General features: G+C 38.0%; 50 protein-coding genes and 1 tRNA gene (2 of these 51 cut by a window edge). 22 read left to right on the forward strand and 29 right to left on the reverse strand.

All coding sequences use genetic code 11. From position 1 onward, the window contains the following. On the forward strand, positions 1-34 hold the 3' portion of the coding sequence (locus ACLI08_RS11120) for a T9SS type A sorting domain-containing protein (protein ID WP_411428560.1). Its footprint begins 1,145 nt before the window's first position; only the last 34 of its 1,179 coding nucleotides appear in the window; its start codon lies off the left edge, out of view; its stop codon occupies positions 32-34. A 63-nt stretch (positions 35-97) separates the two neighbouring features. Here the strand turns inward: ACLI08_RS11120 and folK are convergent, their stop codons facing one another. After that, positions 98-1,225, reverse strand: coding sequence for a 2-amino-4-hydroxy-6-hydroxymethyldihydropteridine diphosphokinase (gene folK, locus ACLI08_RS11125; RefSeq protein ID WP_411428561.1), 1,128 nt, complete (start codon positions 1,223-1,225; stop codon positions 98-100). A 187-nt stretch (positions 1,226-1,412) separates the two neighbouring features. Here folK and sppA point away from each other — a divergent pair, with 187 nt between their 5' ends. Both sppA and ACLI08_RS11135 read left to right on the forward strand, forming a co-directional pair. Beyond that, positions 1,413-3,191, forward strand: coding sequence for a signal peptide peptidase SppA (sppA, locus tag ACLI08_RS11130; protein WP_411428562.1), 1,779 nt, complete (start codon positions 1,413-1,415; stop codon positions 3,189-3,191). A 51-nt stretch (positions 3,192-3,242) separates the two neighbouring features. Then, a complete protein-coding gene (locus tag ACLI08_RS11135; protein ID WP_411428563.1) occupies positions 3,243-5,927 on the forward strand; it encodes an AsmA-like C-terminal region-containing protein in 2,685 nt (894 codons plus the stop codon). 403 nt (positions 5,928-6,330) lie between these two features. Here the strand turns inward: ACLI08_RS11135 and ACLI08_RS11140 are convergent, their stop codons facing one another. Next, positions 6,331-8,427 carry a glycoside hydrolase family 97 protein gene (locus ACLI08_RS11140; RefSeq protein ID WP_411428564.1) on the reverse strand — a complete coding sequence of 699 codons (2,097 nt, stop codon included), beginning with the start codon at positions 8,425-8,427 and terminating at the stop codon, positions 6,331-6,333. 217 nt (positions 8,428-8,644) lie between these two features. Between ACLI08_RS11140 and ACLI08_RS11145 the strand changes: the two genes are divergently transcribed. After that, positions 8,645-9,532, forward strand: coding sequence for an ATP-grasp domain-containing protein (locus tag ACLI08_RS11145; RefSeq protein ID WP_411428565.1), 888 nt, complete (start codon positions 8,645-8,647; stop codon positions 9,530-9,532). A gap of 2 nt (positions 9,533-9,534) precedes the next feature. Here the strand turns inward: ACLI08_RS11145 and ACLI08_RS11150 are convergent, their stop codons facing one another. Further along, the gene (locus ACLI08_RS11150) at positions 9,535-11,085 is read right to left on the reverse strand and encodes a hypothetical protein (RefSeq protein WP_411428566.1); all 1,551 of its coding nucleotides are present in this window, start codon (positions 11,083-11,085) and stop codon (positions 9,535-9,537) included. Between the two features lie 307 nt (positions 11,086-11,392). Between ACLI08_RS11150 and ACLI08_RS11155 the strand changes: the two genes are divergently transcribed. The 6 genes from ACLI08_RS11155 to clpX all read left to right on the forward strand — a co-directional run bounded on the left by ACLI08_RS11155 (position 11,393) and on the right by clpX (position 18,172). Further along, on the forward strand, positions 11,393-12,637 hold the full coding sequence (locus ACLI08_RS11155) for an OmpP1/FadL family transporter (RefSeq protein WP_411428567.1): 1,245 nt from the start codon (positions 11,393-11,395) through the stop codon (positions 12,635-12,637). A gap of 19 nt (positions 12,638-12,656) precedes the next feature. Next, positions 12,657-14,231 carry an SGNH/GDSL hydrolase family protein gene (locus ACLI08_RS11160; protein ID WP_411428568.1) on the forward strand — a complete coding sequence of 525 codons (1,575 nt, stop codon included), beginning with the start codon at positions 12,657-12,659 and terminating at the stop codon, positions 14,229-14,231. A gap of 82 nt (positions 14,232-14,313) precedes the next feature. Next, positions 14,314-14,658: a phage holin family protein gene (locus tag ACLI08_RS11165; RefSeq protein ID WP_411428569.1), complete on the forward strand. Its 345-nt coding sequence runs from the start codon at positions 14,314-14,316 to the stop codon at positions 14,656-14,658. A 119-nt stretch (positions 14,659-14,777) separates the two neighbouring features. Then, positions 14,778-16,103 carry a trigger factor gene (gene tig / locus ACLI08_RS11170; RefSeq protein ID WP_411428570.1) on the forward strand — a complete coding sequence of 442 codons (1,326 nt, stop codon included), beginning with the start codon at positions 14,778-14,780 and terminating at the stop codon, positions 16,101-16,103. A gap of 95 nt (positions 16,104-16,198) precedes the next feature. Next, positions 16,199-16,876, forward strand: coding sequence for an ATP-dependent Clp endopeptidase proteolytic subunit ClpP (gene clpP / locus ACLI08_RS11175; protein ID WP_411428571.1), 678 nt, complete (start codon positions 16,199-16,201; stop codon positions 16,874-16,876). Positions 16,877-16,939: 63 nt separating this feature from the next. After that, positions 16,940-18,172: an ATP-dependent Clp protease ATP-binding subunit ClpX gene (clpX, locus tag ACLI08_RS11180; protein ID WP_411428572.1), complete on the forward strand. Its 1,233-nt coding sequence runs from the start codon at positions 16,940-16,942 to the stop codon at positions 18,170-18,172. 230 nt (positions 18,173-18,402) lie between these two features. Here clpX and ACLI08_RS11185 read toward each other — a convergent pair whose 3' ends face one another. From ACLI08_RS11185 to ACLI08_RS11235, 11 genes are all read right to left on the reverse strand, one after another. Next, complete coding sequence (locus ACLI08_RS11185) at positions 18,403-19,299, reverse strand: alpha/beta hydrolase family protein (protein ID WP_411428573.1); 897 nt, start codon at positions 19,297-19,299, stop codon at positions 18,403-18,405. A 169-nt stretch (positions 19,300-19,468) separates the two neighbouring features. After that, positions 19,469-21,226 (reverse strand): S41 family peptidase, encoded by a 1,758-nt coding sequence (locus tag ACLI08_RS11190; RefSeq protein WP_411428574.1) that lies wholly within the window; start codon positions 21,224-21,226, stop codon positions 19,469-19,471. A gap of 451 nt (positions 21,227-21,677) precedes the next feature. Then, positions 21,678-22,391: a toll/interleukin-1 receptor domain-containing protein gene (locus ACLI08_RS11195; RefSeq protein ID WP_411428575.1), complete on the reverse strand. Its 714-nt coding sequence runs from the start codon at positions 22,389-22,391 to the stop codon at positions 21,678-21,680. A gap of 512 nt (positions 22,392-22,903) precedes the next feature. Beyond that, on the reverse strand, positions 22,904-23,650 hold the full coding sequence (locus ACLI08_RS11200; protein WP_411428576.1) for a hypothetical protein: 747 nt from the start codon (positions 23,648-23,650) through the stop codon (positions 22,904-22,906). Next, entirely contained in the window at positions 23,647-24,645 is a 999-nt protein-coding gene (locus ACLI08_RS11205; RefSeq protein WP_411428577.1) for a PD-(D/E)XK motif protein, read from the reverse strand. The genes ACLI08_RS11200 and ACLI08_RS11205 overlap by 4 nt, the downstream gene beginning before the upstream one ends. After that, a complete protein-coding gene (locus ACLI08_RS11210) occupies positions 24,635-26,872 on the reverse strand; it encodes a Z1 domain-containing protein (protein ID WP_411428578.1) in 2,238 nt (745 codons plus the stop codon). Before ACLI08_RS11210 ends, ACLI08_RS11205 begins: the two co-directional genes overlap by 11 nt. A 10-nt stretch (positions 26,873-26,882) precedes the next feature. Next, positions 26,883-28,421 (reverse strand): ATP-binding protein, encoded by a 1,539-nt coding sequence (locus ACLI08_RS11215; protein WP_411428579.1) that lies wholly within the window; start codon positions 28,419-28,421, stop codon positions 26,883-26,885. Then, positions 28,372-29,748 (reverse strand): DNA cytosine methyltransferase, encoded by a 1,377-nt coding sequence (locus ACLI08_RS11220; RefSeq protein ID WP_411428580.1) that lies wholly within the window; start codon positions 29,746-29,748, stop codon positions 28,372-28,374. The genes ACLI08_RS11215 and ACLI08_RS11220 overlap by 50 nt, the downstream gene beginning before the upstream one ends. 63 nt (positions 29,749-29,811) lie before the next feature. Beyond that, on the reverse strand, positions 29,812-30,045 hold the full coding sequence (locus ACLI08_RS11225; RefSeq protein ID WP_411428581.1) for a helix-turn-helix transcriptional regulator: 234 nt from the start codon (positions 30,043-30,045) through the stop codon (positions 29,812-29,814). Positions 30,046-30,214: 169 nt separating this feature from the next. Beyond that, positions 30,215-32,185: a DUF262 domain-containing protein gene (locus ACLI08_RS11230; RefSeq protein ID WP_411428582.1), complete on the reverse strand. Its 1,971-nt coding sequence runs from the start codon at positions 32,183-32,185 to the stop codon at positions 30,215-30,217. Then, the gene (locus tag ACLI08_RS11235; protein WP_411428583.1) at positions 32,175-33,923 is read right to left on the reverse strand and encodes a DUF262 domain-containing protein; all 1,749 of its coding nucleotides are present in this window, start codon (positions 33,921-33,923) and stop codon (positions 32,175-32,177) included. The genes ACLI08_RS11230 and ACLI08_RS11235 overlap by 11 nt, the downstream gene beginning before the upstream one ends. Positions 33,924-34,192: 269 nt before the next feature. Between ACLI08_RS11235 and ACLI08_RS11240 the strand changes: the two genes are divergently transcribed. The 4 genes from ACLI08_RS11240 to ACLI08_RS11255 are packed head-to-tail and all read left to right on the forward strand — an operon-like array spanning position 34,193 to position 36,363. Next, positions 34,193-34,492 carry a hypothetical protein gene (locus tag ACLI08_RS11240; RefSeq protein WP_411428584.1) on the forward strand — a complete coding sequence of 100 codons (300 nt, stop codon included), beginning with the start codon at positions 34,193-34,195 and terminating at the stop codon, positions 34,490-34,492. Continuing rightward, positions 34,489-35,142 (forward strand): hypothetical protein, encoded by a 654-nt coding sequence (locus tag ACLI08_RS11245; protein WP_411428585.1) that lies wholly within the window; start codon positions 34,489-34,491, stop codon positions 35,140-35,142. Before ACLI08_RS11240 ends, ACLI08_RS11245 begins: the two co-directional genes overlap by 4 nt. Positions 35,143-35,160: 18 nt before the next feature. After that, positions 35,161-36,072 (forward strand): helix-turn-helix transcriptional regulator, encoded by a 912-nt coding sequence (locus ACLI08_RS11250; protein WP_411428586.1) that lies wholly within the window; start codon positions 35,161-35,163, stop codon positions 36,070-36,072. A gap of 6 nt (positions 36,073-36,078) precedes the next feature. After that, positions 36,079-36,363, forward strand: a complete 285-nt coding sequence (locus ACLI08_RS11255) for a hypothetical protein (protein WP_411428587.1) — start codon at positions 36,079-36,081, stop codon at positions 36,361-36,363. A gap of 134 nt (positions 36,364-36,497) precedes the next feature. On the opposite strand, the gene ACLI08_RS11260 is transcribed toward ACLI08_RS11255, so the two are convergent. Continuing rightward, positions 36,498-36,905 (reverse strand): helix-turn-helix domain-containing protein, encoded by a 408-nt coding sequence (locus ACLI08_RS11260; RefSeq protein WP_411428588.1) that lies wholly within the window; start codon positions 36,903-36,905, stop codon positions 36,498-36,500. A gap of 166 nt (positions 36,906-37,071) precedes the next feature. Here ACLI08_RS11260 and ACLI08_RS11265 point away from each other — a divergent pair, with 166 nt between their 5' ends. The 3 genes from ACLI08_RS11265 to ACLI08_RS11275 all read left to right on the forward strand — a co-directional run bounded on the left by ACLI08_RS11265 (position 37,072) and on the right by ACLI08_RS11275 (position 39,111). Then, on the forward strand, positions 37,072-37,857 hold the full coding sequence (locus ACLI08_RS11265) for a hypothetical protein (RefSeq protein ID WP_411428589.1): 786 nt from the start codon (positions 37,072-37,074) through the stop codon (positions 37,855-37,857). Positions 37,858-38,111: 254 nt separating this feature from the next. Beyond that, positions 38,112-38,735, forward strand: coding sequence for a hypothetical protein (locus ACLI08_RS11270; RefSeq protein WP_411428590.1), 624 nt, complete (start codon positions 38,112-38,114; stop codon positions 38,733-38,735). A gap of 25 nt (positions 38,736-38,760) precedes the next feature. Beyond that, complete coding sequence (locus tag ACLI08_RS11275; RefSeq protein WP_411428591.1) at positions 38,761-39,111, forward strand: hypothetical protein; 351 nt, start codon at positions 38,761-38,763, stop codon at positions 39,109-39,111. 927 nt (positions 39,112-40,038) lie between these two features. On the opposite strand, the gene ACLI08_RS11280 is transcribed toward ACLI08_RS11275, so the two are convergent. Beyond that, positions 40,039-41,082: a DUF932 domain-containing protein gene (locus tag ACLI08_RS11280; protein WP_411428592.1), complete on the reverse strand. Its 1,044-nt coding sequence runs from the start codon at positions 41,080-41,082 to the stop codon at positions 40,039-40,041. Between the two features lie 405 nt (positions 41,083-41,487). Here ACLI08_RS11280 and mobA point away from each other — a divergent pair, with 405 nt between their 5' ends. The 4 genes from mobA (at position 41,488) to ACLI08_RS11300 (ending at position 44,014) form a co-directional block, all read left to right on the forward strand. Then, positions 41,488-41,919: a conjugal transfer protein MobA gene (gene mobA / locus ACLI08_RS11285; RefSeq protein ID WP_411428593.1), complete on the forward strand. Its 432-nt coding sequence runs from the start codon at positions 41,488-41,490 to the stop codon at positions 41,917-41,919. A 3-nt stretch (positions 41,920-41,922) separates the two neighbouring features. Further along, positions 41,923-43,203: a conjugal transfer protein MobB gene (mobB, locus tag ACLI08_RS11290; RefSeq protein ID WP_411428594.1), complete on the forward strand. Its 1,281-nt coding sequence runs from the start codon at positions 41,923-41,925 to the stop codon at positions 43,201-43,203. A 225-nt stretch (positions 43,204-43,428) separates the two neighbouring features. After that, positions 43,429-43,704 (forward strand): DNA-binding protein, encoded by a 276-nt coding sequence (locus ACLI08_RS11295; protein WP_411428595.1) that lies wholly within the window; start codon positions 43,429-43,431, stop codon positions 43,702-43,704. A 7-nt stretch (positions 43,705-43,711) separates the two neighbouring features. Continuing rightward, positions 43,712-44,014, forward strand: a complete 303-nt coding sequence (locus ACLI08_RS11300; RefSeq protein ID WP_411428596.1) for a hypothetical protein — start codon at positions 43,712-43,714, stop codon at positions 44,012-44,014. 21 nt (positions 44,015-44,035) lie between these two features. Here the strand turns inward: ACLI08_RS11300 and ACLI08_RS11305 are convergent, their stop codons facing one another. The 13 genes from ACLI08_RS11305 to ACLI08_RS11365 all read right to left on the reverse strand — a co-directional run bounded on the left by ACLI08_RS11305 (position 44,036) and on the right by ACLI08_RS11365 (position 57,206). Further along, complete coding sequence (locus ACLI08_RS11305; RefSeq protein ID WP_411428597.1) at positions 44,036-45,016, reverse strand: GTP pyrophosphokinase family protein; 981 nt, start codon at positions 45,014-45,016, stop codon at positions 44,036-44,038. Continuing rightward, positions 45,016-46,056, reverse strand: a complete 1,041-nt coding sequence (locus ACLI08_RS11310; protein WP_411428598.1) for a nucleoid-associated protein — start codon at positions 46,054-46,056, stop codon at positions 45,016-45,018. Before ACLI08_RS11310 ends, ACLI08_RS11305 begins: the two co-directional genes overlap by 1 nt. A 31-nt stretch (positions 46,057-46,087) precedes the next feature. Continuing rightward, positions 46,088-47,485: a hypothetical protein gene (locus ACLI08_RS11315; RefSeq protein WP_411428599.1), complete on the reverse strand. Its 1,398-nt coding sequence runs from the start codon at positions 47,483-47,485 to the stop codon at positions 46,088-46,090. Continuing rightward, positions 47,478-48,029 carry a hypothetical protein gene (locus ACLI08_RS11320; protein ID WP_411428600.1) on the reverse strand — a complete coding sequence of 184 codons (552 nt, stop codon included), beginning with the start codon at positions 48,027-48,029 and terminating at the stop codon, positions 47,478-47,480. The genes ACLI08_RS11315 and ACLI08_RS11320 overlap by 8 nt, the downstream gene beginning before the upstream one ends. Before the next feature lie 78 nt (positions 48,030-48,107). Continuing rightward, complete coding sequence (locus ACLI08_RS11325; protein WP_411428601.1) at positions 48,108-48,464, reverse strand: helix-turn-helix domain-containing protein; 357 nt, start codon at positions 48,462-48,464, stop codon at positions 48,108-48,110. A gap of 62 nt (positions 48,465-48,526) precedes the next feature. Continuing rightward, positions 48,527-49,615 (reverse strand): PDDEXK nuclease domain-containing protein, encoded by a 1,089-nt coding sequence (locus ACLI08_RS11330; protein ID WP_411428602.1) that lies wholly within the window; start codon positions 49,613-49,615, stop codon positions 48,527-48,529. A 3-nt stretch (positions 49,616-49,618) separates the two neighbouring features. Then, a complete protein-coding gene (locus tag ACLI08_RS11335) occupies positions 49,619-50,953 on the reverse strand; it encodes a site-specific integrase (protein WP_411428603.1) in 1,335 nt (444 codons plus the stop codon). 270 nt (positions 50,954-51,223) lie between these two features. Further along, positions 51,224-51,301 (reverse strand) — tRNA-Val (locus ACLI08_RS11340). An 84-nt stretch (positions 51,302-51,385) separates the two neighbouring features. Continuing rightward, positions 51,386-52,600 carry a bifunctional folylpolyglutamate synthase/dihydrofolate synthase gene (locus ACLI08_RS11345; protein WP_411428604.1) on the reverse strand — a complete coding sequence of 405 codons (1,215 nt, stop codon included), beginning with the start codon at positions 52,598-52,600 and terminating at the stop codon, positions 51,386-51,388. A gap of 57 nt (positions 52,601-52,657) precedes the next feature. Beyond that, on the reverse strand, positions 52,658-53,884 hold the full coding sequence (locus ACLI08_RS11350; protein ID WP_411428605.1) for a Glu/Leu/Phe/Val dehydrogenase dimerization domain-containing protein: 1,227 nt from the start codon (positions 53,882-53,884) through the stop codon (positions 52,658-52,660). 71 nt (positions 53,885-53,955) lie between these two features. After that, positions 53,956-55,971, reverse strand: coding sequence for an ATP-binding protein (locus tag ACLI08_RS11355; RefSeq protein ID WP_411428606.1), 2,016 nt, complete (start codon positions 55,969-55,971; stop codon positions 53,956-53,958). A gap of 69 nt (positions 55,972-56,040) precedes the next feature. Next, positions 56,041-56,196 (reverse strand): hypothetical protein, encoded by a 156-nt coding sequence (locus tag ACLI08_RS11360; protein WP_411428607.1) that lies wholly within the window; start codon positions 56,194-56,196, stop codon positions 56,041-56,043. A 191-nt stretch (positions 56,197-56,387) separates the two neighbouring features. Then, positions 56,388-57,206: a LytR/AlgR family response regulator transcription factor gene (locus ACLI08_RS11365; RefSeq protein ID WP_411428608.1), complete on the reverse strand. Its 819-nt coding sequence runs from the start codon at positions 57,204-57,206 to the stop codon at positions 56,388-56,390. A gap of 126 nt (positions 57,207-57,332) precedes the next feature. Here ACLI08_RS11365 and ACLI08_RS11370 point away from each other — a divergent pair, with 126 nt between their 5' ends. Further along, on the forward strand, positions 57,333-57,671 hold the 5' portion of the coding sequence (locus ACLI08_RS11370) for a response regulator transcription factor (RefSeq protein WP_411428609.1). It continues 321 nt past the right edge of the window; only the first 339 of its 660 coding nucleotides appear in the window; its start codon is at positions 57,333-57,335; the stop codon falls past the right edge of the window.

The raw sequence follows: 57,671 nt of genomic DNA on the forward strand, positions 1-57,671 counted from the left end.
ACAATGCATCATCAAAAAACTGCTGCAAGAGTAGTTTTAAAGCATATAACCTTTCAGGCTTTCAACTTTACGCCTTTCGACCTTCGACTTTAAGACTTTATGACTTATTTATTTGCTCTAAAATCCACAGATAGTCTTCCTGGTTGTTTACAAAGTCGCGGTCAGTGACATCTATAACCAAAACATTTAACCCCTGAACCGACTTAATATAGTCCAGGTAACCACGGTTGATATTCTCTAAATACTCTGTGCTAATATCCTGCTCGTAGTCACGGCCGCGTTTACGTATGTGCTCTAACAAGCGGGGCGTGTTTTGGTACAGGTATACGTACAAGCCGGGCTTTGGCAACTCCTTGTACATAATATCAAACAGGCGGCGGTAGAGGCGGTACTCGTCCTCGCTTAGCGTAACTTTTGAAAAAATAAGCGACTTAAAAATATGGTAGTCGGCTACCACAAAATCGCTAAACAGGTTAAACTGAGAAAGATCGTCGGTAATCTGCTGGTAACGATCTGCAAGGAACGACATTTCAAGCGAAAAAGCGTAACGTCCCTGGTCTTCGTAAAACAAGGGTAAAAACGGGTTATCGGCAAAGCGCTCCAGCACCAGCTTCCCGTTAAAATCCTCACTCATTTTACTGGCCAATGAAGTTTTTCCGGCACCTATATTACCCTCTATGGCTATGTAGTTAAACTTCTCGGGGTTGTAGGCTTTAAGTGGCGCAGGCAGTTTCATCTCCCACTTACAATCGCTGTTATCGGTGGTGGACGCTATAAGTTTGCTCACATCCTTTTTTAAAACCGGGTGCACCCAGTGTGGGGCTACGTCGCGCAGCGGATAAAGTACAAAATTACGGTCTTGCAGTCGCGGATGGGGCACCTGCAGGTTCGGCTCGTGTATTACCTCATCATTAAACGCTATAATATCTACATCAATGGTACGCGAAATGTATTCGCCCGAAGCAGCACGCACGCGGCCTCCCTGTTGCTCGGCAATCAGTATGCCTTCCAGTAGCTGAGTGGCGTTCCTGGTAGTATGCACCACTACGGCGCAGTTGTAAAAAGCGTCGCCCTCAAAGCCCAGTGCGGGGGTTTCATAAATACCCGAAACCGAAACTACCGTAGCCACGTGCGTATGTATATAGTCTATAGCCTGTTGCAGGTTATTAAGCCTATGGCCCATGTTACTGCCCAGGGATAGTATAGCGCTGTTTTGAAATTTCATCCGTACCATATTCCGTAAGGCTGCAAAGTACGGAAACATTTTTTCGGCAATGCATAGGTGTTAATAAGTTTAGTGGTTTTTAAATACGCCTCAGTAATTTGTAATAAACCGGCAATATTTGACCACTAAAACTGTAACATTAAGGGCAAAACCGCTACCAATTACAAAAATGTAACTATATACACGTATGCAATTTCTTAAAAATGTATTATCTACCATAGTGGGCCTTTTCTTGTTCTGCCTGCTGTTCTTCTTCTTTATCCTGATAATTGCTGCCGCAGTAGGCAGTAGCAGCAAAGAAACTGTAGAAGTAAAAAACAATTCGGTTATAGAACTAGACCTTAGTAAGGTAAGCATGGACTATGCCGGTAAATTTAGCAGCGAAAAGTTTGCGTTTTTTAACGAAGAGCCTAAAAACGGACTTATAAACGTACTTAAGGCTATAGACGTAGCTAAAACGGACTCAAAAATTAAAGGTATTACCATAACTAACAATACAAACAACCTGGGGGTAGCCCAGCTAAAAACCCTGCGCGACAAAATTGCCGAGTTTAAAAAGTCGGGCAAGTTTGTAGTGTCGTATGCCGATACGTATGCGCAAACGGATTACTACCTTAATTCGGTTGCCGATACGCTTTACGTAAACCCGGTGGGCGAATTTGAGTTTAAAGGCCTTAGCAGCGAGCTAATGTTCTTTAAAGATTTTCAGGAAAAAAGCGGCATTACTATGGAGGTAATACGCCACGGTAAGTATAAGAGCGCGGTAGAGCCTTTTATTGCCAACGAAATGAGCCCTGAAAACCGCGAGCAGATGAGCGGCCTGCTAAACGACCTTTGGGATAGTATGATTACAGATATTGCTGCCAGCCGTAAAATAAGCAAGGACAGCCTTAACAGCATAGCGCAAAACCTTAGCGCCCGTACACCGGAGATGGCTAAATCCCGTGGGCTTGTAGACAAAATAGGTTACGAAGACCAATATCGTGCCGGCATTAAGAAAGCCCTTAAAGTGGCTAAAGATGAAGACTATGAAGAAATAAGCATACTGGATTACGCCGAGGCTAATGCTGCCGCAGACCTGCTTAAAAGCATGGAGAACCAGGTGGCTATTATATACGCTCAGGGCGAAATAACCAACGGCGAAGGCGGACTTAACCAGGTAGGCGAAATTTCTATTCGAAAGGCATTTAAAACCGCGCTTGAAGACGATGCTGTCAAGGCTATTGTACTTCGTGTAGATTCTCCAGGGGGTAATGCCCTTACCAGCGACCTTATATGGAGAGAAGTAGAACTTGCCAAAAAGAAAAAACCTGTGGTAGTGAGTATGGGTAACTATGCGGCTTCGGGTGGTTATTATATTTCTTGTGGTGCCGACCGTATTTTTGCCGAAGCAAGTACCATTACAGGTTCTATAGGGGTATTTGGCGTACTGCCTAACTTTAGCAAAGTGGCTAATAACCTTGGGGTGCATGCCCAAACGGTAAGCACGCATGACAACGGAGCAGAGTACAGCCTTTTCCAGCCTATGCAGGATAAAACACGCAACGTGATTACCCAAAGCGTAGAGCAGGTATATGGTGTATTTGTAAGCCGGGTAGCACAGGGGCGCAAACTATCGCCTGAGGCTGTAGATGCTATAGGCCAGGGACGCGTATGGAGCGGTACAGATGCACAGCGCATAGGACTTGTAGATGAAATAGGCGGGCTTGATGCTGCCGTAAAATATGCTGCCAAAAAAGCAAACATGAAAGACTATGGTACTGTAGACTACCCTGAATATGAGGCCGACTTTAATACCTTCCTTCAAAATATGGGTAACAGCGGTGTTTCTATGTTCCAAAGCCGCGAATCGCTTATAAAGCAAGAAGTAGGCGAAGAAAACTACCGCATTATAGAGCGCCTTCGCAGGGTATCTCAAATAAAAGGCACCCAGGCTATGATGCCGTTTGAAATAAACATCAGGTAATTTTCGTTTTAATAGCTATATTTAAAGCAAAATTTCAACTAACTATAAACTATGGTAAAAAAAATCCTGAAATGGACCGGCATATCCCTTTTGGTTATCATCATACTGCTGGTAGCTACGCCGTTCATTTTTAAAGACAAAATCAAAAGCATGGTGGTTAAGGCCATTAACGACCAGGTAGATGCTACCGTGGCTTTTGAAGACGTAAGCCTGAGCTTTATTTCTAATTTCCCCGAAGCCAGCGTTACGGTAGATAAGCTTAGCGTTATAAACAAGGCTCCGTTTGCCGGCGACACCCTGGCATACGTAGGCGAACTTAACCTTAACATGAGCATTAAAGAGCTCTTTAAAGGCGATGGCGAAGCTATGAACCTTAAGTCGTTTGGCATAAAAAACTCGGTGGTAAACATCCTGTTTAATAAAGACGGCGTGGGTAACTTTGATATTGCACGCAAAAAAGCACAGGAAGAACAGGCTAAGAGTACTGAACCTTCTAAGCCGTTTGCGCTAAACATACAGGACTACTACGTACAGAACCTGCGCTTCCGCTTTGCCGATGAGCGTTCTAAAATGAATGTGGTTATAGACAGCCTTAACCATACCGGTAAGGGTAACTTTGCCGCGAATAAGCTGGATCTTGATACCCATACCGACCTGAACCTTACCGTAGATATGGATAAGACCAACTTTATGCGCAATACCAAACTGAAACTGGATGCTGTACTGGGGCTTGACCTTGATAAGAGTATTTATACCTTTAAGGAAAACAAGTTGCTTGTTAACCAAATGGGCCTTGAGTTTGACGGTAGCGTGGCCCTGCTTGAAAAAGGCCAGGACATAAACATTACCTTTAAAACCCCGGAATCGTCATTTAAAAACTTCCTTGCACTGATTCCTTCAGCTTACGCCAGCAGCCTTAACGGTGTACAGACCGAGGGTAACTTTACCGTAAACGGTAAGGTAAATGGTGTAATGGATGATACGCACATTCCTAAATTTAATGTAGCGTTCCTGAGTAAGAATGCTTCGTTTCAGTATCCTAACCTTCCAAAAGGCATCAAGAATATAAATATTGATACCAAGGTGGTTAACGAAACCGGGATAATGAACGACACCTACGTAAATGTAGACCAGTTTGCATTCCGCATAGACCAGGATGTATTTGATGCCAAAGCGAACATACGTAACCTAACCGAAAACCCGCTGGTAGACGCCATGCTTAAAGGTACCATTAACCTGGCTAACCTTACCAAGGCTTACCCGGTTAAACTAGACACACCGCTGTCGGGTATACTTAAAGCAGACGTGGAAACCAAGTTTGACATGGCTTCGGTAGAAAAAGGGGCGTATGAAAAAATAGACAACCGCGGGCAAATCAGCCTTAGCGGATTTAACTACAAAATGGATGGTTTTAAAAATCCATTCATAATAAGCCTGGCCCAGCTGCAGTTTAACCCAAGCCGCGTGAGCCTTAACCGTTTTGATGCTAAAACCGGCAGCAGCGATGTAGCCATAACCGGTACACTGGATAATTTTTATGGCTTTGCGTTTAAAAAGCAAACGCTTAAGGGTAACTTTAACCTAAAATCAAACAAGCTGGTAGTAGCCGACCTGATGACTACCGGCACTGCAACAGCCCCTGCCAAAACAGGCACAGAGGGCGATAAAAAAGCAGAACCTGCACAGAAGCCTGCTACAGCCGGCGATGCGGTTAAAATTCCGGCATTCCTGGATTGTACTATTACAGCTGCCGCAAACGAGGTGGTGTATGATAACCTTACACTGAAAAACTTTGGCGGAAAAATGGTTATAAGGGATGAAGCCGTAGCCATACAAAACGCAAAAACATCGGTATTTGGTGGTAATATAGGCTTTAGCGGCGATGTTTCTACCAAAAAAGCAACCCCTGCGTTTAACATGGATCTTGCACTTAACAGCCTAGATATTCCACAGGCGTTTACCCAACTTGAAATGCTGAAAAAAATAGCACCGATTGCCGAAGTGCTTTCGGGTAAGTTTAACGCGGCGGTAAAAGTGGGTGGTAACCTGGACAGCAAAGAAATGACACCAGACCTTAAGTCGCTTACCGGTAACCTGGGCGGTAGCCTGGCTAATGCTGTACTACATGCAGATAAGTCGAAAGTGTTGCAGGCGCTTACCAGCAAGGTAAAGGTTTTGGATCCAAGCAAACTAAACCTCAACCAAAAGATAAACCTTACGTTTAACGACAGTAAGGTAAACATATTACCTTTTGTGATTAAGTACAAAAACCAGGATATTAAAATTAGTGGAACGCACGGTTTCGACCAGCAAATGGCGTATACTGCAGGGGTAGAACTCCCTGCTAAAGATTTTGACCAGCTAGTAGATAAAGCGGCTGCCTTAAAAGTAGACATCAGTAAAATCGTGGTTCCGGTTAACATCAACATTACCGGTACATTCCAAAGTCCTAAAGTAAGTACTGACGTAGACCAGGGTATAAAAGTCGCGGTTACACAACTTGCAAAACAGGAAAAGGACCGCGTGGTAAACGATGTTAAGGAAAAAGCTACCGAAAAAGGAAAAGAGCTGCTAGGCAACATCCTAAACGGGAAAAAGAATAACGGCACTACCACCGACACTACCAAAACAAAGCAGAATACCAGCACCAAACAACAGGCGGAAGACGCTGCAAAAAGTGCCGGAAAAAGCCTGCTGAACAGCATCTTTAAAAAGAAAGATAAAAAAGAGGAATAAATATTAGTTATCTAAACTAAGATATATAACCCCAAAAGCGTACGTTTTTGGGGTTATTTTTTGTATTTGTGCTTAGGTGCCTTACTGTATAATATGCCGCTCCTACGGAGCTCCGATAACTCAGGTATGTTTACGTGCTACAAACATATCACCCCTACTGGGTTTACCAACGTATCGACTACGCACAATAAATTATCGAATTTTATACAAACAATCACCCCTACGGGATCCGCAATGTTGATAGCAGTACACCAAACATTTTATATGAAAGAGAGATAGCCTATGAAACAAAAACCCCGAAAGTGTAATGCTTTCGGGGTTCTTTATACTTGTTATGTTCTCAGATTGCATGGTTGTTGCTCCTCACAATAAAGGTACTACGGCACGAAATAGTGACTAAATACTATTTAACGCTAATAGCGCATCCGCCACTGGTGGCAAGTTTTTGTTTCAGCTTGGTTTTGCTGGTTACTTTTACCTTTTTAATTACGTATGCCTGCGGATTTTTGTCGTAACTCGCGTCCGGTGCATCAGCGTAAACAGTCGCTGTAAAGGTTTTCCCTTTTGGCAGGAACTCAAAGGTAAAGGTAGCCTCACGTGCATTTTCATCGGTTATAGCACCAAGGAACCATTCGTCTTTACCTTTAGCCTTACGTGCCATAGTTATGTAGTCGCCCGGTTCAGCTTCTAATACCCAACTCTGGTCCCAGTCTACTGCCACGTCTTTAATAAATTGGAACGCATCCAGGTGCTTGTTGTAAGTTTCAGGCAGGTCGGCAGCCATTTGTAGTGGGCTGTAGAAAGTTACGTACAGTGCCAGCTGTTTTACCAGTGTAGTATGTACAAACGAGTTGTTATCCGGGTTGTACGCGCTTATCTTGGTTTGGAATATACCTGGGGTGTAATCCATAGGGCCACCGGTAAGGCGTGTAAATGGCAATATGGTAGTATGGTCTGGGTTATTACCGCCAAAAGATTCATATTCGGTACCGCGCGCTGCCTCATTACCTATAAGGTTAGGATACGTACGTGCAAGACCTGTAGGGCGTATAGCCTCGTGGGCATTAACCATAATTTTATAGTCTGCTGCTTTTTTAATAGCATACAGGTAGTGGTTTACCATCCACTGCCCGTAGTGAGATTCACCGCGCGGCAGTATGTTACCCACGTAGCCACTCTTTACAGCGTTATAACCGTTGTCTACCATAAACTGGTAGGCTTTATCCATCCAGCGCTCGTAGTTACGCACCGAACCCGACGTTTCGTGGTGCATAATAATCTTTACACCTTTACTTTCGGCGTAGCGGTGCAGTTCTTTTACATCAAAATCAGGATAAGGTGTTATAAAATCAAACACAAACTCTTTTGATTTCCCAAACCAGTCTTCCCAGCCTTCGTTCCATCCTTCTACCAATACGGCATCAAAACCGTGCTTTGCAGCAAAGTCTATATACTCTTTTACGTGGGCGGTGTTAGCCGCGTGCTTTCCGTTTGGCTTTGTTTTGCTGTAATCCAGTTCGCCAAGGTGTACGTTTGTAAGGTCATTGTATGCCCAGGTGCTCTTGCCGGTAATCATTTCCCACCATACACCTACGTATTTTACAGGCTTAATCCAGGAAACATCTTTAAACTGGGTAGGCTCGTTAAGGTTGTACACCAGGCGCGACATAAGAATGTCTCCGGCCTTATCGCTAACGATGATTGTTCTCCATGGCGATGTAGACGAGGTTTGGATGTTTCCCTTGTTACCTATGGCATCTGGTGTAAGCCAAGACTCCAGCACCATATTTTTATCGTCCAGGTTAAGCGACATGCATGAGTAGTTTACCAGTGCAGCCTCGTGAATGTTTATGTAAAGGCCATCGGCACTTTTCATCATAAGCGGGGTTTGAAGCCCTGTAGGCGAAAAGGTAGTTTGCGATGCGTTTGGCGTTACAGCAGCCTTCATCTTACCGCGCACTTCGCTAAGCTTGCTGGTTACGGTGCTGTACTCCTGGGTATCGTAATCGCCGGGAAGCCAAAACGCCTTGTGGTCGCCGGCAAGGGCAAACTGTGTATGCTCTTCCTTAATAGTAAAGTAGTTAAGCTCCGGTTGTTCCGGGAACTCGTAACGGAAGCCAAGACCATCGTTAAACAAACGGAAACGGATGCGGATATAACGGCCTTTCTGGTCTTTTTGTGAAAGTGTAACCAAAAGCTCATTATAGTTATTGCGGATGGATTTCTCCTCACCCCATACCGGTGTCCAGGTTTCGTCAAAAGTGCTGGTTTCGGTTTTGTCTATAGTAAAGCCGTTTAGCAGCGGGGCTATGTCTTTAGTATCTATACCTAATTTACTGGTTTTAATAACCGGCTTATTTTTATACGTAAGCGCGTATGTAGGCTCCCCTTTGGCAGAAAGGGCAAAGGTAAGCTGCAGGTTTTTGTTTGGCGATGATAACTGCTGGGCAGAAACCATCATGCCAATAAGCAGCATACAGGCCGCAAATAGTTTGTTCATTTGTATGTGGTTTGAGTATTAACGGTTTAAAATTATCCAATTTCCTGATACAAATTTACCTATTCGTGGTTTACCACTTCCGAAAACCTTTGCGTGTTGAAAACTTTTTTGGTAAGCGCCACTTTTTTTCTGATAAAGACAATTTTAATATTATCCGGTAAGCAAGGTTAAACCAACTTTATTACCTTTATCGCCACACTACTACCTTACTATTTTTATGAATGATGATAGCCTTAAAGGGCAAAAACTGAAACTGATTTTCAGGAGTGCGTTGTATGCCAAACTACGTGCACGTTTTAAATCAGAAGCATATTGTTACAAGGAAAATATCTTATTCCCCAGGCAACGGCTTTCAGGAATATCTATATTATTTAGTGATAAAGGAAGCCACCGAAACAACATTATTGCCCGTAGTTTTGCAGGCACAGGGGTTTCAATAGCATTTTCTGATTTTAATAATGATACTGATTTTACAGCGTACAACATCGTTGTGCCTATGAGCGTACCGCACCTACTGGTGTGCCATAAAAAAAGAGACTTTATTAATCAAACCATTATACCTTTACCATCGTTAGAAGCCATACGGATATGCGACAACAAGAAGCTTTTTTCCGACACGCTAAGGCTAAAAGGTTTAGGAACCTTTGTTCCTGATAGCAGTAGTACATACCCTTATATACTCAAAAAACAAACGGGCGAATATAGTAGCGATACCTACATCATCAAGAACCAATCTGACGAAATGAATGTGGACACATTAATTTCTGCCCCTGATTATTTCACGCAGGCACTAATCCCGGGGATACATGAATATGCTGCCCATATCGTATTTAAAAACGCACAGATTACCGCTATGATAACTATACGTTACACCTATAATCGTAGTGTTTACCTACAGGGTACTGAGCAACAGATTACCAAAGAGATGGTCTTTTCCCGGTTTAGGGATGAATTCACACAAATTCTAAATACAATAGAATTTGAAGGCCTTTGCTGCGTAGATTATAAGATAATTCATGGTAAACCCAAAATATTTGAAATAAACCCGAGGTTTGGCGGCAGCCTGTGCCCCTATTTTTTCAGCCTGTTACGGCAGCTGCGCTAAACCTACCCAGACACTATTCCTACCAAAACCGTTTCTTTGAGCCCTTGCTGTACAAAAAGCCAAAGGAAGTTAAACACCGATTTATCTTTTTTACGGTCAACATTAGGATGGGCTTCCTTAAGGCGGTTATCGCTGTCATTTTTTACCAGTAGGTTACCCACAGCACTAAGCAGTTTATTCTTCTTTTTGCCATCTTTTTTATACATCGCTATTTTAAGGTCGTCATATTTTATGGCAAAAGATCCACCGCCACGTTCCTTGTTTCCGTTAAAGGTAAACCGAACATCATTAAGTATACCGGTTGTGGTAACGTTCATTAAAGGTTTCGCAACCGGGTTAATATCTTCGCTGGGTATATTTAGTAAATGCCCTTTTATGGTAAAAGCATCATTTAGGTTACGGGTATTAAAAACCCAGTTTACACTTAGCGGCGCTTTTCTCATAAACAGGCACTGCACATCTATCCGGGTATCTGGCAGCTTTTTCCTGCCCACTGTACTGCATATATTACCGGCAGTAGCATAAAATTTAGAAAAAGAAACACGTGCAGCCGGTTTGCTAAAATCAATCTGCTCCTCGTACTGAATATCTGAATTTTTAATTTGGAGCTTTTTCACATCCAGATCAAATGCAAGGCCGCGCAGCAGTTCGCTATACAGCTTTTTTCGCTTAGGGTCGTCCTTTGGCTCTTTGCTCCTGTAAATATTAGCCTTTATGTTATTTAAAACCACGCGGGGTGTATGCAAGTAAAACGTATCACGCACAAAACCCCAGTCGACTCCCTGTACACTAAGGCTCTCTGCCTGTATATTAAACTGGTCTTTTTCTACCGGAACGATAGCTACAAACTGTTTCCTGGTCTGCCGTGGCACCAGGTGAAACTTCTTGGCGGTAAAAGAAGTGTCTGTTGCCGCTATATGGGCTGCGGTTATGTTATAGAGTTTACCGGCGCGATAGTACAGGCTATCGGCCTTTAGGGTATAATCGCGGTAACGTACCGGAATATTTTTTTGTACCGATGTGCTGTCTACCGTTATATTAGTAAGGGTGAAAAACACATTAGACACTTTTAGCGTAGGATGCTTTAGCGAATCAAGCATACGGAACCGGCCCTGCTCTATAGAAACCGAACCTGTTTGTATTACCTGCCTGAAGGGCTTTTCTACATCATCTTTAATATCATATTTCCTTTTGGTATCATACAGTACCGCCTCGGGCTGTATAACCTCTACCCTATTAGCCACAATTTTGTTGGTTCGCAGTAGCTTCCATACGCTGAAGCCGCGCACACCTACTTCCTTTATACTGGCATACAAGGTGTTTTTAAGCGTATCTGCCGCAGTAGATTTGGGCCGAAGCTGCACTCCTTTTATTGTAAAACTCCCCATCCATACGTTAACATCTAGCTCGTTATAAGAAACTGTGTACGGAAAGTTTTTTTGCTCTTTTAAAACAGCAGGCAGTTTTTTGTTGGCGTAATATTTTACGCCAAAATTTACACCCACAGCCAAAACAGCGAGTGTTATAAAGGAGTATACAATCTTCTTTAGCATGATAAGGTCTATTTTTTGTATGAATTTACCGTAAAAACACCGTAGCACCACAACAATTATATTTTTATTAATAATTTGATTTTAAGCCCACAACACACCTTTCTGTTGCATAATTATATGCACGCATACAAAAACAATAAAAAAACCATTGATTTTGTGATTATTTTACAAACTATACCGCCTATTTTTGACAAAATAATTATTATGCCTACATAATATTTTTACGCCAATCGTTGCGAAATCGATAATTTATTCTAAATTTGATATAGATATTAGTAATTTGATAACCTAACCTAGATTTCAACCCATGAAAAAACTATTATCCTTAACCATGGCAGCTGTAACAGCATCTAGTGCCTTTGCCGGCGGATACCGCATCAGTCTGCAGGGACAAAAACAACTTGCCATGGGCCATACCGGGGTTGCTGTAGTAAACAGCGCCGAAACGCTGTTTTTTAACCCGGCGGGAGCCTCATTTTTAAAAGACAGGTTTAACGCATCTGTAGGAGGCAACCTGCTTTTTGCACGCACTAAGTTCCAGAACGACACGTATAACTGGAAATCATCAACCAACAACATGGGTACACCTGCCGAGTTCTACGCATCGTACCGCATTACCGATTGGCTTACCGCAGGCCTTGCCGTGTACACTCCTTACGGTAGTGCCGTAGAATGGGACAGAGACTGGCAGGGTGCTAACCTTGTAAACAACATTGACCTACAGGCAATATACATACAACCTACCATCTCTATAAAACTTACTGATTACTTTAGCGTAGGCGGTGGTCCTATTTATGTAAACGGTGGTGTAACTTTTGACCGTAACCTGTCGCGCAGCCTTACCGATGAGCAGGGCAACCCAAGCGACGTAAACCTGGAAGCCAAAGGCGTAACCGCATGGGGATGGACCGCAGGTTTTATGTTTAACCCTCATGAAAAAGTAAGACTGGGCGTTAACTACCGTTCGCACATAACCATGGAAGCCCGTAACGGCGACGCCACCTTTAACCAGGTACCGGCGTATGCACAAGGCACTTACTTCAATACAAAATTCAACGCAGACCTTCCACTCCCTGCAGAGATAACCGCAGGTTTATCTGTTCAGCTTACAGACAAGTGGCTTTTTGCCTTTGACTACAACCGCGCCTACTGGAATGCTTACAAAGCACTTACTGTGGATTTTGCAAACAGCATCCCTACATCGGTTAACCCAAGGAACTATAAAGATGCCAGCACCTACCGTTTAGGAACACAGTTTAAACCAAACAATAAAGTATCGTTCCGCGTAGGATGGTATTATGACGAAAGCCCAGTGCAACCGGGTTATTTTGCACCAGAAACACCTCGTAACGACTCTCAGGGCTACACCGGTGGTTTTACATACATGATTACTTCTAAACTTGGTGTAGACGCTTCATTCCTTTACCTGCACTTTAAAGAAGTTAACGCCAGTTATGACCACGCTACCGAAGACGGAGGCACCTATTCTTTTGGCGGTACTTATAAAAACGTAGTATTCTCTCCGGGACTTGGACTTTCTTACAGTTTCTAAAACCTACACACATCCTGTCATGAAAAACAAAAAAATACTCTTTATAGCAGCGCTGGCCGCCGGTTTCACGGCTTGTCAGCCCGAATTTGACAAAGAACTTACCAATGCAGAATACAGCGCAGGTGAGGCTAACTTTACCACCTATGTAGCTATAGGTAACTCGCTTACTGCGGGATATATGGACGGTACTGTGTCTCGCGTGGGCCAGTCGTACTCGTACCCTAACCTACTGGCGCAGCAATTTGCCCTTGTAGGCGGTGGCGCGTTTACTCAGCCATCGTATGCAGACGACGTAAATAATCTTGGTGGTTTATTGCTGGGCGGAACCCCAATAGGAAGCAATAGGCTGGTGCTTAACGCTTCAACTAGTTCACCTGAGCCTATAAAAGGTACATCTACCATAGAAGTAAGTAACTTACAAGCAAAAGCCTTTAACAATATGGGCGTTCCGGGTGCAAAATCATTCCACCTGCTGGCGCCCGGTTATGGAAACTTAGGCGGTGTAGTGGCAAAAACGGCTAACCCTTATTATGTACGTATGGCTACGTCGCCATCGGCTACGGTACTAGGCGATGCCATGACGCTTAACCCTACATTCTTTACCAACTGGATAGGTTCTAACGATGTACTTGCCTACGCACTGGATGGTGGCCGCGGCGAAGACAGAGCGGGCAACACAAATCCTGCTACCTATAACAGCAACGACATTACAGACCCTAACGTATTTAAAAGTGTTTACAGCACTATCATTAACACACTTACAGCTAATGGTGCTAAAGGAGTAGTAATGACAATACCGAATGTAACGTCTATTCCGTTCTTTACCACGGTGCCTTACAACCCATTAACTTCTTCTGTTCTTGGTCAGGGCGATACTACTGTTGGAGATGCTACCATAGCACAGCTAAACGCACAACTTTACGGTCCGTTAAAACAAGCGCTTACAGCGTTTGGGCAAGGAAACAGGATTAACCTGCTAAACACTACCGGCGGTAACCCGCTACTTATAAAAGATGAATCACTGGAAGACCTTAGGCTAAAGCTAACGGCGGCTTTTAGCAGCAATCCTGCAACAGCACCATATGCTACTTTCCTTGGCGCTACCTATGGTCAGGCAAGGCAGGCTACAGCGGCAGACCTTGTATTGCTTACTACCCGTGGCGTTATAGCCACAAGCCCAGATGGAATACCTGCCCCGTTTAACAAATTTGGTATTACCTACCCTCTGCAAGACGAGCACGTATTGGTTCAGTCTGAAATAAACCTGATTAATACGGCTACAACTTCATTTAACGCCAGCATAAAACAAATTGCTGCCGATAAAAACCTTGCTGTTGCAGACATGAACGCCATACTTAACCAACTGGTTACCGGTATTACTTATGACGATGGACAGGTATACAATGCGGCATACTTCAGTACTTCACGCGTAAATACTACCGTATTCTCGCTAGATGGTGTACACCCTAACGCACGAGGATATGCCCTTATAGCAAGCGAAATAATAAAAGTAATTAACAGCCACTATAAGGCAAAACTACCTTTATACAATCCGGCATATTACCCGGGTGCTACCGTTGTTACGTCAAACTAACTCCTTTAAATATAGTTTTACCAAAAAGCACCGTTTACGCGGTGCTTTTTTTATAATTTTGCGCATCATTTTTCATTGACCTATGAAAACACTAATAAACATCTTTTTCACTACCGTATTTGTACTGGTGCTGGCCTACTTTATGGAAGGCATAACCATAGACAACCCGGCTACCGCATTAATGGTAGCACTGGTGCTGGGATTACTTAATATTTTTGTAAAACCCGTTATTGTATTCTTTACATTGCCCGCCACTATATTTACCTTTGGGCTATTCCTTTTGGTAATCAATGCATTGCTTGTACTTATGTGCACGTATTTTGTAAAAGGTTTCCACGTACGTGGTTTTATAGATGCATTGCTGTTTAGTCTGATTCTTTCGTTTGGGCAGGCCTTGATATCTAAGCTATCCGACAGCAAAAAATAACGGTTTTACAATAAAAACGCGGCATTTTGCCCTATTGAAATTCAATACTTTAAAAAGTTGTACGCAAAATAAAAATGCGTTAATTTTGCGCCCACTATTTGAAACAAAATATTTTACAAATGAACATTACCAGAGAGCAGGTTGATGCACTAAATGCTGTTGTAACAGTAGCCATTACCAAAGACGATTATACGCCTCAAGTAGAAAAAGTACTTAAGGACTACAGGAAAAACGCTAACATTCCCGGCTTCAGGAAAGGCGCTGTACCTATGAGCCTGATAGAAAAACAATATGGCAAAGCCATTTTGCTTGACGAGGTAAACAAGCTGCTTCAGACTTCACTAAACGACTACCTGGTACAAGAAAAACTAGACATACTGGGTAACCCGCTACCAAAAGTAACAGAAGACTTTAACTGGGATGCCAACGATTTTTCGTTTCAGTTTGAGCTTGGCCTTGCCCCTCAGTTCTCTGTAGACCTTGGCGCTAAAAACAAAGTGGTTAAGTACAACATTGTAGCCGATGACACTATGCTTGACGAGCAGGTAGAGCGTATACAAAAGCAGTTTGGCAAACTAATAGCTAAAGATACTGTAGAAGAAGGTGACGATATTACCGGTACTTTTACTAACGAAGAAAAAGGTATTAACAACCGTACTACCATTTCTACAGACATATTTAAAACTAAAAAAGACGGTAAAAAATTCATCGGTAAAAAAGCTGGTGATGTAGTTACCCTTTCTACAAAAGGTTTATTTAATGACGACCACAAACTTATGGACTATCTTAAAGTAGGCCATGACGATGTACACGGACTTGATATTGAAGTAAACTTTACCATTGAAGAAGTAAACACACACGAAAAAGCTGAACTTAACCAGGAGCTGTTTGACAAGCTGTTTGGCGAAGGCAACGTTTCTTCTGTAGAGGAGCTTAAAGCTAAAATTAAGGAAGATGCCGAGCAGCAATTTGCACAACAGGCAGACCAGAAATTCCTTAACGATGTTACTGAATCTCTTATAGAGAACACTACATTTGAACTTCCGGCAGAATTCCTTGTAAAATGGTTACAAACTGCAGGTGAAAAGCAACTTACTGCAGAAGAAGCTGCGGAAGAATACAAAAAATCAGAAAACGGCCTGCGCTACCAGCTTATTGAAGGTAAAGTAATTACAGAAAACGGCCTTCAGATTACGTTTGACGACCTTAAAGCATACGCTTCTAAAATCATTAAGCAACAAATGGCACAGTTTGGCCACCTTAACCCTACCGATGAAGAAGTAGACAGCATTACGGCACGTGTACTTACTAACCAGGACGAGGTTAAAAGGCTTAGCGAGCAGGTTATGAGCGAAAAAATGATGGACCTGTTTAAAGAAAAAGTGAAGTACAAAACCAAAGAAGTTACATATCAGGACTTTATCAAGGTAATGTACGGAGAATAATATCTCGCAAAAAATAAGTATATTTGAACGTCGGCTTTTATAAAGCTGACGTTTTATATTTTATTTAAATAACCATAAAAAGAAAAAATCAGACTATGGATTTTGGTAAAGAATTTAAAAAATACGCTACTAAACACCACGGCGTAAACAATTTATATTATGATAAGCTGGTTAACCGTGTAAACCCTATGGGGCTTACCCCTTACATTATGGAGGAGCGCCAGCTAAATGTTTCTCAGCTCGACGTGTTTTCGCGCCTTATGATGGACAGGATTATTTTCCTGGGTACAGGCATAGACGACCAGGTGGCAAACATAGTACAGGCACAGCTTTTGTTCCTTGAGAGTACAGATGCCAGCAAAGACATCCAGATTTACATTAACTCTCCGGGTGGTAGCGTATACGCAGGCCTTGGTATGTATGATACCATGCAGTACATAAAGCCAGATGTAGCTACAATTTGTACCGGTATGGCAGCTTCTATGGGTGCCGTGCTACTTTGTGCAGGTGCCGATGGTAAGCGTAGCGCACTTCCGCACAGCCGTGTAATGATTCACCAGCCATCGGGCGGTGCACAGGGCGTGGCTACAGATATGGAAATTAACCTTAAAGAGATGCTTAAACTAAAAGAGGAGCTGTATAACATTATAGCACACCACTCTAAGCAGCCTTATGAAAAGGTATACAAAGACAGCGAGCGTGATTACTGGATGAAGGCCGATGAGGCAAAAGAGTACGGTATGATTGACGAAGTTTTAAGAAGAGAAAAATAAAACAGTCACAGTCGCAGTTTTAATAGTAAGCATTACTGAAAACTGCGACTGAAAACTACAAAAATGGCAAAAGAGATTTTAGAATGTTCTTTCTGCGGAAGGAAAAAGCCTGAAACTAACCTGCTTATAGCGGGCATAAGTGCCCACATATGCGACAGGTGTATAGAGCAGGCACATGGCATAGTACTAGAAGAACTTAAACAAGGCGGTTCTGTATCGCTTGCCGGCGAACTGGAGCTTAAAAAGCCGAAAGAAATTCGCGCATTCCTGGACCAGTATGTTATAGGTCAGGATCAAACTAAAAAAGTACTTTCTGTAGCGGTATACAACCACTACAAAAGGTTGCTGCAGCAACAAAGCGACGACGAGGTAGAAATAGAAAAGAGCAACATACTTATGGTGGGCCAAACCGGTACGGGTAAAACCCTGGTGGCAAAAACCATAGCACGTATGCTTAACGTGCCACTAACCATTGTAGATGCCACGGTGCTTACCGAGGCCGGCTATGTGGGCGAAGATGTGGAGAGTATACTTACACGTTTGCTTCAGGCGGCTGATTACGATGTTAAAAAAGCTGAGCGTGGCATAGTGTTTATTGATGAGATAGACAAAATAGCCCGCAAAAGCGACAACCCATCTATTACCCGCGACGTAAGTGGCGAAGGCGTGCAGCAAGCCATGCTTAAGCTACTTGAGGGCACTGTGGTAAACGTTCCGCCAAAAGGTGGGCGCAAACACCCGGACCAAAAATTTATCGAGGTAAACACGCAAAACATACTGTTTATAGCCGGTGGTGCTTTTGATGGCATTGAACGCATCATTTCTAAAAGGCTAAACCGCCAGGCGGTGGGCTACAGCTCGTCTAAAAACACGGATAATATTGACCAGGATAACCTGCTGCAATACATTATCCCGAAAGACGTGAAAGATTTTGGGCTTATACCCGAAATCATAGGCCGTTTACCGGTGCTAACCCACATGGACCCATTAGACAAAGAAACGCTTCGTGCTATACTTACAGAGCCTAAAAACGCTCTTATAAAGCAGTACACCAAGTTATTTGCCATGGACAATGTTAGCCTAAGTGTTACCGAAGATGCCCTTGATTACATTGTAGATAAAGCCCTGGAATATAAACTTGGCGCACGCGGACTACGTTCACTTTGCGAAGCGATACTTACTGAGGCCATGTACGAGCTACCAAGTAGCAGCGAAAACGAATTACACATAGACCGCGAATACGTGGAGCATCACCTAAACAAAACCCTGCTTAAAAGGCTGAAAGCAGCTTCGTAGTATGTGGATTTGTTGATTGGTGTATTTGTCAATTCGGAGGAAACAATAGCATAAAATACAAAACCCGCCTTATGGCGGGTTTTGTTTTATAAGACACCTTCTATATACAACTACTTTCAAGCAGATTGCTGGACAAGGCAATCCTTTATTTACTTTATGTAATTTTTTAAAGAATTTATTTTACCTGCGGTCATATCCAAAAATTATTCAACAAACATTTTTGTAAATCTTTACTTCTTAGCCAATACCATCTGTTTTATCCACGCTACTGCGATATCAAATGGCTGTGGTGTATTTTCGGCTGTAGTATTATGCCCTAGATCGGGAAACAATGTGTATTCAAAAGGCTTCCCTTTAGCTTTCAATGCATTTAATTGCTCAATACACAGTTTTACAGGAATCTGTATATCTTTTTCTCCAAAAACCCAAAGCCCCGGAATTGCAAGGGCATTTAAAGATGCCTTTGGATCTGTTGCCGCAAACTGATACTTGTCTGGGTCATTCTTCGTATGCTCACGGGCATCTTGTTCAGTATGGGTATCCCAAAATTTATCGTTGCCATTAGTGTAAAACTGAAACCTTAGTTGCTCAAGCGTTGTTATTGTAGGACAACTGAACAATACCATAAACCTTACCATAGGATTTTTAGTAGCTGCAATAGGTATTATCCATCCGGCCTGGCTAAATCCTACTAACCCTATGGGTAGTTTCTTGCCCTTTAATTTAGCTCCAAGTACAGCAACAGCCGAACTTGCATCCTCGGCCAACAGGTTAAGATTTTCAGTACTAATATTATTAGTCCCTACAGATGGACCCACGTATACGCCGCCTGATTCCCCTACCCCACGTTTATCGTAGGTAAAGACTGCGATACCTTGTTTAGCCAAACGTTTTGCAAATGCCATCTCTCGTTTTACAGGATCTGACCCATGCACTACTACCACAGCAGCGAATGCATTTTTAGGCATAACAACAGATCCCGAAAGCGTAATGCCCTGGCTCTGAAACTTTACATCGGTAATAGTTATCTCTGATGATTGACACCACAAGACATTACACACACCGAAAAACAATACGTAAAATAGTACTTTAAAAAGGCCGGCTGAAATATTTTTGAGAGGTAGCATTTTAACTAGGATGGTTTAATTAGCGTTGGAGGCATTTTACATATACTAGACTAAAGAAGTATTACTATGTTACAATACCAGGCAAAAAAAATTCCGGCTACTATACTCGTGTAAATTCCAGTTTCTTTTAAAAAAAAGCTATATGACTGGTAAATATAAAAGATGAAACTTAATTTTTAATTATCTTAACTGCTTCATCTAATAAATAATCTTGTGTACTCAGAAGGTTTTCAGGCGTTAAGGGCATATATTTATCAATTCGTACGCCTTTTCGCTGGGCGTTGGTTCCATTGGTGTAAAAAATAGCATTACCAGTGAAATTCATCTTATAGCCTCCGGGGAGCATCAACATTTTTTCATCGCCATCTGCCCCTGCTGACTGTTCCCCTATGGTTATACTTTGCGGAAAAATATGTTGTAGGTTCATTACGTTCCATTCACTCATGCTTAACGTTTCAGGATTTACAATTATAACAACCTTTCCATTGTACGAACCTCCATCAGCCCTGATATCAGGATGATTATATGTACTGTAATCATTGTTTAGTATAAAGGTGCCAATTTCTTTTTTATTAATTTCAAAGTAATTGGCAAAGCGATTAGGATATTTACCAAACTTTTTAAAGACTGTAAATACAAAACCACCCCAATCCGGGTAATCTCGCATATCCAGGATAGTCCCCGTTTGGCGCGATGCTATGCCAAGTAAACTATCCATTGTACTAAAAATCTTATCATCGGGTACGGTCTCTATAAGCCGGAAGACTTCACCTATCTTAAAATAAGCAATATCGCCAGAGAGAATATCAAGGCTCCTGTCCGTACGCCTGTCTGGTAATGCATTGTTGAGATAATCTGTAAGCTTCGTCACATTTGCAGCATCTCGGTTGTGTATAAATTCGACAACCTTTGGACTTTCATTGCCGTTTCGCGTAACAGCAAGTTCAAAATCTTTTTTGTCCGACTGCCATACAAGGTTTTTAAGATAATCTGAAAAATAATACCGTAAGGTTGGCCGGTTTGATACTGACACCCATTTCGCGGTCCTGTTCACTAATGCGGTAACCGGCTCACCGTTAACCGCTAAAATAGCATCTCCAACTTTGATATCCGCTTTCTCGCAATATTCAGGCAGGATAATCTCCGTTACATTGATCCTGTCATCAAAGACAGTATATTTAAAGGGAGGGAAAAAGCTGTTCTTAAAGATGTTTTCCCTGAATTTTATCTGTTTTATAAACTTGAAAGCGTGTGTGTCGTCAAAAGAAGCTATCAGTTCCAGCAAAATAGCCTCGTGCTCCTGACGGGTTTTGCAAGCGATAGCTAAAGGTAATTTCTCCTTTAAAAGACTATCAAAACTTTTATCCATAAGATACTTATGCGGAAACAAATAATCCACCGCTCCCTGTATCTTAGCAAGGGTAAGCATACGATATCCATATGGTATATTTTCCGTTACAGGAAATGGATATTCAGGCTCGTTCGGAATTTCAGTACTAAAGCGAATATCAGGAATATAATGGTGTATGCTGTCTGTATAACGATGTTTAAAAATAGTAGTTAGCCTCTTTTTATTATCTCCATTAAAGAGTTGGGCTGATTTAAACCATGTATCATCTCTATTTTGGGTAAGTAATTTTGCCTTAGATCTCCTAGCCTTTTGATTTTCTACCTTAGGAAGTTTATCTAAAAAAGAGCGTACAAAAGCATTGAATTCTTGTGATGTCTTAATCTGATCAACAGTATTAATATTTTGCAGAAATAAAGCGTCTGCATTAATGCTTCCGCCCGCCACAGAAGGATGATAATATTTTACATAGTTCCACAGCTTAAAAAAATGCATCTGACTTTCTACCTGCGTTATATTCTGTGCAGTGACTAAGGAGGTCATGCTAACCAAAATTAGCAGGGCGGTTAATTTTTTCATGAGTGATTGATTATAAAACAAAACTAAAATTTTAATCAAGAGTTCAACAGATTGAAAAGTTAAAGTTATAAAAGGGTACTTAAAGGGATAAATACTCTTGATAGAATAGTGAATAATTGTGAGACTATCCTGAATTACTTCGGTAAAAGGAGCATCAATGCTTCGGCAGAACCGTTCAATGCAAATAAAAAGCTTCAGAAATAAATTTAGAGGAGAGAGACGTAGACTTTTTCCTTTTTAGCTGACTAAATTAGATGCATAATTTATCAATTCCCCAGTTTTTGTATCAATCCATTTAAGTTTTGATCCAAAATCTCGAGGTATTGTTTAGTCAAAAAATAAATCCACTGAAATACAGTGGATTTATTTGTCTTTCTGTGGAGTGTCAGGGATAGCAATCGAACACCTAACGCCTATTTTGATGTTTTTTAGAACGTTAAAATAAATATCATTACACATTTGCAGGTTCGTAAATAACCAATTCAGCAAGCTTAGCTGCAACTTCTTTCATTGTTTCTTCCGTGGTATCCAAGCCTGTTCTTGAGGCAAGTAAAGGACTGACATCGCGCAAGGCTTCATATGTAGTATTATGAACGATTGGAATGAGTTGGTCACGGGCTAGTAAAGCTGATAGTTCCTTGTCGGCAATACCCTCTTGTGGCAGACGACGTAGAAGAGCAGGAGTCACCAATACCAGTCCAATTCTAGAATTAGCCAAACCTTTATCAATTGCGCGCATTAATGGCACACCCAAGCTGACATCTTTTTCACTGAACCAAACAGAAACGCCATTAGAAACAAGTAAATCATGTAATTCTTTAGCTGCGCCCTGTCTATCATCCCAAGCATGACACAGGAATACGTCTCTAAGCTCTGGCTTCGTTACTACAAGATTTTCAACTGTGTTACGAATAGGTGTAAGTGCAATTACTTCAGCAGATGTATAATAAACGGGAGAACTCGCCCTTGACCAACGAGGCTTTAAGCTTCTTGAGCTACCACTATTTCCACTATGACTTCCATAGCTACGTGACGATGAGTAAGATGAAGGATAAGTTGGATAAGGATTGTAATAACTACGACTGTAGCTACCACCACAGGCGGGGCATGCTGCTGCTCCGCTTTCTGTGCGATGTCCGTGAACTGGTGCTGTACATCTTGCCATTTTTTGTATTTTTAATTGTTTAATCTATTATAAACATACAAAAAATATATACTGGTGTAATTGAGAAGAGTAGAAAATATCGAAGAAATTTTTAACAATCTAATGTTAGTAATTTAACAGTAGGTAAACTATTAACGTAAAGAAAAAACCGACATTGTAAACAATGTCGGTTTTAAAATTCTGTGGGCGATGAGGGATTCGAACTTCTGCGCCAAACCCCGCATTATCGCTATTTTCTCTAAAGTTCGTTTTGGTCGTGCCACGAACTTTCTACACTATTTCTTAAATCGTCTTTAAACCTGCGTTTCTCACAGAGCTAAAATTCTTCTGTAAAGATACATGTTTTATTAAATGAATTTCAGGATTTTACAAACTTACTTGTCCAACCTGTGAAGACCATTATAATTTTTCAATAATCCATTTTATACGTTCAAATAAGCAATCAAAATTGCTGAATAATTTATTTTATACTTCACTAAGTAAGTTCATCGACATTAATTTTGCGACAATTTTTATAATTTTATACTTCTGACCAAATTTATCCAATCCGACAACTCCATCTTCGGATAATCTAATTCGTAATACTCACCTACAATTTGAGCAGCTGAGAGTAAGCGGTTGGATTCTATATAAGGTTTTAATTTTTGTAATAATTCTGGATTATGAATTTCAATCAACTTACCATATGAAACGATATCTTTTTCTTCTACCTTATATGATGGAGCATCAATATCATCCTCACCATCGTTATAGATTACGGTATCATTTGGAAAAAAAGATTCTATATTTTTAAAAAAATTAACTAAATTTTGTCTCTTAAAAAGTACAGGTAAGTCACCATTTTTTAATTCTTTTCTTAGAAATTCACTTTCTTTGACTTCTGATTGGAAATATGTTCTAGAATAAAACGAGACACTTTTACCCACATTTAATCTTTGTTTTGCAATATGATAATTCCAACAGACTAAAACATCATTTATGACATCATAACCTAAAAATACAAAAGGATATGGTGACGCTTTAATGATGTCAAATTTTGGCTTTATTGGTAATTGAGCTCGGGTTGTTTTGTCACGATCTGAAAAATAAGCACTTGAAATATTTTTTACATATACATAATATTTCTTGCCTAAGAATGACATAAAGAATGGTTGGTCTCCATTTATATATTCAAAGTCATTCGATGTATCTAAAACTTCTCGAACTAGGCCGAGTAATGTTTCTGGACTAATTTTTTCAATTTTTTTAAATTCACTCATATGCCTAAACTTTGAAAAAGTAAACTATTGCCCAAGTCAAAATCTTCATCAATTACACTAGGGCTATTGGATAGGTCACAATCAAAAACTACGTTTGAAATTTGTGAAGGAATACTGTTGTTGTGAATACTTGGAATCGAATTTACATTATAAAACGATAAAGCATCCGACGCTAAATTGTAATCAAAGAAAATATCACTTAACTTTTCGTACTCATTCCCCATTGTTTTATAAATCATTTGATTCAATCGGAGATGTAATTTTAAATCTGTAATTCGAGATGTAATGCTATCTCTAAGATCCAAAATACTTTTGCCCGAACCTGTTTCAATGACAAATGTTGAAGCAATAAGTAATCTAGAGCTTGGATTTGTACTTAACTGTTCAATTGAGAATTTATGAATTCGTTTACTTTTTGTTGTTGATTTTACTTCTAGTTTATCAATACTATCATTGAAATCGTATTTATCTTGTGGGGAAATGTGCCAAGCATTTATCAAGTATTCGGGATTAGTTGATTTTTCAATCACTAGCATTTCGGCCCATAAACCTTGAATTGATTTTACGGCTGGCTTGTTGATAGTGCTGAATAAATCTATTACTTTACGAATTTCTCTATTGAGGCTAACTTCAGTTGGAACGGTATCTAATTGCTGAAGTATAATTGAAAATACATCTGTGAAATATTGTTGTAAATCTCTGTTTACCGTCTTTAATATGACTATAGTGTATAAATCCTTAAATTCATTCTCCCGCTCTTTGATGCTACATTCTTGTGAAAATAAAACCGAAATTAGTTCTAGTGTTATATCAATTGATTTTGATTGATTGTCGCATTTCACAAAAAATAGTGGGTATCCGTCTAATGAAACACCAATTTTATGGTGCTCGGAAAAAGGTACGGAATCCACCGAAATAAAACCTTCATTTCCAACATTACGATGTTGGAGGTCTAAAAAAACTTTATATCCAGATTTCATTGAATTATTCGTCATCAGATTCAAAATTTTCAGGAACACTAGAGACGTATCCAGTAGCTAAACTATTAGGATAATGTATCGCTAGTGTATATATTATTTTACCACCCAACTTTACAATTTCATCCGATTTCAATTTAATTTTATGAATCTGAATGGTAATTGTATCTTCTGATTTTATTTCACGATCCCCAGGATATACTTGTGCTCCTGTTGTAGAGCGTCCCGTGAATAATTGATTAATTTTTAAAGTAGCATTATCAAATGAACGTTCACGGAATTCGCTTTCATAAGCCATTTGTACTATTTGAACATTTGAAATTTTGTCTACTTCTCTGTCAGATAGGTATTGTAAGTATCTTATAGTTGCTTGTTTTCTAGCAGAATCTGCATAATTTCCAAATCTAAATTGTGTTAAAAATTGAATTGCTTCATCTACTGAAATTTCAATATATTTATGATTTCTATCTGTTGTTTTGTATTGTGGTTCCCATAATTTTAATTGATTTTCCTTTAAAAAATTCTCAACGGTTATGGTATTCAATTCAATAGAATTTAATGCATTCATAGCATGCCATCCCTTCATTTTAGATTGTACAATACTATAAGGAAGGATATTTTTTCGCGTTGCCCCTAATTTTTCATTTAAAATTAATTGTTGCTCAACTTTTTCTAAACTATCATTGTTTTTTAGCCATGTTCTCATTTCTTCTTCATGTTTGACATATTCTACATATTCAGTAATAGAATCAGTAGGCAAATAAACACGACAGGAATTAAGATATTTTTGTTTGTAACCAAAGAAACGACATCTTTGCTGAATCGTATCGGCGTTAGATTTGCTTTTGGTATATCTTGGCATGTAAGTCACATTGAGGTTCTCAACTGTAAAACCACGATTTAACATTTCGGCACCAACAAGAATATGTGATGATGAAGTTTCCCAATCAACTTCCCTTGTTGCATCGTCTTCACTAATTATAAGGTATAATTGTGAATCATTTATAGCATCAGAAATTAATAATTTTATATCCGAAAATAAAGGTATATTTTCATCTGAGGCATAAAATTTTACGGCTTCTTTTTCGTATAAATCTTTAAACTCTGCATATAAACTATATTTAGCAATGTCCTCATCTTCTAGATTTAGAATGTCAGTCCAAGATTCGATTATTCTCTCAATCCATTCATGAAAAAGTTTACTAACATCTTTCTGCCTATCAGCATGAATCATCATAGATAAAAATTTCATTTTGCCCCAATAATTGGTTATCAGTGCAACCGATAAGATGTAAATTTGTAAAGCTTCTTTTAATGAATTTGGAGGACTAGAAAGTGGGTTATATTTGTAGTGGTAAACTTCATCATCGGGAATTGAAATTACTAAATCGGGAAAGTCTTGAAAAAATGTTTTACCACCTGTATACTTTTTACCAGGAGTTAAAACCGTATGACTTTTTGGAGATAATAAATCCATAATACTTATTAATAAAGGACCTTGCGGAGTAGCGGTATATTGTACATAAGAATGATTTGGAATGGCAGCTTTTAGATTTAAAATACTTGAATAAGTACTTGATTCTTTACTGTCTGTTTCTTCATCCCATTCGTCTGATGTGCTCGCTTTTTTACTATTTGCATACGCAAATCCATTTAATGATGCTTGATCAGCTTCATCATCAATTATAAGTACACCCTTTTTACCTACTTCCTGTTGTATTATTCTTGATTTGAAAATTTGCGCAAGTTCATTGACATGCTTAAAATGTTTCAGAACCGTAATTAAAATTGTCGGCTTTGATGACAATTTCATTTTATTTCTGAGTTCAGCAACCTTAGCTAAGGTTGGATTTTCATAGATTTTATATCTATTGTTTAACGTACTGTCTTTTATTAAGTCTTTATTGAGACGCTTTGTAGTTTGAGATAATAAATTGTTTTTTGTACCGGCAAGGTAGATTACAATTCTATAGCCATTATCGGAAGCCAATGCAGTTAATGTTGTAAAAGATAAAGTCTTACCACTCTGTACATAACCTACAGTAAGGTGCGTGGTATCTTGTTCTTGCAACAGTATAGGATTGTTACAATGAGATAAAATATGAAATGTTTCATTGGTTAAACTTTCTAGTTCATCTTCGTCTAGAAAATTTTGGAAACGAGACATTAAATCATTCATTGCAGATCCAATCACGGGCTTAAAAGTACGATTTGTATTTTCGTTAGAGAGTATTTTTATTTCCATAGATTATCTTTTAATCTTGAACAATATAACTGTTAAAAAGTGTTCTTAAATCAGAAGTATAACTAATCGGTTTTTTAGAAGCTAAGAATTCCGCCAAAGCAAAAGATTTGAAAATTGCAATAATTGGTTGATAATCGTTAGCTCTTTTAAATTGTTCAAAGCGATTGAAAAATGGATGTGCCATGTTAATTTTACACACTAGGCAAGGTGTTTCAATTAACGTGTTTTTTTCAATGGTTAATTTTACGGAATATAATGCATCTGATTCATCTTCGTTGATTAAATCTACAAGAAACTTATATGTTTTATCTTCATGGTCAAATGAATCTACAATACTCCCAATAGAACTTGCATTTGTTATTTTCAGTTCTTCCTTTTCAATATTAACCTTGTTGTTAGAAAAATCCTCTACCTGTTTAATCTTATCTGTAATTGGGACTTTTTCAACATCTTTTTTTGGTGTTTTGGTAAGTTTTTCAGCTATCTTAGTATTTTCCTCTCTGGTTTTAACGCGATAGTTATCTGCTTGACTCAATAGATTAAAATTAGGATATCTTAGTTCATCACGTAAAGCATCGATAAGGTTATTCAAATTTTCAGAATCTCCACTAAAACCATTTTTATTGAAAGTAACATTAAAGCCTTCTAACTCAAGTTCTCCGAATAGGCGTTTATACCTAAAGTTACCTGCAGTCCCAAAAAGAGAAGGAGGAAAAAATCTGTCATCATCACCTCCCACTATTACACGTCCTCTTCGTAATAAAACTAGGCCATTAGCATTATTTTGTATGGATTTTAAAATTGCTACAAACCCTTTTGCTTTATATTTACCCAATTTAAAATCAATCTCTTTTTTCCATAATATATTTTCGCCATTATTTTCTTTATAAAATGGTGCTTCTAAAATTTCAAATTCAGGAGCTTCAAGAGGCTCATCATTAATGTAAATATTTATTTCTCCAGTACGTAAGAAAACTCTATAAATGCTTGACAGATGCCTACGGATTTTATCCATTTGATAGGCCGAAGGAGCATTATGAGAAAGTTCAGACAGAACTATTTCTGTATAGTGCGAGTTTTTACTTTTAGTTGTTTCTTGTACAATTAGTTCTTCCTTATTTTCTGCTATAACTTTATGAATATCAAACTCAGTATATCTTTCAACTGTTTCGCCCAAAGCCTTTGTTTTAACAGACCATTTATCTGCTAACCAAACAGAGGCAGTTTTCATTCCCATGCCAAATTCATTCAGTTTTGTATTATCCAATGGAATATTAGCCGGTTCAAAAGCTCTTAAATAATTTTCAAAATCAATACCCGCAGCATTATCGCTAATAATAATCTGATTACCTTTTTGATCTACATTAATTGTAATGTTAAATACATATCCGGTATTGTTTTCAATTAGCCTTTCTTTGTTGTTTAAGAAAGATTGAACGGAGTTGTCTACATACTCACTTAGAGTCAATGCAACGGTATTGTTTAGTGCTCGGAATGTGTTATATACACTCGGTTGCAGTGCAATTGATACTTTGTCTATTGGATTCATGGTTAATTAGTTTTTCGGCTATTTTCTTAACAAGGTCAACATTAACAGCATTTCCAAAAGCTTTAAAAGCAACGGGAATAGTATCTGGGTATCTTTTCAATCGGTGCATACCTTGAAGTGTAGCAGCCTCTTTTTTGGTCATATAGCGTCCAATTAGAGCTTCTCCTTCTTCTAAAGAATCTGATGGTAGTTTCACCCAAGGTAAAATAGGTATTTGTGTTGTTGTTAAAACTAAAGCAGGCGAATAAGTTGGTTTTTTTACTCTAATTCCTGAAGGCCTGAATTGTATTATTTTATTAAAAATTGTAGGATTTTCTTCGGTTCCACAGTTCCATTCAAATTTCTGATGACTATTTTCAAAAGTTTTAATTTTAGGCAACCATTGATCCAACCATTCTTTATTTTGGTCGTAAAATTCTCTGTTACGTTTTATGAATTGAATTTTCCAACTTGGAAATTTCTTTGATTTATTTGTTGTTGCATAATTAGGTAAGTAAGTCAAGCAATCTTCTAATGAACTTCCTTTTACTATGCTTCCTAATTTTCCTTTTTTATTTTCCAATTGTTTTACAGTTTGAAAAGCCGGTGCTACTTCTTCATATTCATAATTAGCTCCAAATTCCATAGCCCAAATTGGGAAAGTAGGTAGTTTTCCACCGTGCTTGTATAATTGATCGAGAAACTCCTGCCAAATATTTAAATGGACTCTTGTTTCTTCTCTTAAATGCATAAAGTCAGTTTCAGACTCATCTATAATAGTTTTGATATCACAATCGTAATGTTGAGGAATTGGGAAATCAAAATTTTCAAGTGGATCAGGGTTATTCTCATCCTTTCGAATACCGACTATGTATATACGGAAACGATGTTGCGGAGTGCCAAATTGATGTGGAGATAATATGGCTTCTTTTACATGGTATAGGGTTGAAAGGCGATCGTGAATAATCTGCCAAGTATTACCATTATCGTGATTTTTTAAATTTTGAACATTTTCTAAAAATACATACTTAGGAGTATGATGCTCGAGAATCTCCATAATGTTTGTGAAAAGATTTCCTCGATCTTCTGTAAAACCAAGTCTTTTACCTGCTTGTGAGAAAGGTTGGCAAGGAAAACCTCCACACAAAATATCATGTTCTGGAATTTCATTAACTGGAATTTTTGTAATATCCCCGTATATTGGTGTATCAGGAAAATTCTCAGCGTATATTTTTTGAAGTTCTGGACGTAACTCACTTGCAAAAACACATTTATGTCCCAATTCTTCAAGAGCCAAATGAAAGCCTCCAAGTCCAGCAAACAAATCAATAAATTTATATTTTGGCATTTATTTTATAATGAATTTAAACCAATTAATTAAAAGGTTTAGTTAAAAATTTAATTGTAACTCTTACTTAATTGTAATTTCAAAATCCAAAAACCAGGAAAATTTAGACAAGTAATCCATACTGCAATTAAATTTTCCATTTTCAATTTTAGAGATGGTCGTTCTGCTTATTTTCATCATATTGGCTAATTGTTCCTGGTTATAGCCTTTTTTTTCTCGAATCTCCCTAATGGTTTCGCCTAATTTCAAGCGAGACACTAACAAAAAATCATCCGTTATATTCCCTGACTGTTTCATTTTTGATTTTACTTGTACTTTTATTTATTTCAAAAATAGTAAAACACATATTGAATTGTGCAGTATATTGAACATTTTATTTAGATTTTTAAAAGAATTTCTTTTTCTGTATATGTCTCTCCGATATTTTAATTTCATCAAGTCAATAATCGAAATATATTCATAATTATTATATTTTTTTTAAAGAATCCATATATCTTGGTCTTCCTACATTCATTAAGTAACACTTACTATCATCATCAGCCACAGCAATCATTTTTGATTTACAATGAATATCAAGAAGCTTTGGGTTTTCAATAATTTTTCGTTTCCATTTAGGAACTTGATCATAATCATTGTTATTAATGAATTGACTCAGGTGATAGTCTATGTCATCCTTTTCAAGAAGTTTCTCTATAACATCCTCAAAGTATTCCCTAAAATACTGATTATAGGAATAACCCCTTAAATCATTGGTTCCCTCTATAAGACAACGTTTCGGTAGGTTAGCGATATATACCCAAGATCCCCAGTAATCGTAGAATTTGCCATCTCTACTAGTTAAGAATAACGCCCTAACGTTATCAGTAAAATCATTTTCGCTAAAGTATTTTTTAAACAAACCTGATATTGCGGCAACTTTAGAATAATCACTTCCGGCTCTTTTAGTAACAAAGTTTAGTACAAATTCAGCGCGTCCACTACAAAGCCTGGTGTCTTCTATATCTGCCAAGTCGTCATAAGATAGTAATCCGTTTACAATAAGCATGCTTTTTTCGATTTCTTCTTTAACCTGTTTTTCTGCGAATCGTGATTTTATCGTATTTTTTGAGAGATATTCGTGTATATAACCACTGCCCCTGGCAATTTCTTTTACAAGGTTTAGGGCCCCGCGAAGAGTATCTACGGTATCTATAGTTGCATTAGCGATTATGTTACGAACAACCCGGATCCATTTATTGTATTCAACATTGTTTAAAACGTCATTATTTATCAAGTAACAACTGTGAGCATAGTGTAAAACTCTGTTAGGATAGGTTATGCGATCTGAAAGCAACAAATCATCGATGACCTTCTCATCAGCATTCCATAAAATAAAGTTAGGCTTCAGGCTTTTTGAAGCTAAAGCATATTTATCCAGAAGCGAATAAATTGTATTGAAAGACTCTTCATCTAAGTATTTTTCGTCTATCTCCACACTATAATTTAATAGCTTACTTAAAATGTCAATTGGTGTTATATTAGCCTTAGGTTGAGTTTCATTGTCAGAAGAAGTAAGTTTTTTAATTATCCTGTCACTTAATTCATTCCGGGTGGCAACCTCAGTAATTAAAAATTGACGGAAGAAGTTGATAAAGAAAGCATCAAAAGTTTTGCTGTTATTACCTTCGTCCCAAAAGTAGTCTGTCCATTTGCCATCCAGTCTTGTAGCAAATAAATCATTGTACGGTTTGTTAGTTTCCCAACTATTTTTTCTAATATGTTCAATAAGGTCGGCTTTGAAATTTTCATATGACGAAAGTATTTTACCCCTTGCATTCATCTTGATGTATAAATCATCTGACAGTCCAAATTTCTCAAGTTCAAGGAACTCAAAGGTAATATTCTTGTTTTCTTCAGAAAATAGCGTTTTAAAATTAATAACATCATTAAAGCATTGCAGATGTATTTCTGTCAGCATACTTAATGCTGCTGAAACTGTTGGGTCATTTGTCCAATAATCAATAAACCAATTTTGGTTTGTTATTTCTTTGCTTATATCAGTGTCTGCCTTAATCGTTAAATTTGAGTCTAACAATCTTTTAAAAAACTCCTTTGATGAAGTCCTGGTACTATACGTAAATCTATTAAAGAGTTCTTTTACCTCTGAGTTTACAAGCTCTTTATCTCTAATTGCAAAGTAGGTATAATATAAGAATAAAGTGGTTAATCGCTGCTGACCATCTAACGGATAAAATGTATTACCTTGAATATTACCGTAGATAAAATCCAGTTTCGTAGGATTTTCAGAGGTAGCATTTTTAAATTTAGAAATAATCTTATGCCTTATTTTTTTATTTTCCTCTCTTCCTTGCACATAGTCTCTTTGTATAATCGGGATTTCTATTTCGTATTTAGACATTAAGTCATAAAAGCTTGCATTATGTATATTATTGCTCATTTGTGTAAATGCTAAGGGTATCAATAATGTTTTTTAGATAATCGGCTTGGTCTTGTTGAGTCCAGAAATAAAGATGCGCAGAATCTTTGGAGTAATACTTCATAAATATATTTTTGGTACAAATTGGAATAAATTGACCTTTTATATCCTTCTCAATTATTTTACTGCGTTTTTCAGGAAATACAGAGTTTTTATAGCCTCTATTAGTTTTTGAATCTAGCAATGCTAAATTCCCCAAATAGTTAGTGGTATCTTCAGTTGAGGAATCATTGCCTTCGAAGTATTTTATAATACTATAAAACAATGAATCAAAATCATTATTATTCCAGTTTTCACATTTTAATTTAAGTTCTTCGTCAGCTATATATTGCACTGCCTCATCAATCCATAATTTTTTGTGTACTTCAGTTTCGGGCTTTTTTTCACTTTGTGAACTAACATGTTCTATATCCCAGCCGTTTTTCTTGTCTTTAAATTTCTTAAAAGGAAATTTAGCATCATCAGATTTATTTAGGTTCATGGTTTCAATATTATGAAGCAACAAAATTTTTCTGAGTGTATCCTGATTGTTTTTGTATTCAATTTTTTCTATGTCTTGTCCTACTGATTTTAGAAAAACTGAAATACCTTTATTAAGGAAAAGCTTAAAATCATCTTTATTGGTCGTGGCATAGTAATCAATTAATTCTCTAAGTGAATAACCTTTCAGGTTACAATACACTAAAAAGCCGATTTTGTTGTGAAGCAAAGGCTTATTACACCACTCAAGCAAAACCAAATATGTTTGCTTTATTTCATACCATTTATCAAAAATGTATTCTTCACTTTTACCTATAAAATCATTATAGTATTGATTAAAAGTGTAATGCTCGTCTTTGTTTGTACCACTTTTCTTTTTTATAAGATCTAATAGAAATTCTATACGTGTAGGTATATCATTTTCTTCCTTGTTTAAGAAATACCAAAAATTATCATCATGGAGGCTATATTCTATGTTTTCCCAGTCTAGGGCAATCTGTAACTGCTTATGATAGATACTTCCATTATTTTCAAAATTTGATGAGTTAAGAAAAAGCGCCTTTACTAATTCTGCATTTGTCAACTGAATTTTTCCAGTATTGATGCGAGTAAAAATTTCGATAGAATTTTCTTCAAAAGTCTGATACCAAATTACTTTAGTTGAATCGTAAAATTGAGCTATGAATTTATCACTGTTTATGTCTCTCCCTTCAAACCATTTATGAATAGTATCGTAGGCCATCGAAATATGGAAATAATCGATATTAGAAGTTTGTACCTTATTAGTTGTATTAATTTCATTTAAAAAAACAGTACTATTTTTCCTTGTTTGATATAGCAATGTTGGCTCAGGATCTTTTTTCTGTCCACGAAACATCTCATTAATGTAATGGATAATTAAAAAGACTGTCGTTAATCGTTGCTGTCCATCAATAACCTCTAGCCATTGCAAGTCTTTGTTACCTTCGAATTCTTCAGGAAACGTAGTCATCTGCCTCACAACTAATGGCTGTAAGCAATACCAGGTCCCTTCGCTACTATTGCATAACTTTGATTCAAAGTTATAAACATCATTGAGTAATTGTTGAACTTGTATTTCCGTCCAACGGTATCCTCGCTGATAATCAGGAATAAAATAATTTCGATTAGAGATATTTCTAATACTGATTGGTTCTAATAAAACATCTTGTTTTGCTATTTGCAATTCATCATTGTTCATTTTTAAAGATTTTTGGTTTGTAAGTTGGCCTCAAAAGTACTTTTAGTTAACGTCAAAATATGTCGTTGTAATATTAATTTGATACGAGGATAGAAAAAGTTAGTAAGAAAATATTTGTGATTCGGTTGAGGCGAATATACTTAAAACAATGTTAACAGAATGGCGGAAAATCCCCACATTTCATCAAAAAAATATTTTATTTTTTGAGCGTCATTGTTTGTCGTTATGCGAATTTAGTTTTGCCTCATAAATAATTAAAACCAAATAACATGATTGCTAAAATTGTAAACGGTAAGGTAGAACTAAGAAAAGAGAACGGTATACTAATCAGGACGATATCAATCACAGGTGCTATAGAAGTAGACCTTAGTCAGGGGGAAGAACAGCTGTTAGTAACCTTTGCTTCAGGTAAGGTAGAACTGCGAAAAGTCAACGGTATCCTTATCCGGACACTTGTAAATTCAAATGCTATTGGTGCGCGCTTTCACGGGAATGAAGTGCTGGTAAAAACAAACTCAGGTAAAATGGAGTTACGAAAGCTAAACGACATCTTAATCAGAACGATGTGATCCACAGCTTTTATAACTTAAAAATTATTGTTGCGTCATACGACACAAAGATTGAGCAATGTGACCAGCTTATCAGGTTTAATGGTAAAAGAAGCGTAAGTGCTAATCTTAAAATCGAAACAAAAAAACGGAAAGTTATAGAACAAATTTTTACTTGTTTTGATGACTACCGTAAAAATATTGCGAATAGCAGGGTTGAACAAAGGCTTTATTTCGAAGCCTTTGAAAACCTTGAAAAACATTATATAGAAAAGTATAGTGCCTACCAAAACTTCTCTGCCGAATTGTTTACTTTGCGTATCAATGCCATAAAAAAGAAGTACGATGAATTGGGTTTGATTGAGTTCGGGAAATTAAACACTCAGGATATTTATAAAGTTATAGAGCAAGCGAAAGCCCTTGAAGATGTTGCAAGGAAACTTCTGGAACAAATGAATACGTTTATTTGTAGTTCGGAAAAACTGCAACCTCTAAGTACGATTGATTTGTATTACAACATTGCTAATTATTTTCATGAATGTAATTGTATTTCTACTAAAAATAAACATGAGCTATTAGAACGGTTAAGACCTGAACTAACCGTAGCATTAACGAATTTAAATTTTACACTGGCGAAAGAAATTTTATCAAAAATAAAGGAACTTAGCTAACTCTTAAATTTACCAACCATGTCCAAGAAACAATTTTTAAGACGCCACATACTAATCATTGGGAAGCTTAGAAAAAAACCGGCTGACTTTGATGAAATCGATCGATACTTACAACTGCAGTCAGAAATAGAAGGAGAAAATTACAATCTAACAATCAGAACATTCCAACGTGATATAAAGGAAATACAGTCCCTATACAACATCGACATCACGTATAATCGTTCTGAAGCAGTATATGAAATTACTGAGGATGCCAATGAAGAACGTAATGAGAGGCTTTTTGAAAGTTTTGAACTATACAATGCGCTGAATGTTTCTGATAACCTTTCCAGGGATATTATTTTTGAAAAAAGAAGACCTCTTGGTACAGAGAACCTTCACGGGCTTCTTCACGCAATAAAGAATAAACTTCAAATAGCTTTTAAATACGAAAAATACTGGGGTGAGAATAAAGGTATTGAAGCCAGGAACGTTTCACCTTTGGCTCTGAAAGAATCCCGTTACCGTTGGTATCTAATTGCCTTGGATAAGAAAGACGGACATATTAAATCTTTTGGTTTAGACCGAATATCGGATTTAGAAATCAGTAGCTTAAAATTTAATGCCACTGAAAATGAAAAGGTAGACAGCCTGTTTAAATACAGTTTTGGTGTTACTAATGATCCCGGTATGCCTGAAAAGATTATACTTTCATTGTCTCCCGGACAAGGACGATACATAAAATCGTTGCCACTACATTCCTCGCAAAAAGAAATTTTGAGCAACGATAAAGAATACCGTATTGAACTTATGATACATCCAACCTATGATTTTATCATGGAGATCCTGTCACTAGGCCGGGAAGTAACGGTCATTCAACCCGAAAGTTTAAAGGAAGAAATAGTAAATATAATTGGAGATACTTTAAAAAAATATAATCGCAAACTTTAAAATAATATGGGATTTACCGTAACCAAAGTAACATTTCCTCTACAGGGGAGAAATAATGGACCCGATGTAACTCAACGGGTTTTTAATAATAAATTAATACCGCCGATAATTAATAAAGCCTACTCAAAGGTGATTACACATCATGACATAATGCCTGATCCTTATCCTAGAAAGGTAAAGGATTTGTTAGTAGAGTTGACTAATAATGTCACAAAGGAAAAATCAATTAAAAGATTTCCAGAGCCGCCAAAAGAAGGATCTGACCGAAGAATATTTATTGAATTGCCTTAGCATAGAAATTTCTGAGTAAAAACAAAAATTCCCTCTGGTTAAAGAGGGAATTTTAAACCAACCAACCAATGATTTAAGATTAAATCATTATGGTGTAAATGTAAAAATATTCTTCAACAGCGAAGTGTTTTTTCTTATTTATTTAAAAGCTTCTCCAAGTAAGTAACTTTATCTTTCTCCGCCTGTAATAATCTTTCGTAAAGCTTTTTATTTTCCTCGACTGACTCCATCAACTTGTCTAGCGGATTAAAAGTACAATAGTTATTATTTCCAAAATGACTGTTATTAACTGCTTCATTAAAGCTATTAAAATAATTTATCACCCCTTCCTCAGAAAAGTTCTTAATTGCCTCTACAGTAACCCCAAGAGCTTTGGCCACTTCAGCCAGTTTTTCATCTTCAACTACTTCACTGTTTTCCAAAATAGAAATAGCCTGCTGGTTCGTACCCATTGCCTGGGCAAGGGCTTCCTGTTTCATATTACGCAGTTCGCGAATACGGCTGATTTTACGTCCTATATGGTTTGGCTTTGTCGTGTTCATAATCAAAGGTATAAAATTGAAAATAAAGTAGCACACCGTAAAATACATTGAAAACTATGTACCATACATAAGAAATTGATTCGGTACAGGATAAGCAATGATTTACTTGCTGTGTATAAGCAAAAATAAGCTTTTTCACTGATGTTTCACAGCAAAATTATGTTTTATGGACTATCAAATAAGGATACCGGATAGGATTCCAATGCGTGAGCAATTGGAAGAGGTGCTATACGGCCTGCTCACATTTATTGATGCAGGTAGTATATATGTGAGTTGTAAAACCGGACAGCCTGCAATAGTAACAACGATACTTAAAAAGGATTGCAGACAGCACGGTGTAATGTTGGAGCAGTTTTCTGAGAAGCTGGCAAGGGATAATCCCGATACCATATTCAGGTTTTTCGATGAAAAGATTGCCCGAACAGGGTTTAAAAAAGGAAGCCCGTTTCTTTTGATGCACTGCTCGTTGTCTGAATTGGTTTACTATGAACCCATAACCAAAGTTTTTCTACCTCATTATGCCAATGTCGAAAGATCATTGAAAAAATTCAATAAGCGGTCTGCCAATGACTTGGAAACTGCGACAAGACAGTTTGAAGCCTACCAAACTCATATCTCAAATAACGATACTGAGAAAGCAGCAGTTTCACTGTACAGTGCCATTTGGAGCGTATACACATCTTTTGCTGTTTTCTTTACCGGCTATCCTGAAGAAAATTATGAATACCCTGAGTTTGATTATGTATTTGATATAACCAATCGTTATGCACCTGAACTAAGGGACATATTGGATATTCAAACCAACGATGGAGAAAAAATATTGATTCCACTTCAAACAGCCTACAATAGTTGTATCAAAAAGCATCCTATCGAGCCTGTAGAAAAATCAGTTCTTGAACAAGCAGAAGTAAAGTATCAGCATCTTTCTCGGGGACAAAAGCAAAATTCATAGAGCTTAATCAGTCCCTATATGGTGGTGCATCAATACTTAAAGAGAAGCTGTCCACAAATTATTTTGTAGACCACGCGCTTGCCGAGATTTCAGAAATTATCAGAGGTTTTGTAAAAGTTCGCGCCATCTATTGTTTTGGTTATTCGGTTACCGACTCTGATAAAAAGCAAAAATCCTTTACTAAAGAACTACCAGGCTACCATTTTTACCTGCTGGTACTGAATAGTGAGCACCGACAAAATATCGTCCCTGAATTGCAGGCATTGATTAAAAAGAAATTTGCCGGAAAGAATACCGTGACAATCCTGCAACACAGGGCGCAATACCTGCGCAACCAGGCTGTAAACCAAAAGCATTTCATCAATGCCGTATTACGAAATGGAATAGAGGTATATAATAATCCCGAGCATCCATTCTATGAAATACCTGTTGTAGCTGACTGGGATTTTGGCTTTAGTAAAAACTATTGGGATAACCGCATAAGTTTGGCTGAGGGGTTTCTCGCACTCGTTCATACGGAACAGCCGATTATTCTTAATCTGCTAATTCAACAGGCGGTACAGCAGATGGCTGTGGGATTAATTGACCTTTTTATGGGCTACCACCCAAATATATATTCCACCAATTATCTGCTAAGGCTATTGGACTGTATACCGGAACTACCAAAACTATTTACCGATTCAGAGGAAGATAGTAGGCTTAGGCAACTGATATCTGCTAACATTGATATGCTCAAACACAAAAATATTGGGCAGGAAACGATTGAGGACAGTAGCAAACTGTTTAAAAAAGCAAAGGATTTTTATGACAAGATACTAGTGATAGGTAACAAAGAATTGGAAAGACCGGAGCAAATAACTGTTCGAATTAATGATTAAAGAAACATCTTAAAAGGAGTTCACCATGAAAAAAGAAAGAAAAAAAGCGATAAAAAAATTCGTGAATGCAGAGACCAGAATGTGGATGTTCACCACGTTAGCTGAGGATACAGGTGATGACAGCTTTGAAGCCCGGCTGCATTTTGACAGCTACAGTGACTTGATGTATACCGTTTCAGACCTTCTAAAGATTTCCATGCACGCAATGTATCACGATGGAGACACTAATTCAGGCGAGATAGCGGAGCCAGGTTACCATGTTATAAGCGTTTTGAGGATAGCATCCCAACTGTTACCGCTAAATGAATCTGAGGTTTTGGACAACTGCCATCGACTCTATTTGAAACTGGAAGAGTTGAAAAAAAACAAAAGCTAGAAGGTATTTTGTCTAATGAAAAGTAAAGCAATAAATAGCATTAAAAGTTTGGCGACTCACATCAAAAATCGACTGCGGAGATTTTTTAGCCCCCTGCGCAAGGGCAAGTTGTTTTAAGCTGCTGAAGGATTTCAAGCAGCTTAGAACACAACTTGCTACCATCACGCGATGGTATTTTTTATAAACCGGTTATTAACCGAAAAGGGCATCAAGCCCTTTTGTTTTGTCCGGAACAAATCATTTTTCCATAAGGAAAAAAGAGCTAATAAATTCAATAAACTAACCAAGTTTACCAGTTGATGGCAGCCCTGTAGGCTGGCCACCCCAAAATTCAGTATATCATTTACTTTGTAGTTTACCTGCCAGAAATAAAGCAGGTAAATTTACAGGTTATATAACAAGTTTGTTTGCTTGTTGGTAATAAAACTGTAAGGTTTTAAAAGTATAAAAGCGGTAAAGCGGGTTTATTACCTTCTTCTAATTTTACCAAAAAGATTTTTTGTAAAGAATATGTTTTACAAGTAAAATGTAAAACTGTGTTATAATAAGTTAAAACATGAATATATACTACCAAGAAACCAATATTGGTAGGCAGCCCTGATGGCTGCCCGCCCGAAAATTCATTTATCAACCATCTTTTATAATCCGTGGCAGCTTACACGGAATCAAAACAACGCTATTATATTAGCTATACATATTTAGCTAAACATGTATGTCGATAAGTACCTAAGCAGGTATGTAGATATGTAGGTACGTACACACGTATTTACGTAAATACGTAGTTACACATATACCTGTGTATAACTACACATACCTAACTACTTATGTATCTACACAGGTAAATACCTACCCACATACCTATATGAATATATGAGTAGGTATATATGTAAACACAACCCCGATTTTCGGGGCTGTGGTCATTAGGCTTTAATTAAATTGCAGGGCAGCTGCTCCGCTTTTCGCAAAATCCCCGCACAGGTCAAACGCTTTTTGCCCCCGTGCCTGTGCCGTACCGCCCAAACATATGCTTTTGAGTTTATCCTCATCCGTTTTAAAACTGCGTACATTTTGATAGTAGCCCGTAATACAATTATACGCACCAAACAAAGTTCCTTTAGTCGTTTCGGTTTGTTGGGTATCGTCAGCCATAGCATATTCAAAGGCAGCATCACAGGCATTTTTATACATCGTTGAAAGTTCCTCGTTAGCCCCTTTCTTTAAAAGGTTGTAAGTTTCTTTGTTCGGGCAAAGTGCCAACTGTATGAGTTGCTTTACCTGTTTATCCTCGATGCGCACATTTGCCCACTCGTTAAAAATGCCCTCCAACTGCATTGAAAGAGTATCGGCAACGCCCATTACTTTATGCGCCTGCTCCAAGCGTTCTTTAGCCCCTGCCGTGTGGCGTATGCGTACCACATTGGTAGCCGTTTTCATTGCTGCGTTTAATGTGTTAGAACAAACAATCCTTACAGGGGTAAAAGCTGCGGTTATGCTTCCGCTGCCATCGTGGGAGGTGGTCAGGAAAATATACTTCTGTGTTACATCGTCCCCGTTGCCTACACGGATGTAGCCGGGCAGTTTTGCGGTAATAAATATGCGTTCCCCGTTGCCGAGTGCGCCTGCGGTTTCGTACAGTATACCATCGCCACCGCCTACGATAGCATCAAAAAAGGCGAACGCATCGGCATTTTGTACAATTTGGTAGTCTTTGCCCACCACGCCAAAAACGGCTTTGGTATCGGTACGCATCGTGGCGAACTGGTCAGGGATTGGAAAACTGTCAAAATCGCCCGTACCCCTTGCAAAAATCGGGGCTTTGGCTACCTCGTAATCCAAACCTGCAAAGGCTATGGCTTCACGACTTGTCGGGTAGTTCTCTACTATCTGCCCAAGCCCGTGCCAAGCGGTTTGTTTCACGCTCATAAAAGCGTGCTGCCCTGTTGCTGTGTTGAAATTTAAATTATGTGCCATAATTTTTGAATTTAATAATGATACAATCGTTTGTATCTCCTTCCAATCCTCAAATGTGGCAGTCCTGCTACGCTTGCGCTCCGCATAACTTTTTCCCAAAAGAAAACCGAAAAAAGAAAGCAATAACAAGGTGCAGGCAATGCGGAAAAAGCAAAAGGAAACGGAATAAGTCCCGAGGGGTGGGTTTGTGAGTGAGCGAGCAAAGCCATTATGCCGTAGTCTTTTGTCTTTTTTTGGATTGATAGCAATACCTTCGCTTGCTTTTATCGGTTTACTTGGGAAAAGTTTCTTTTCTAAACCTATAAATGCCAACCAACGCCATAAATCGCCGGAAGCGATTTACTGATTAAATCAATGAGTACCTTCATTCGAATACTGGCAGAAAAGACTAAAAAGGAATAACAGGTGGACGATAACGGTGCACATAAAAAGCATAAAGGCGGCAGGTATCCCAAAGATGACCGTGCCACGTTCCGTTATTCCATCAGCCTTACGGCTGTGCAAAACGCAAAATTCCTGACGTTGTTTGAACAATCGGGTATGAACGTGATGGCGCACTTTATCACGGCCTGTGTTTTTCAAAAGACCATCACTACGGTAAAAATAGATAAGGCTGCAATAGACTATTATATGAAACTAACAGGACTGTTTGCACAGTTCCGTGCCATTGGTGTCAACTATAACCAAGTTGTAAAAATGCTCTACAATAATTTCACAGAGAAAAAAGCCGCAGCGGCGTTATATAAATTGGAAAACCAAACCATCGAACTTGTTGCCGTTAGTAAAAAGATCATTGAACTGACCGCTGAATTTGAACATACACACCTTAAAAGGTAAGCGATGATAGCGAAGATTGGCAGGGGCAAAAGTTTGTTTGGCGCATTATCCTACAATATGGATAAAGTAAAGAACAATACTGCAACGGTATTGGCAGGCCAGAAAATCATTGAATCACCTGACGGCACGTTCACTACTGCTCAAATCTCAAATTCATTCCAAGTATACCTTGCTGCTAATCGAAAAACAGAGAAGCCGGCGGTGCATATTTCACTCAACCCTGACCCTGATGATAGGGTAAATAATAATGATTATAAAGCCATTGCCAAAGACTATATGGAGAAAATGGGCTACGGTAAACAGCCTTTTATTGTATTTAAGCACAACGACATTGAGCGCAGCCACATCCATATTGTAACGGTATGTGTAGACGAAGAAGGCAGGAAAATCTCTGATGCCTTTGAAAAAAGAAGATCTATGGCAGCCTGTAGGGAACTGGAACGAAAGTACAATTTGAAAAGTGCTGTTGAAAAAAAGCGAAACCAATCCCAGCCTATTTTTAAACCAGTCAATTATAAAGCAGGCGATATCAAAAGCCAAATGGCTGCGGTTATCCGTTATCTGCCGAAATACTACCAATATACAACACTCGGGACTTATAACGCGCTGCTGTTATTGTTCAACATTACTGCTGAAGAAGTAAAAGGTAAGTACAACGGGACAGCCCGGCAGGGACTGGTCTATTTTGCGCTTAATGTAAAAGGAGAAAAAGCAAGCAATCCGTTCAAGGCTTCATTATTCGGGAAAGGTGCAGGATATAACGAAATACAATCTCACTTTGAAAAGTCTAAGGCACAACTGCAAAACAGCCCAAGCAGGTCAGCACTCAAAGTTACCATTGAAAAGGCAATATTGGCGACCAAAAATGAAAATGAGTTTAAAGCAGGTTTAAGAGAACTCGGCATCAATACGGTTGTCCGCCGGACAGCCGATAACCGAATCTACGGTATTACCTTTATTGACCGTCAATCCCGTTCCGTGTGGAACGGGTCGCAGCTTGCTAAAAATCTTAGTGCAGGCACTTTTAATGAATGGTGGAATAATGGCAACAAACCGGAGGTTCATTTACAAAATCCAAACGATCTAAAATCCTCCGGTACTAGTCAAGTAATGAAACAAAGCTCACTACCTGAAACTAAAGATACAAATCCCGGTATATCGGATGCTGCCAACACTATGGCAGACATATTTGGAGGTTTGCTGCCGCAAACGCAAGGCGAAGATTATGAAGAAGAAGCATTTGCTCGTCAAATGAAAAAGAAGTCAAAAGGATTGAGGAGATAGCCGGACTATCTCACGACAACACCTCGCCGTTTTGCAGCGGAGCGACAAAGGAGCATCGCTGTAAATTGGCAATGCCAAGCTAAAAAACTAAAAGGCTTTCCCGACAAAGGAAGGGAGTGCCTTTTGGTTTCTAATACCAGTTAAGGACATGTACTGCCTCTAAGTGGCAGAAATGCACAGCCAGTATTTGCTTGAATTATTTTAGGGCTATGAACTGAAAATGGAATGATGATGAGCGAATATGTTACAAAAGATGACCTAAGGCAGTTCGGCCTTGTCATGATGGATGATTTCCGTAAAATCATTGAAGAATCTAAAAAGGAGCAGCAAAATAAACCCGTACTGGACTGGCTTAAAAGCCGTGTGGTACGCAGGCTCTTGCATATATCGGCAGGTTCGTTGCAAAACCTGCGTGTTACCGGCAAAATACGCTTTAAAAAAGTACTGGGTTCCTACTACTACAGTAAGGCCGACATTATGAATTTGTTCAATGACAAATAGCTGCCTTATGGAACAACAAAGCCTTTTAAAATACCTGAAACTTTTTGAACGGGACATCTCCCTAAACGTATGGCACTTCGCATTGCTTAGTGCCATATTGTACCTTGGCTACAAACAGGGACAACCCAAAATAATAAAGGTCAGCCGCAGTAAGATTATGGCGCTTTCACATATCAAAACATTACCAACATATCATAAATATTTTAAGGAGCTTCAGGTTATGGGGTATATCCGTTATACACCCTGCTACCATCCTGGGTATAGAAGTGAGGTTGAGCTGTTATTTGGTGCTACAATGTTGAAAAAATGAAGATTGGTATTGTTAATCACTTCACAATTCATTTCCCCATAAAGTTTTAACTTGTTCAAGTTCGCTAGAATCGAAATCACTATCCCACTTATCATCAATCGTAAAAGGAGTATTTACTATCATGTACCATACTACGAATATTTCAGGTTGAGTTAATAATAAAATTTCATGCAAATGCCCTCGATAAGTATTAAAAATTTCTTTAATCTTGGACTCGTTATTATTAATAAAATTCTCGATATTTTCAACGAGTCTATTTTTATCTCTCTCATCATCGAAATAGTTAAGAATGATTTTAAGATCTTTCAATGATGTATCCCTGTCAAAATCAAATTTTGCAAACTTGTAAAACTTACCCTCAATCTTTCTTAAAAGTTTATATACTAAATCGTCCTCATTGTTTTTTAAAGCCTTATTAACACTAGAAAATTCATCATCAGCAAGTTCATAAAGTGATAACAAACGATAAATCTTTCTTCTTAGGCTAACAGGCATATTAGCTTCTTGCTTGTAAGATAAAGAATGTGAAGTATTTGACCAAGCATGTTGATTCAATGTTCTGACCTGAATTTCAAATCTCAATTCTTCATATTCTGAATACTTTTCAAATTCCTTTATTGCGCAATTAATTTTTAGATCATAATGATTAGAAATGTAATCAAGTCTATTAAAATCCAGGTGTTCATGTTTATACTCTATGTTTACGATAGTGAAGTTGTCTTTGATAAAATTATCAATAAGTTCCATCTCTTCTTGAAATTTACAAATAATCCTAATACCCAGTTTGTCGTTAAGGTGATTATAAGAGTATTCTTTTTCAAGTGATTTTTTCTTAACTTTTTTAATTAAACTTATTAGATCTTTGGTGCGATAATTAATTTCTGGTATTATTTCGTAGTCAGTTATTTTTTCCTGAATAAAAGAACTCACTACTTTGCCCAAAGTTTCATATTTAGGCTTATCTTCTTCCCACAAATTAACAATCTCTTGGACAAGGTTCATTATTTCACTGCTTTTACCTTTGAGATTACTTCGGCTTTTGTCGTACCGTCCTTTCTATTTTCTAACTTAACGTTATCCGAAAATGTCCCTTTTTTTCCTACTATCGAAATATCATTCGCAAAAATCATAGTTATAGTCTTAATTTTACTGTCAATATAATCGTTGTCTTTAGGAAACTCAGACATTCGAAATTTCTTTTCAGTCAAATATTTACCGTACTTCTCTTTGTCAGATGTGTCCATGTAGTCATTGGCAAACTCTTTTGCGCTAATGTTATGAGAGTTTTTCTGCAAATAAGAATTTAGGTCTTGAGTATATTTTGCCTTCTTTACTGGATCATCAATTGTCTGAATGTATGTTGTTGTATAGTCGTAAAACTTTTTGGTTGTAGTTTTTGGATTTTCAACAGGTATACACCCTAAAAACTTTTCTATAAACCATGTGGTAACTACTTTTTTACTTTTTGGATCAATTTGTAAGTCAGCTGTACTACCATCATATTTTACCTTAAAAGTCGCTTTATTTATAAACAAGCCAACTTTATATATTTTCGTCTTTCGTGTCAACATTAAATCTTTAACATTTTTTATGTTAAATGATTTTGTAATAGGATCTAATTCCAGTTGTGCACCTTCATCTCGCTCAAGTTTTATAATTACACAAGCACTCTTGTCATTAATCTTTCCATAAATAATGACTAGTATTCCTGAAGCATTCTGGCCATCTTGAATTTTATAAAGATATTCTGCCATTAATTTAGATTGCTCTACCAGATCTTTACCTTCAGAAGTAATGATTTGCTTAATGTATGTAGATACAGGCGAAATACTCTCTGTGTCATAACATACCCGTAATTCCTTATTGCTACCTAAGGATTGAATTACTTTTTCTTTAAAAAATAATCTTAGATCATCTGGCAGTGAGCTTTCCTGTTCGCTATACTGTGGTTCTTGTGTAAAATCTCCTTTTTTATGTTTTGGTATACTATGAACAATTATTTTCTCAATTAGAATCGTTCCTGTGTCAATTGAAACTGCCATTTTATTATTTGATTTTTTTTGTTACCGGGTACTAATTCTTGAACAGATCCATTTGGGTAGCACTAGGCGATTTTCCGAAAATGTGTTTTAAAATTACTAAACTCCATGATTCAAAATTATTAGCATATTTTTCTGTAATTTCTTCAATATCTAATGTATGTCCGCTTTTTGAGGTTCCGGATTTTTTTACCAATTCTTCAGAAACTATTTTAAAATTTTTATAATCAAAATCTTTTAGTTTTATAGTAAAACAAATCGCTAAGTGTTTTTTACTTTTCAAATTATTACTGTCATAAATTAAAAAGGGTTCTGTTTCCTTAGGATAAATCGACTCGCCAATTTCTTCAAAAATTTCTCTATTTAACGTATTCCTAAATACATCTAATAGGCTGTCAGTATCTTCATGTCTATCTTCCTGTCTTATATGACCACCCATGTACAGTAAGTATCTGTTTCTTTCAGGAGAGCCTTTTTCAGCTTTTTTTTCAGATTTTCTAACAATTAAGACTTTTGTTTTTTCTTCATTTGTTATTACCGCAATAGGAATGGGCTGTATATTATCAGTATTCTCAATTTCCTCTCTTTCTCCAAATTTCAACATCTCATTTTTTAATACATCAAAATTATTTACTCCTTCTGATAATCTATCAGACAATGTTCTAGGCAGATAACCAATATCTTCTTTAATTAGGTTCAATAAGGAATCTAATGTCTTTTCAGTGACCGTTCTATTAACTTCTTCGGGTCTAACTTCTTCAGACTTGTCTTGATTGCTAGTATCAAATAACTCTATACTATTAAATTTACTCTTATATTTCCTAAGGCAGTTATCTATAGATTTATTAAAAGAAGACAAAACATGTTCATTCATAATTGATCCTGCTTTGTCCGTCAGAAGAAATGAAAATTCTCTTTTCATACATACTTCTGGACTAGCTTTAAAAACTAGAGTCAAACTGAATAAACTTGACAATAGTTTACTTCCAATTAAGAGATTTTCATATGACTTAAAAGTTTTATCATCAAGATAAGGAGAATCTTCACTTGAATTATTTAGCCAATCGAACCAACATAATGCGTCAAATATTGATCTATCTACTATAATGAAATCTACATCGTTATTTGAATAGTGTTTAATTAGTTCAGTTAGCGAAGAGAAAAGTGTCCAAGTATTAAAATGTGGGTGTGTCTTATTAGTTATTGGGCAAAATACTGCCATTTCTTGTATTACTTCGGTATTAAAACCATTCCTCTTCAAAAATATATTTAATGCAGATATTGAAGTTGTTTTTCCAGATTTTGGGGTGCCGCAGAACTCAATGAGTACTGGCCGTCTTTTCCCATGCTTATCCTTTAGATGTCTCAACTGTTTAGCTTTTTCTTCTAACTCAACAATTGATTTTTTTCGCTCTATCATATTATTATTCATCTGTTGAATCGAAACTTTTTTTAACAATACTCTTCCCGACCTTTTCTAATTTATCAATAACATCTCCAGATGAGTATCCCATGAAAAAAGAAAAAAACATACATGAATAGACGAAACCATCATTAAGTTCAGGTGATTTAACCATGGCTGAAACACCTATTTTGAACGAGAGAAAAAGTAAAACACCTAAACCTATTGAAAATATAGGCCTTAAAGTATAATAGGATATTACTCCAATCTGCCTAATATGATCTTCGTTGGAAGAAGGTTCCACAATATCTAAGTTTATACAAGCCTTATATAATTTTCTGATGTAAAAAATACTACTGCCCAACAATGCAAATATTATGCAACCTAATATAGAGACCTTTTCTATATTACATAACGTTATTAGTTCAAGTTTATAGTAGATGAGCAGGCAAGATAATGCAGTTGAAATTATCAGTAATAAAGCCAGATAAAAGTAAAGAAAATTTCGACTTTTTTTACCTAACTTAAACCATTCATTTTTTGGGTTTTTAGGTGATTGAGGATTGTTACTCATTGAAACAATTGGTTGAATTTTATTATCTTATCAAATATATAATAAATTATTAAACTTTGATTGTAAGAGTTATTTTGACTAAATTTTTATCAATATATCCGCAGATATATTCAGTCGTTCTTTTAAAGCACGTATCATCGAAAGGCTAAGCTTTCTCTTACCGGATAGGATTTCAGATTTGCGTGAACGCGCACCTAATATTTCTGAAAGTTCTGCATCAGAAATATTTAATTGCTCCATCCTGTATTTTATTGCTTCTAATGGTGTAGGTTCAGGAATGGGGTAATACTCGTCCTCATATTTTTTAACCAGCATGGAAAGGATTTCCAGTTCATCAGATTCTTCGCTATCCGGTTGTAAATCTAGTTGCATCAATTCATAGATACGGGCAAGGGTATCTTCATGCTGTTGTTCGGTTCGGATTAATCGTAACATTATGTCTGATTTTGAAAAACAAATATAAAAAAAACGTTACCAATATGGTAACGTTTTTGGTTTTAATCTTGATTACTGTTTAGTTCTTCTTCATCTTCAAAAATATCGTTGAACTTTTGTTGCAGCAGTTCCTTGTCAGGAAGTTGCGTGCGATATTCAGCAACCATTGTCGGAGAAAGGCTCCTGCTTAAGGCGTATTCCACTACCTGATTATTCTTGTCTTTACAAAGCAAAATACCAATACTAGGATTCTCATGTTCCTTTTTTACATCCCTGTCAAGTGCTTCAAGATAGAAATTGAGTTGCCCAATATGTTCCGGTTTGAATTTACCCGCTTTTAACTCAAAGGCAACCAAGCATTGCAAACCACGATGATAAAACAATAAGTCAATGTAAAAATCACTATCGCCGACCATTAACTTATATTCGTTACCGATAAAGATAAAGTCCCGGCCAAGCTCAAGAATAAAATCCTTCATCCGGTTTATAAGCCCCTCTTGTAAATCACCTTCACTATGCTGCTCAGGCAGATTAAGAAAATCAAAAATGTAGCTGTCTTTAAAAACCTGTTGGATATCTGTTTTAGAATTTTTCGGTATAATTGATTTAGGATTTTCACTTGTCATCGCCCGTTCAAATAAACTGGAATTGATCTGACGGTCAAGTTCTCTGACACTATAGTTCTCTCGAATACATAGCTTAATATAGAACTCGCGCTCTTCATTTAATTTACATCGTGAGAAAATAGTCATGTGATGTGTCCAACTGATTTTTGCAATCGTACTACTCTTTATATCGATTGTTTTAAATTGTGTCATCAGTGATGACACAATTGTAGAGCTTTGATTTTTAGGCTCAAAGGATCTTTCCGAGTCTATTATTAACTTATGATTCTCTGGATAAGATTCATAGAACTGTATCATCCGATACAGTCCTCTACTATTAAAACCTTTAAGCTCTGGGTTATTACGTTGGAGATACTCTGATAAGTCAGCAACAGTTTTATCTCCCCAATCAGAAAGTTTTAATTTATTACTGATGTACATACCCACATTCCAGTATAAGTTTATTAATTCAGCATTTACAGCTTTAGTCGCATTCGTGCGTGATTGTTTTATTATTTGAACGATTTCTATAAAATTACTTTCCATGATTTAAACTTTTTTAAGGTGAGTGTTTCCATGAGACAGTGCAAGCAGTTTTTTGAGTTCCTGTATTTCCTGTTGCATTTTGGATATGATATCCGGAGACGGTGGCTCAGGTTTGGTCTCTTTACTACTCAGCCTTATTTGCAACTGTTTCATTTCCCTTCCAACCGACTGCTGCTCGGTAATGGCATATTCTTCGGTCTGCTTTACCGACTGGTGTCCCAACAGTTCTTTCACCACATGAATAGGCACGTCATTATTAAGTGTTACGGTACTTCCAAAGGTACGCCTGGCCTTGTGGGTATTCAAGGTACTTTCGATGCCACACAGATCAGCTATTTCCTTCAGGTAAGCATTCATCTTTTGGTTGGAGGTTACAGGTAGCACAGAATTGCGCGCCAAACATAATTTGTGGTCTCTGTAGCGTTCCATAATCGCTTTTGCTTTCGGTAATAGCGGGATATTAATATTGCTTCCCGTTTTCTGCCGTTCGGTAATAATCCACATTTCACCATCAATCCCAAACTTAATATCGGATTTTTTCAGGTTAAAAGCATCAATGTAGGCCAGCCCGGTATAACACTGGAATACGAATATATCCCGTACAGTAGAAAGGCGTGGGGTAGAAAAGGTGTGATTTTCCAGCCGGGCAAGTTCATAACTGCTCAGCGGCTTTTTAGGAACCTTGATTTTCTTGGCCTTAAAACGTTTAAAGGGGTCAGCTGTGATAATTTCCTTGTCTATGGCAAGCAGTACAATCTTCTTGAAGTTGGTAATGTACTTTACAGCAGTATTGTGGCTGATGTTCTTTACCGTCTTCAAATAAAACTCATAATCCTTTACAAACTCAAAGTTGAGTTCACGGAAATCCATATCCTCTACGTTGTACTTAAAGCGGAGGTATTCCTTAAGGTGTTTTTTGGCTACCTCAAAGCGTACATGCGTACCAATAGCGTATTCGCCCCTTTCAACCAAGACCAATAATTCGTCATTATGCTTCTGGAATTCCTGTACAATCTTACTCTGCGATGCTGCTTTGCCCATCACATAGTCCATCAGCTTCTCACTGGTCACCGGCTTACCGGCATACATTAAATCGGTGCGGTACTGCTGGATTTTCATCTCAAGGGTTTCCAGAAAGAAATTCACCGTTCGTGCATCTTCTTTGTTACCGGTCGCACGTTCTTTGGACTGATCCCATCGGGTGGCATCCCACCGGCGGCGGGTGGAAGTTTCTTTTGGCACTCCGTCAACGGTAATCCTTAAGTAGATTAACCGGTCGTTTGTCTCTTTTCGCGGGGTCTTCAGGAAGAAGGTTAACCCAAAACTTGTTGCTAACATAATTCAACATTTTAAAAATTAATAAAATTAGAATTATAGCGTCTGTAAATCAAGTCGTTAAGCAGGTTTACCGGTTGACAATCAAAGTGTTACATCATGTTTTGTGGCACATTTTCAAAAATTTCTTTGGTGCCACAAAAAGTGCCACAAATTTTGGGCATTTTTGTAAATTTTGATCGTGCAGGAGGGTAAAATAAAAAAACCTGCAACTTCGTAAAGTGCAGGTTTTCTGTGATTTAACTAACTTTATCCGAAAATAAAGCCTTGTAGTGGTGGGCGATGAGGGGTTCGAACCCCCGACCCCCTCGGTGTAAACGAGGTGCTCTGAACCAGCTGAGCTAATCGCCCCAATCTATCGCTTTACGTTGCTGTGATTAGTTCCGTATTGCGAGTGCAAAGATAGCACAGTTTTTAATATCTGCAAGCGTTTTGCTATAAAATTTCTGCTACCACAAAGGTACTACCACCCACATACACCACATCAGTAAGCGCAGCATCCTGAAGTGCAGCAGAGTACGCATCTGTTACATTCAGAAAAATTTTTCCGAAAATTTTATATTTTTTTGCTTCCTGCGCTAAAACTTCCGCATCAAGCCCCCTCGGCACACCAGGGCGACAAAAATAATATACCGCATCTTGCGGAAACAATGACAAAATTTCATCGAGTTTCTTATCATTTACCACGCCCAACACAAAACGCAACTTAGTATATGGCAATGACTGCAGCTGTTGCAATACAGGTTTTAGGCCGTGGCTGTTATGCGCTGTATCTGTAATTACAACAGGCGCGTTATGCAGCTGTTCCCAGCGTCCGCGCAGTCCGGTATTCTTTACTACGTTAACCAATCCCGCCTTTATATGTTCCTCGTTAATCGAAAGCGACTGCTGTAACACCTCAACGGTTTGAAGTACGGTGGCAACATTCTTTTTTTGGTAATCTCCCTTAAGCTCCCGATCGTACTCCGGCCAAGTTTTTTCCGATGCAAAGTAAATCGCTGCTTTTTCCTCCGAGGCTTTTCTAATAAAAACAGGCTTAGTTTCATCGGTATACTCCCCTATTACTACAGGCACCGTGTTTTTTATAATACCTGCTTTCTCTACGGCTATTTTCGCAGGGGTATCGCCCAAAAACTGGGTGTGGTCCATACCGATATTAGTTATTACCGAAACCAGCGGTGTAATAATATTGGTACTGTCCAGCCTTCCTCCCATTCCGGTTTCTATAACAGCAATGTCTACATCTTCTTTTACAAAATAATCGAATGCCAGCCCTACTGTCATTTCAAAAAAACTTAGTGACTGTGCCTCAAAAAAAGCCTTATTCTGCGCAATGAAAGACACCACAAAATCCTCGCTGATTTCTTCACCGTTTATTTTAATACGCTCCCTGAAATCTTTTAGGTGAGGCGATGTATAAAGTCCGGTTTTATAGCCAGCCTCCTGTAAAATACTTGCCAGCATGCTCGATGTGCTTCCTTTGCCATTAGTTCCGGCTATATGTATACATTTCAGCCTGGTTTCAGGATTTCCTAAATGTTTTGCCAGTAGTAACGTATTAGACAAATCTGCCTTATAAGCCGAAGCACCCTGCATTTGATACATGGGCAGCTGGCCAAACATCCACTCTGTAGTTTCTTTATAATTCATTTAAAATAAAAAAATGGGGCTCTGTAAAAGCCCCATCTAAGTTATGTAATTTATATGTTATACAAGCTGCCTAAGCGCAATTTCAAACGCTGTAAAGCTAACACCTGTTTTGTTGCTGTTTTTAGCGTATACGGCTTCTATGGCGTTTTTAATAATATCGCTTGCATCTTTAAATACAGCTTCATCTGTCATAGATACTTTTGTTTCCATAAAGTAAGCAAAAACACGTGCCATACCACAGTTAGAAATAAAGTCAGGAATAAGGCTCACTTTCTTATCTGTAGCTTCCATAATAGGGCCAAAGAAAATTTCTTTATCTGCAAACGGAACATTCGCACCGCATGATATTACCTCAAGGCCTGCATTAACCATGGCATCTACCTGCTCTCCTGTAACCAGTCTTGACGCAGCACAAGGGGCAAATATCTCTGCGCCTACGCTCCACACCTTTTCATTAAGTTCGGCAAACGGAACCATATTTTCAGCTACCAGCTTATTACCGTCTTTGTTTAGAAACAGCTGTTTTATCTCCTCAAAAGAGAAACCATTTTCATTAATCAGGCCGCCTTCCCTGTCTATAATACCTACAATTTTAGCACCCATTTTAGCAAGATAAAATGCCGCTGCAGAACCTACGTTACCAAAGCCCTGAACTATAGCCCTCTTACCTTTTATGTCGCCGCCGTAGATATTATAAAAATGATGCACTGCCTCTGCCACGCCGTAGCCTGTAATCATATCGGCAACGGTATATTTCCTGTTTACATCTGGCGAAAATGCAGGGTTTTCTATTACTTTAACAACACCCTGGCGCAGCTGTCCTATGCGGTTTATTTTATCGGCCTCTGTGGGCTTAAAATGACCGGTAAATACACCTTCCTGCGGATGCCATACACCACACTCTTCCGTAAACGGTATTACTTCATGAATTTCATCTACGTTAAGGTCGCCACCCGTGCCGTAGTAGCTTTTAAGCAATGGCGAAACGGCTTTGTACCAACGCTTAAGAACTCCCTGCTTACGCGGATCATTCGGGTCAAAATTTATACCCGATTTAGCACCACCTATTGCCGGGCCCGATACGGTAAATTTCACCTCCATAGTTTTAGCAAGCGAAAGCACCTCATTCATATCTAGGCCTTTCCTCATGCGGGTTCCGCCGCCGGCTGCTCCTCCCCTAAGAGAGTTGATTACCGTCCACCCTTCGGCTTCTGTTTCGCTGTCTTTCCAGTTAAAAACTATCTCCGGTTGCTTATTTTCAAATTTTTGTAACAGTTCTTTCATTTAGCTGTGTTTTGTTTTGCGAGGGACAAATATAACAAAGATTTTTTGAGATATTCTCACTTTATTAATGGTTATATTGAAAACTGAACATTAATATTTGTACCATTTTCAGGCGAAGATTCTATCTTAAGTTGGGCATTAAGGGCAGCCGAACGTTGCTTAAGGTTTTTCATACCTATACCTCCGGATGCTTTTGTAGTATCAAACCCTACACCGTTGTCGTGTATGTTTATTACAATCTGCCTGCCGTCTTTATGCACGTCCACGTAAGCCTGATCCGCCTCGGCATACTTATTAATGTTTTGCAGCGCCTCCTGAATAATACGGTAGATATTAACTTTAACCGTGTTAGGCATATTTTCCCAGTCTATAGCTTTGTCTAATAAAAGTTCGAAATGTGTACCAAAATTGTTTTTTTGGGTAGTAACCAAAAACTCCAGCATGTGGGCAAAATCTTTACCCTGCACCAATTTAGCACTACGGCTAAGGTCATGAGATACTGCCCGTATTTCGGTTTCCAAAAACTGTAGCTCTTTAATATAACCTTTACGCTTTTCTATGGCTTCCTCAGTATTTTTTCGGTTAGAAAACTCCAGATTAAGGCGCACGGCATAAATGCTATTTAATATACCGTCATGCAATTCCATAGCTATACGGTTCTTTTCGTCAGTCTTGGCTGCCTCTACCCGCTCCTGCTGTTCAAACATCAGCTGGTAAATTTCCTCATTCGCTTTTTGCTGCTCCTGAAGCATAACCAGTTCTTTGTTTCGGGAATTAAGGTAATAGATTATAAAAATTGCCGCCACGAACAACAATACAATCAATGAAACCCCAATGATAAAACTATTTTTGCGTATCAGCGCTTCTTTTTCGCCTTTAAGCTGGTCGGTTTCATACTCTATGCGGGCATATTTATTGCGGTTTTTTAAAGCTGTACGCTGCATCTCATCGTCAAGGGCTACATACTCTTTAGTGTATTTAGGGCTATTTTTAACATCCGCAGCACTTAAGCTTGCTAAAATCTCCAATTTATGTTTATTGCTATTAATGTCGTTTGCCTCCTTATAACCCCGCTTATAAAACTTAATCGCTGAAAGTGTATCTTTTCTGTGCATATACAAATCACCCAAACACATATTTTCCAACATTAACCCTTCTTTGTCGTTAAGGCTGTCGCTGGTAGCTAATGCTTGGTTTAAAAGTGGCTCAACGGGAGCATAGTCACCTTTTAAAAACTTTGCTTTAGCAATACTCCCTATTATCCTCGCATTAAGCAATGTACCTTTAGTAGCTTCGGGCGAGGCCAATGCCTTCTCATATTGCTGTATAGCTTGAGTATACTGCTTGTCTTTCTCGTAAACAGACCCTATATTATGGTAGCATATTACCCTAAAACCTTCTTTTTGATCTTCGCTGTTTTCTGCAGCAGACATATTCTCTATTTGATCCAACGCTTGTCGATAGTAAGCAATTGCCTCATCTGTATTTTCCTGTTCATTTAAGGCCGACGCAATAACAACCTGACACTGGTAAATTTCGTAGTTTTTTTTCTGTTCTTTGAATAGTTTTAAAGCTAGGGTAGCTTCAGATTCGCACAGTACGTACTCCCCTACGTCATGAAAAACATACGACTTATATAAAATAACGGTGCTAAGGTCAGAAAAATTTATAGCCTTGTAGTAGCGTTCTGCCTTTTGGTAATATTGTAAAGCGGTATCTTTTATACCCAGATTATAATACACAAGCCCCTGCAGGTAGGCTGCTTTCCCCATGCTTATGGTATCGCCCTCATACCGGGCCATATCAAAAACTTTACGGCTAATTTTTAGCGATTTATCATAAATCCCGGCATTAAAGTAAGCCGCCGATGCTTTACGGTAATAGTAGCGGGTTATAGAATCGTTAGGCAATTCTGAAAGCCTGGCATCAACAGAATCTACATATTTTTCAACATCTTCTTTGCCTAGTGACTGGCTTCTGGTTATTTGTAGCCATTTTTCTACATCAGGAAGCTTTTCTGCACCCTCATCGTGTTTACACGAAACCAGCATCAGCAGTGCTGCAACTAAAAATACAAACCTGTTCAAAATTTTTGAGGGCGATGGTATTAGTACCATCGCCCTCAAAAATAATAAATTATATTATAAATATCCTAATTAACCGTTAGCCCTTGGTGGAGGCAGGATACCTATTGTTAGGTTTTCACCTTGTGCGTTGTTAGTGCTTTGGATGTCGCTGTCGTCAGCTGAACAAGATACAAGAGTTGTAGAAAGACTAGCAACAAGAGCGAAAAGAAGTACAAATTTTTTCATGGTCGTAATTTTTAGTATTATTTAATTTTTAGTTTTGCATTCTGTAGAACCAACTGTTTTCCCTTGTGATTCTGAAGCAAATTTAGACACTAAAACTTCCCGAACACCATGTTTTACTGGGGTTATAGTAGATGTACCTCATTTACGAGTAACTGACCCGATTTACAGGGTAAATAGCTATGAAATAAATTTTATATGAATTCAGGAGCTATTTTTTTTATGATTGTATCAATATTTTCCTTAAAACTTTTACTAAATGGTATAGAAACCTCGTTATTGTTTAAGTAGCAAAGCGACTTGCCGGTATTGATACGCGAAACATGGTTACTATTAACAACAAAACTATTATGTATACGATAAAAAAACGGCGGCAGATTGTTTTCATAGTGCTTTAGGGTCTTATACGCCGAAAGCACCTTGCCGTTTAATAGATGAAAATCTGTAGTGTTATTGTCTGCGCGCAGGTACACAACATCTTTAAGTGCTATAAACTGGTAATCCCCGTAAGACTTAATACATATTTGTATATCTACATCTGACCCCGAATTTTCTTTAGGTTTGATTTCTGCTGCCTGGCCGGCAAACTGGTTTTCGTGCGGATTTTGTTTTACCACATTTACCACCGCGCCGCTTAGCGGAATTTCTTTTTGGAATTTTAAAAGTGTTTTACGTAGCTCAATAGACGAAAACGGAAGAAGTAGATAATCAAAAACCCCTGTTTTAATCGCCTCATATGCGTAATCAGTGGTGTCTGACAATAAAACGATGTAGGGCACGTTATTTAAATAACGGTAAAGCTCTGAAACAAGAGCCAGCGATATGCCTGATTTGCTCTTTTTACGTATAGTAAGAAATACCAGCTCCGGGCTTACCTCCAGTATAAGGTTCAGGGCCTCTTCCTTTTCGCTGGCCGTACCGGTACAGTAGTACTCGGGAAAGTCTTCAAAACGGTGCAAAACTTCATTTAATGAAGAAATATTATCATCTATAACTACGAATGAATATTGCACAAATTACGGTAAAGTGAATTTAACTAAATTTAATAGCAAAATAAACAATTAATTTTTAGTAATTTTACACTACTGTTTTTTTTATTTTATAAATTGAGAACAGTGCCCCATAAAATGAATACAAAATTGAGAATATTAATTGTAGATGATCACCCGATGACCGTTAACGGTTATGTAAACGTACTCTCTGAGGAAGAAGTACCGGGTTACAATTTAGAATTTTCTAAAGCATTAAACTGTCAGGAAGCGTATAAAATAATAACAAATCCTGCCACTAAGCCAGATGTGGCGTATCTGGATCTTAGCCTGCCGCCCTACCCGGAAGAAAAGATATTTTCAGGGTTAGACCTTGGTATGCTTATACGCCGCCTGTATCCTGAATGCGTTATCATTTTCCTTACCATGCATAGCGAGGCATCTTTAATAGAGCGCCTTATGGAAGCCACGAACCCGCAGGCCATTTTA

It is taken from the genome of Flavobacterium sp. RNTU_13, from assembly GCF_046614455.1.
Taxonomy (GTDB): domain Bacteria; phylum Bacteroidota; class Bacteroidia; order Flavobacteriales; family Flavobacteriaceae; genus Flavobacterium.

Bases quoted from the DNA above. Each gene is read 5' to 3' on its own strand.
- ACLI08_RS11325 (WP_411428601.1), bottom strand. From the start codon at position 48,464: ATGTTACGATTAATCCGAACCGAACAACAGCATGAAGATACCCTTGCC.
- ACLI08_RS11250 (WP_411428586.1), top strand. From the start codon at position 35,161: ATGTCCAAGAAACAATTTTTAAGACGCCACATACTAATCATTGGGAAG.
- ACLI08_RS11275 (WP_411428591.1), top strand. From the start codon at position 38,761: ATGAAAAAAGAAAGAAAAAAAGCGATAAAAAAATTCGTGAATGCAGAG.
- ACLI08_RS11165 (WP_411428569.1), top strand. From the start codon at position 14,314: ATGAAAACACTAATAAACATCTTTTTCACTACCGTATTTGTACTGGTG.
- ACLI08_RS11150 (WP_411428566.1), bottom strand. From the start codon at position 11,085: ATGCTAAAGAAGATTGTATACTCCTTTATAACACTCGCTGTTTTGGCT.
- ACLI08_RS11320 (WP_411428600.1), bottom strand. From the start codon at position 48,029: ATGAGTAACAATCCTCAATCACCTAAAAACCCAAAAAATGAATGGTTT.
- ACLI08_RS11240 (WP_411428584.1), top strand. From the start codon at position 34,193: ATGATTGCTAAAATTGTAAACGGTAAGGTAGAACTAAGAAAAGAGAAC.
- ACLI08_RS11310 (WP_411428598.1), bottom strand. From the start codon at position 46,056: ATGGCAGTTTCAATTGACACAGGAACGATTCTAATTGAGAAAATAATT.
- ACLI08_RS11295 (WP_411428595.1), top strand. From the start codon at position 43,429: ATGATGATGAGCGAATATGTTACAAAAGATGACCTAAGGCAGTTCGGC.
- ACLI08_RS11200 (WP_411428576.1), bottom strand. From the start codon at position 23,650: ATGAGTGAATTTAAAAAAATTGAAAAAATTAGTCCAGAAACATTACTC.
- ACLI08_RS11230 (WP_411428582.1), bottom strand. From the start codon at position 32,185: ATGAGCAATAATATACATAATGCAAGCTTTTATGACTTAATGTCTAAA.
- ACLI08_RS11140 (WP_411428564.1), bottom strand. From the start codon at position 8,427: ATGAACAAACTATTTGCGGCCTGTATGCTGCTTATTGGCATGATGGTT.
- ACLI08_RS11135 (WP_411428563.1), top strand. From the start codon at position 3,243: ATGGTAAAAAAAATCCTGAAATGGACCGGCATATCCCTTTTGGTTATC.
- ACLI08_RS11315 (WP_411428599.1), bottom strand. From the start codon at position 47,485: ATGAATAATAATATGATAGAGCGAAAAAAATCAATTGTTGAGTTAGAA.
- ACLI08_RS11210 (WP_411428578.1), bottom strand. From the start codon at position 26,872: ATGGAAATAAAAATACTCTCTAACGAAAATACAAATCGTACTTTTAAG.
- ACLI08_RS11160 (WP_411428568.1), top strand. From the start codon at position 12,657: ATGAAAAACAAAAAAATACTCTTTATAGCAGCGCTGGCCGCCGGTTTC.
- ACLI08_RS11205 (WP_411428577.1), bottom strand. From the start codon at position 24,645: ATGACGAATAATTCAATGAAATCTGGATATAAAGTTTTTTTAGACCTC.
- ACLI08_RS11260 (WP_411428588.1), bottom strand. From the start codon at position 36,905: ATGAACACGACAAAGCCAAACCATATAGGACGTAAAATCAGCCGTATT.
- ACLI08_RS11215 (WP_411428579.1), bottom strand. From the start codon at position 28,421: ATGAATCCAATAGACAAAGTATCAATTGCACTGCAACCGAGTGTATAT.
- ACLI08_RS11360 (WP_411428607.1), bottom strand. From the start codon at position 56,196: ATGAAAAAATTTGTACTTCTTTTCGCTCTTGTTGCTAGTCTTTCTACA.
- ACLI08_RS11145 (WP_411428565.1), top strand. From the start codon at position 8,645: ATGAATGATGATAGCCTTAAAGGGCAAAAACTGAAACTGATTTTCAGG.
- ACLI08_RS11155 (WP_411428567.1), top strand. From the start codon at position 11,393: ATGAAAAAACTATTATCCTTAACCATGGCAGCTGTAACAGCATCTAGT.
- ACLI08_RS11335 (WP_411428603.1), bottom strand. From the start codon at position 50,953: ATGTTAGCAACAAGTTTTGGGTTAACCTTCTTCCTGAAGACCCCGCGA.
- ACLI08_RS11300 (WP_411428596.1), top strand. From the start codon at position 43,712: ATGGAACAACAAAGCCTTTTAAAATACCTGAAACTTTTTGAACGGGAC.
- ACLI08_RS11190 (WP_411428574.1), bottom strand. From the start codon at position 21,226: ATGAAAAAATTAACCGCCCTGCTAATTTTGGTTAGCATGACCTCCTTA.
- ACLI08_RS11265 (WP_411428589.1), top strand. From the start codon at position 37,072: ATGGACTATCAAATAAGGATACCGGATAGGATTCCAATGCGTGAGCAA.
- clpX (WP_411428572.1), top strand. From the start codon at position 16,940: ATGGCAAAAGAGATTTTAGAATGTTCTTTCTGCGGAAGGAAAAAGCCT.
- ACLI08_RS11225 (WP_411428581.1), bottom strand. From the start codon at position 30,045: ATGAAACAGTCAGGGAATATAACGGATGATTTTTTGTTAGTGTCTCGC.
- ACLI08_RS11345 (WP_411428604.1), bottom strand. From the start codon at position 52,600: ATGAATTATAAAGAAACTACAGAGTGGATGTTTGGCCAGCTGCCCATG.
- ACLI08_RS11185 (WP_411428573.1), bottom strand. From the start codon at position 19,299: ATGCTACCTCTCAAAAATATTTCAGCCGGCCTTTTTAAAGTACTATTT.
- mobB (WP_411428594.1), top strand. From the start codon at position 41,923: ATGATAGCGAAGATTGGCAGGGGCAAAAGTTTGTTTGGCGCATTATCC.
- sppA (WP_411428562.1), top strand. From the start codon at position 1,413: ATGCAATTTCTTAAAAATGTATTATCTACCATAGTGGGCCTTTTCTTG.
- ACLI08_RS11350 (WP_411428605.1), bottom strand. From the start codon at position 53,884: ATGAAAGAACTGTTACAAAAATTTGAAAATAAGCAACCGGAGATAGTT.
- ACLI08_RS11220 (WP_411428580.1), bottom strand. From the start codon at position 29,748: ATGCCAAAATATAAATTTATTGATTTGTTTGCTGGACTTGGAGGCTTT.
- ACLI08_RS11235 (WP_411428583.1), bottom strand. From the start codon at position 33,923: ATGAACAATGATGAATTGCAAATAGCAAAACAAGATGTTTTATTAGAA.
- ACLI08_RS11305 (WP_411428597.1), bottom strand. From the start codon at position 45,016: ATGAACCTTGTCCAAGAGATTGTTAATTTGTGGGAAGAAGATAAGCCT.
- ACLI08_RS11195 (WP_411428575.1), bottom strand. From the start codon at position 22,391: ATGGCAAGATGTACAGCACCAGTTCACGGACATCGCACAGAAAGCGGA.
- ACLI08_RS11330 (WP_411428602.1), bottom strand. From the start codon at position 49,615: ATGGAAAGTAATTTTATAGAAATCGTTCAAATAATAAAACAATCACGC.
- tig (WP_411428570.1), top strand. From the start codon at position 14,778: ATGAACATTACCAGAGAGCAGGTTGATGCACTAAATGCTGTTGTAACA.
- ACLI08_RS11255 (WP_411428587.1), top strand. From the start codon at position 36,079: ATGGGATTTACCGTAACCAAAGTAACATTTCCTCTACAGGGGAGAAAT.
- ACLI08_RS11280 (WP_411428592.1), bottom strand. From the start codon at position 41,082: ATGGCACATAATTTAAATTTCAACACAGCAACAGGGCAGCACGCTTTT.
- folK (WP_411428561.1), bottom strand. From the start codon at position 1,225: ATGAAATTTCAAAACAGCGCTATACTATCCCTGGGCAGTAACATGGGC.
- clpP (WP_411428571.1), top strand. From the start codon at position 16,199: ATGGATTTTGGTAAAGAATTTAAAAAATACGCTACTAAACACCACGGC.